We start from the raw sequence: 56,005 nt of genomic DNA on the forward strand, positions 1-56,005 counted from the left end.
CTGATCGAATTCGAGCTCGCACTGATCGCCAAGAAGGGCTACGAGGCCTTCTTCCTGACCGTGGCCGATATCGTCGCGTTCGCCCGCAAGCAGGAGATCCTGTGCCAAGGCCGCGGCTCATCGGCGAACTCAGCGGTGTGTTACGCGCTGGGCATCACTGCGGTGAACCCCGACGAGACCCGCTTGCTGATGGCGCGCTTTCTGTCCGAAGAGCGCAACGAGCCGCCCGACATCGACGTCGACTTCGAGCACCAGCGGCGCGAGGAGGTCATCCAGTACGTCTACGCCAAGTACGGGCGCGAGCGGGCCGCACTCGCCGCGACGGTGATCAGCTACCGCGGCAAGAGCGCGGTGCGCGATGTCGCCAAGGCCTTCGGCCTGCCCGACGATCAGATCGCGCTGCTGGCCACCTGCTATGGCTGGGGCAACGGCGACACGCCGATGGAACAGCGCATCGCCGAGGCGGGCTTCGACCTGCACAACCCGCTGATCCGCAAGATCCTGCTGGTGACCGAGGGCTTGCGCGGCCATCCGCGGCACCTGTCGCAACACGTCGGCGGTTTCGTCATTTCCGATGCCCCGCTCTCGCACCTGGTTCCGGTGGAGAACGCGGCGATGGCCGATCGCACGATCATCCAGTGGGAAAAGGACGACCTGGAGACGATGCAATTGCTCAAGGTCGATTGCCTGGCGCTGGGCATGCTGACCTGCATCCGCAAGACGCTGGACCTGGTGCGCGGCCATCGCGGGCGGGACTTCGCGCTCGCGACCTTGCCCGGCGAGGACGAGGCGACCTACCGGATGATCCAGATCGCCGACACCGTCGGCGTGTTCCAGATCGAATCGCGCGCGCAGATGGCGATGCTGCCCCGGCTCAAGCCCGCGCGCTTCTACGACCTGGTGGTCGAAGTGGCCATCGTGCGCCCCGGCCCGATCCAGGGCGACATGGTGCATCCGTACCTGCGCCGGCGGCAGGGTCGCGAGGCGGTCGACTATCCCAACGACGAGATCCGCAGCATCCTCGCACCCACGCTCGGCGTGCCGCTGTTCCAGGAGCAGGTCATGGAACTGCTGATGAAGGCGGCCGACTACAGCGACAGCGAGGCCGACCACCTGCGGCGCTCGATGGCGGCCTGGCGGCGCGGCGGCGACATGGAGCAGCACCGGGTGCGGGTGCGCGAGCGCATGCTGCGGAAGGACTATTCGCCCGAGTTCATCGACCAGATCTTCGACCAGATCAAGGGCTTCGGCTCCTACGGCTTTCCGCAGAGCCACGCCGCCTCGTTCGCCAAGCTGGTCTATGCCAGTTGCTGGCTCAAGCGCCACGAGCCGGCCGCATTCGCCTGCGGGCTGCTCAACGCCCAGCCGATGGGCTTCTACTCGCCCAGCCAGATCGTGCAGGACGCCCGCCGCGGCAGCGCGCAGCGCGCACGCGTCGAGGTGCTGCCGGTCGACGTGCTGCACAGCGACTACGACAGCACGCTGGTCGGCGGCCGTCCCTGGCGCAGCGAGGCCGATCCGGGCGCCCAGCCGGCAATCCGGCTCGGCCTGCGCCTGGTCGCGGGGCTGCCCGAGGCGGCCGCGCACCGCATCGTCGCCGAACGGGACCGACGCCCGTTCGCCGACATCGCCGACCTGGTCCTGCGCGCCGGCCTCGAGGCCAAGGCGCGCCAGGCGCTGGCCGAGGCCGATGCGCTGCGCGGGCTGGCCGGCCATCGCAATGCCGCGCGCTGGGCGGTCGCCGGCATCGAGCAGCGGCGCCCGCTGCTGCCTGGCAGCCCCGACGAGGCCGAGGTCGCCCTGCCCGCGCCCGCCGCCGGCGAAGAGATCCTGTCCGACTACCGGGCCCTGGGCCTGAGCCTGGGCCCGCATCCGATGGCGCTGCTGCGTCCGCAGATGGCCGCGCGACGGATCATCGGCCTGCGCGAGTTGCAGGCCCGGCGCCACGGCAGCGGCGTGCACGTCGCCGGCCTGGTGACCCAGCGCCAGCGCCCGGCCACGGCCAAGGGCACGATCTTCGTCACGCTCGAGGACGAGACCGGCATGATCAACGTCATCGTCTGGTCGCACCTGGCGATCCGCCGCCGGCGCGCCCTGCTCGAATCCCGGCTGCTCGCCGTGCGCGGCCGCTGGGAACGGGTCGACGGCGTCGCCCACCTCATCGCCGGCGACCTGCACGACCTCAGCGACCTGCTCGGCACGATGCCGCTGCCCTCGCGCGATTTCCATTGAGCCGCGGCGCCTGCGCACCCGGTTCCTGGCCCCCCGCAACCGGCCTTCCCTACTTTTGCGTGCCGGCCCCCCTGCGCCACTGTGTCGTTGCTGGGCGACCGCGCATCACGCCACCCCGTTCTGCGCGCTTGCCCAGGCCGCTCGCCGGCCGGCAGCGCGGTCGTCCGGGGAACGCCCGGACGTTATAATGAAGGGATGGCCCCGTAGCTCAGCTGGATAGAGCATCCCCCTCCTAAGGGGAAGGTCGCACGTTCGAATCGTGCCGGGGTCGCCAGTTCCGCGACCATCCCCCAGCGGCTGTCCCGCCGCGTCGCACCCCCTTCTTCGCCAGCGCCGCCCCGCGGCGCCAGCGCACACCAGGAGTTTTTCGCGATGTCCCATCCCGTCCTCACCGCGCTCGGCCTCGATTCCACCGAATCGGGCACTTATCTCGGCAACAACGAATGGGCCCGCGATACCGGTGCCGGCACGCTGACTCCGGTGAATCCGGCCAGCGGCGAGTCGCTGGCACAGGTGCTGGCAACCTCGCAGGCCGACTACGAGACCATCGTGACCCGTGCCCAGGCCGCGTTCCGCGAGTGGCGCACGACGCCGGCGCCGCGCCGCGGCGAGGCGATCCGGCTGTGCGCCGAAGCGCTGCGCACCCACAAGGACGCGCTCGGCTCGCTGGTCGCACTGGAGATGGGCAAGTCCAAGCCCGAAGGCGACGGCGAAGTGCAGGAGATGATCGACATCGGCGAGTTCGCCGTCGGTCTGTCGCGTCAGCTCTACGGCCTGACCATGCATTCCGAGCGCCCCGGCCACCGCATGTACGAGCAGTGGCATCCGCTGGGCCTGGTCGGCGTGATCAGCGCGTTCAACTTCCCGGTCGCGGTCTGGGCCTGGAACAGCTTCGTCGCCGCGGTCTGCGGCAACGTCACCATCTGGAAGCCGTCGCCGAAGACGCCCTTGTCGGCGATCGCGTCGATGAAGATCTGCAACGAGGCGCTGCGCGCCGGCGGCTTCCCGGACATCTTCTTCCTGTTCAACGATGCCTGCAGCGATCTGGCCCAGGCGTTCGTCGACGACAAGCGCATCGCGCTGGTCAGCTTCACAGGCTCGACCCGGGTCGGCCGCCACGTCGGCGAGCGCGTCGCGCGTCGCATGGGCCGCTCGCTGCTCGAACTGGGCGGCAACAACGCAATCATCGTCGATCCGACTGCCGACCTGAAGCTGGCGATCCCGGCGATCGTGTTCGGTGCGGTCGGCACCGCCGGCCAGCGCTGCACGACCACCCGCCGGCTGTTCGTGCACGCCTCGATCTTCGACGACGTGCTGGCCAAGCTCAAGACCGCCTACGCCCAGGTCGAATCGCGGATCGGCGACCCCACCGATGCGGCCAACCTGATGGGCCCGCTGAACTCGCGCGACGCGGTGGACGCCTACCTGGCCGCGATCGAGAAGGCCAAGGCCGCCGGCGGCACGATCGAGAGCGGCGGCAAGGCGCTCGACGACCGCAAGGGCTTCTTCGTGCTGCCGACCCTCGTCACCGGCCTGTCGAACGATGCCGAGGTGGTGCAGGCCGAGACCTTCGCGCCGATCCTCTACGTCATGAAGTACGACCAGCTCGACGAGGCGATCGACATGCAGAACGACGTGCCGCAGGGCCTGTCGTCGGCGATCTTCACCAACGACCTCAAGGCCTCCGAGCGCTTCCTGTCGGCGCGCGGTTCGGACTGCGGCATCGCCAACGTCAACATCGGCACGTCCGGTGCCGAGATCGGTGGCGCGTTCGGCGGCGAGAAGGAGACCGGCGGCGGCCGCGAGTCGGGCTCCGATGCCTGGCGCGCCTACATGCGCCGGCAGACCAACACCATCAACTACTCCGACGCCCTGCCCCTCGCCCAGGGCATCAAGTTCGACCTGTGAGACGGACCAGCGCCCTGGCGGTCACCAGCCTGGTCTGCGGTCTGTTGGGCTGGAGCCTGCTGCCTTGGCTGGGCAGCCTGGTGGCGGTGATCACCGGCCATCTGGCGCGTGCGGAAATCCGCCGCACGTCCGAGCTCGACGGCGACGGCATGGCCGTGGCCGGGCTGGTGCTGGGCTATGTGCAGTTCGTCGCGACGGTCGTCGGCATCGTGGTGTTGCTGCTGTTCTTCGGCGGCCTGTTCTGGCTCGGGACGGCGACCTGAGGTGTACGCACTCGCCCGACCGCTGCTGTTCCGGCTCGACGCCGAGCGCGCCCACCATCTGACGCTGGCCGCGCTCGATGCCGCGCACCGCGCCGGCCTGTCGTCGATGCTCGGCGGCGCGCCGGCACCGCTGCCGACCGAGGCCTTCGGCCTGCGCTTTCCCAACCCCGTCGGCCTTGCCGCCGGTCTGGACAAGAACGGCGCGCACATCGATGCGCTGTTCGCGCTGGGGTTCGGCTTCGTCGAGATCGGCACCGTGACCCCGCGCCCACAGGACGGCAATCCGAAGCCGCGGATGTTCCGGCTGCCGCAGCATCGCGCGCTGATCAACCGGCTGGGCTTCAACAATGCCGGGGTCGATGCGCTGGTCGCCAATGTCGAACGCGCGCGCCGCAACGGCGTGCTCGGCATCAACATCGGCAAGAACAAGGACACCCCCAACGACGCGGCCGCCAACGACTACCTGGTCTGCCTGGAGCGGGTCTATCCGCTGGCCGACTACGTCACCGTTAACATCTCCTCGCCCAACACCGCGGGCCTGCGCGACCTGCAGGAAGCGCAGGCCCTGCAACGCCTGATCGGGACGCTGCGCGAGGCGCAGGAGCGGCTGGCCGCCCAGCATCGGCGGCGCGTGCCGGTGCTGGTGAAGATCGCCCCCGACCTCGACGACGGCGGCATCGAAGCCGCGGCCCGGGTGTTCGGCGACCTGGCGGTGGATGGCGTCATCGCGACCAACACCACCATCGCGCGCACCGGCGTCGAAGCCGACGCGACCGCCGCGCAGGCCGGCGGCCTGTCCGGCGCGCCGCTGATGGACCGGGCGACCGCGGTGCTGCGCAAGCTGCGCGCGCAGTTGCCCGCGACCCTCCCGCTGATCGGCGTGGGCGGCATCGTCTGCGGCGCCGACGCTGCCACCAAGATCGCCGCTGGCGCGTCGCTGGTCCAGGTCTACTCGGGCCTGGTCTATCGGGGGCCGGCCCTGGTCGGCGAATGCGTGGAGGCGATCCGCGGCCGCCGCGATGCCACCGACCGCAGCCCTGCCCCGGAGCGCTGAGCCGCCGATGCCCGCCCCGTTCGATCTGCGCGAACGCGTCGACCTGCGCACCCGCAACACCTTCGGCGTCCCGGCGCAGGCACGCCGGCTGTTCGAGGTCGGCGACGCCGCGGCGTTGCCGCAGGCGCTGCCCGCGCTCGGCGAGGCGGCGCCGCTGGTGCTGGGCGGCGGCAGCAATCTGCTGTTCGTCGACGATATCGACACGGCGCTGGCGATCGTCGACACCCGCCGGGCCATCGTCGCCGACGACGGCGTCCAGGCGCAGGTCCGCGCCGCTGCGGGCGCGTGCTGGCACGATGTGGTGATGTGGTCGCTGGCCCAAGGCCTGGGCGGCCTGGAAAACCTGGCGCTGATCCCTGGCACCGTGGGCGCGGCGCCGATCCAGAACATCGGCGCCTACGGCGTCGAGGTCGCCGATCGCATCCATGCGGTCGAGGCCTTCGATCGCACACGCGGCGCCCCGGTCGTCCTCGACGCGGCGGCCTGCGGCTTCGGCTACCGCGACAGCGTGTTCAAGCAGATGCCCGACCGTTGGATCGTCACCGCAGTCACCTTTGCGCTCTCGCGCCGTGCCGCGCCGGTGCTCGATTACGCCGGCATCCGCGACGCGCTCGCCGCGCGCGGTGTGGCCGCGCCGACGCCGTCCGATGTCGCCGAGGCCGTGATCGCGATCCGCCGCAGCAAGCTGCCCGACCCGGCCGTGATCGGCAACGCCGGCAGCTTCTTCAAGAACCCGATCGTCGACGCCGCGATCGCCGCAGCGCTGCGTGAGGCGCATCCCGACCTGTCGGTGTTCCCGGTCGATGGCGAGCGCTGCAAGCTTTCGGCTGCGTGGCTGATCGACCGCTGCGGCTGGAAGGGCCACCGCGATGGCGATGCCGGCGTCTCGGCGGGACACGCCCTGGTGCTGGTCAACCACGGCGGCGCGCACGGCCGCGATCTGCTGGCGCTGGCGCGGCGCATCGCCGCGTCGGTGCACGCCCGGTTCGGCGTGGACCTGGCGCCCGAGCCGCGGATCGTGGGAGCGACGTGGTGAGCGGCCTGCCACGACGCTGGCAGCCGACCTCGGCCGCAGGCAAAGCGGCGCTGCTGATGCTGGGCAGTACATCGGCGTTCGCGCTGATGGCGATCACGATCCGCTTCGCGTCGGCGACCGTCCCGACCACCGAGGTCGCGTTCTTCCGCAACTTCTTCGGCCTGCTCGCGCTGTTGCCGATCCTGCTGCATGCCGGCGGCGGCCTCCCGCGCACACGCCATCTCGGCCGCTACCTGGTGCGCACGCTGGTCGGCCTGGGCTCGATGCTGTGCGCGTTCTGGGCGATCGGCCATCTGCCGCTGTCGCAGGCGGTCTCGCTGTCGTATGCCGCGCCGTTGTTTGCGACCATCGCCGCGGTGCTGTGGCTGGGCGAGATCGTGCGCGTGCGGCGCTGGATGGCGGTGTCGGCCGGCTTCATCGGCGTACTGGTGATCCTGCGCCCGGGCGTGGCGTTCTCGGCGCCGATGCTGATCCCGGTACTCGGCGCCCTGCTCGCGGCCCTGGTCGCGATCCAGATGAAGCAGCTGTCGAAGATCGATCCGCCCGACACGATTGTCTTCTACACCTACGTGCTATGGGTGCCGCTGTCGCTGGTGCCGGCGCTGTTCCAGTGGGTATGGCCCGATCCGGTCGCCTGGTTGTGGCTGCTGGCGACGGGCGTGCTCGGCACGCTGGGCCAATGGCTGTGGACACGCGCGCTGCGCCTGGGCGAGGTCTCCGCGCTGCAGCCGATCAGCTTCGTGCAGTTGCCGATCGTGGTCATCTTCGGCTGGTGGCTGTTCGGCGAGACGGTCGACCTGTGGACGATGGCCGGCGCGGCGATCGTGTTCGGCGCCAACGGCTACATCGCCCATCGCGAAGCGGTGCTCGCACGCCGCGCCGCCTCCCAGCGTCCGACCGAGGCGGCCAAGCCCAGCGAGTAGCACGGGCGCCGCGGCAACCGCGCAGCGCCGCGAGGCGCCGCGTCAGACCTCGTCGCGCGCGACCTCACGCAGCTTGCCCTGGTGCAGTTCCATCACCCGGTCGAGCTTGCGCGCCAGTCGGCGGTCGTGGGTCACCAGCACCAGGCTCGTGCGCTGCGCGCGGTTCATCTCCAGCATCAACTCGAACACCGTCGCGGCCGTGCGCTCGTCGAGATTGCCGGTGGGTTCGTCGCCCAGCACGCAGGCCGGCTTGTTGACCAGCGCCCGCGCCACCGCGGCGCGCTGGCGCTCGCCACCCGACAGCTCGCCCGGCTTGTGGCCGAGCCGGTGGCCCAGCCCGACCGTCTCCAGCAGACCGCGCGCACGCGTGGTCGCATCGCTGTCGCTGGCGCCGTTGAGCAGTGCCGGCAGCATCACGTTCTCCAGCGCGGTGAACTCGGGCAGCAGGTGATGGAACTGGTAGACGAAGCCGAGCGCGCGGTTGCGCAGCGTCCCGCGCGCCGCGTTCGACAGCGCGCTCATCTTCTGTCCCGTCACGAACACCTCGCCCGCGCTCGGTACATCCAGCCCGCCGAGCAGGTGCAGCAGCGTGCTCTTGCCGGCGCCCGAAGCACCGAGGATGGCAACGGTCTCGCCGGCGCGGACCGCGAAGTCGAGCCCGTCGAACACCGGCGTATGCAGCTTGCCCTCGGCGTAGGTCTTGCCCAGGCCTTCAGCCGCCAGCACGACGGCATCGGCCGCCGTTTGCGCGTGCTCACTCATAACGCAGCGCCTCCGCCGGGGCGGTGCGCGCCGCGCGCCACGCCGGATACAGGGTGGCCAGGAACGCCATCAACAATGCGATCACGCCGATCATCGTCACGTCGCTGGCCTGCAGGTCGATCGGCAGGCCGGTGACGTAGTAGACGTCTTCGGGCATCAGCACCACGCCGAACAGGCGCTCGAGGGCGCGCAGGATGTGCTCGAGATTGAAGGTCAGCAGCAGGCCGCCGCAGACCCCGAGCACGGTGCCGATCACGCCGATCATCGTGCCCTGCACCATGAACACCTGCATGACCCCGCGCGGGGTCAGGCCGAGCGTGCGCAAGATTGCGATGTCGGCATGTTTGTCGGTGACCAGCATGACCTGCGAGTTCAACAGCGAGAACGCCCCCATCAGGATGATCAGCGACAACAGGATGCCGATCATGGTCTTCTCGAGCTTGAGCGCGCGGAACATGTTCGCGTTCTCCGTGCTCCAGTCGCTGACCCGGTAGACCCCGCCCAGCCTGTGCACCAGGTCGCGGGTGACCTTTTGGGCCAGATCCATGTCGTGCAGTTTCAGGCGCACGCCGGTCACGCCGTCGCCGATGCGCAGCAGCCGCTGCGCGTCCTGCAGGTTGACCACCGCCAGCCGGCGGTCGAAATCCTGGTAGCCGGCCTCGAACAGGCCGCTGACGGTGAAGCGCTTGAGCTGCGGCACCGCGCCCATCGGCGTGACCTGGAAATCGGTGGTCACGATGACACTGTCGCCGACACCGACGCCGAGCCACAGGGCGAGTTCGCGGCCGAGCACGATGTTGAAGCTGCCCGGTTGCAGGTCCGACAGTTGGCCGACGACCATCGAGGTGGACAAGTCGGACACCTGGCCCTCGTCCTCGGGCGAGATCGCACGGACCGCGGCCGGCTCGTTGCGGCGTCCGCGCAGCAGCGCCTGCGTGTCGATGTAGGGCGCCGCGCCGGCCACGCGCGGGTCCTCGCGCGCGACCTCGACCGCACGTGCCCAGTTGTGCAGCGTGTCGCCCTCGGCGCTCACGGTCGCGTGCGCGACCATGCCGAGCATGCGATCGCGGATTTCCTTCTGGAAACCGCTCATCACCGCCAGGGTCGTGATCAGCACGGTGACGCCGATCGCGATCGCGAAGATCGAGGCCAGCGAGATGAAGGAGATGAAGCCGTTGCGCCGTTTCGCCCGGAGATAACGCAGGCCGATGGCGGCAGGGATGGGTCTGAGCATGGGCGTCCGTCGATGGATGCGGGTCGTTGGCGATGGCGCGATCGCCGTGCCCGTCCCGCCGGGCAGCGGCTATGGTGCCACCGATTCCGGTGCGCGTGGCAGTGGACGCATCGCGGCGGCCAGACGCAGTTCACGGCGCTGCGGTGCCGGCAGCGTATCGGGCCACCACAACAGCCTGCGCGTGCGTTGGCCCTCGCGCCAGGTCAGGCGAACGATCGGCCCGCGCCAATGCAGGGAAGGCGCTTCCAGCAGCCGCCCATCGAGCAGCATCCGCCCCGTCGCCTGCACGACGATGCGATGCGGCGGCTGTCGCGCGGTGCGCACGATCGTGCGCAGGCCGCTGGCCAGGACCCAGGCGATACCGAGCCAGGCCATCGGGCCCGGCAGTTCGGACAGCAGCAAGGCGCCACAGGCAGCGAGCGTGAGCAGGCCCAACGCGGCGACCAGCAGGCGCGAGGGCCGCCAGTGCAGCCTGGCCGGCTCAGGGATCGGGTGGCAGCGCCCGGATGGTTTGGACGAGGGCGTCGAGTTGTGCATCGGGCGAACGCTCATGGCCGAGGAACCATTTCCAGAGCCTATCGTCCTCGCATTCGAGCAGCCGTCGGAAAACATCCCGCTCGCTTTCGGAGGATGTCGCCCAACACCGGTCGAGCCAGCGCTCGAACAGCCGGTCGAGCTCGCGCATGCCGCGGCGGCTGCGCCAGCGCAGGCGGCGCAGTTCGGTGGTGTCGTCGTGGTCGGTCACGGGCGTGCGTCCTGTGGACACTCGGCTCGGCGCCCCCATTTCTTTTGAGAGTCCCTATGCCATCCATGGCGTGGCATTGTCGGCGCCGGAAAGGCCGGCCCGCACATCCGTGTGCGGGCGTTCGCGGCTGCGGCCGATGCGGATGCATCGGCTTGGCGCTCATGACGCATCAGGCTTGTGCCATGCCCTCCATGGCGTGACATTGCCGGCTCCGGAGAGACCGGCCCGCACATCCGTGTGCGGGCGTTCGCGGCTGCGGCCGATGCGGATGCATCGGCCAAGCGCAGCCGCTCACCCACGTCGTGCGAGCATGAGTTGCTTGATCTGGCCGATCGCCTTGGCGGGATTCAGCCCCTTGGGGCAGGTCCGCGCGCAGTTCATGATCGTGTGGCAGCGGTAGAGCTTGAACGGGTCTTCCAGATCGTCCAGGCGCGCGCCGGTGTCCTCGTCGCGGCTGTCGATGATCCAGCGATAGGCCTGCAGCAGGATCGCCGGACCCAGGTAGCGTTCGCCGTTCCACCAGTAGCTCGGGCAGCTGGTCGAGCAGCAGGCGCACAGGATGCACTCGTAGAGGCCGTCGAGCTTGTCGCGGTCCTCGGGCGACTGCAGCCGCTCGCGATCCGGCGGCGCTGCGGTCTGGGTGCGGATCCACGGCTGGATCGACGCGTACTGCGCATAGAAGTGCGTGAGGTCGGGCACCAGATCCTTGACCACGCTCATATGCGGCAGCGGGTAGATCGGCACCTCGCTCTTCTTGCAGTCGTCGATCGCGCGCGTGCACGCCAGCGTGTTGGTGCCGTCGATGTTCATCGCGCACGAGCCGCAGATGCCTTCGCGGCACGAGCGACGGAACGTCAGCGTCGGATCGATCTCGTTCTTGATCTTGATCAGCGCGTCCAAGACCATCGGCCCGCACTTGTCGAGGTCGAGCTCGTAGGTGTCGGTGCTGGGGGTCTCGCCGGAATCGGGATTCCAGCGATAGATCTTGAACGTGCGCGTGCGCTTGGCGCCCGGCGCGGCCGGGAAGTGCCGGCCCTTCTTGATCTTGGAGTTCTTCGGGAGCGTGAATTCGGCCATGTGGGGTCTCCCGGCTCAGTAGACGCGTGCTTTGGGGGGCACGACTTCGACTTCGTCGTCGAGCGTGTACATATGCACCGGACGGTAGTCGATCTTGGTGTTGCCGGCCTCGTCCGCCCAGCACAGCGTGTGCTTGTGCCAGTTCTCGTCGTCGCGGTCCGGGTAGTCCTCGTGGGCGTGCGCGCCGCGCGATTCCTTGCGGTTCTCGGCCGAGACGATCGTCACCAGCGCCTGGCCCAGCAGGTTCTCCAGCTCCAACGTCTCGATCAGGTCCGAGTTCCAGACCAGCGAACGGTCGCTGACCTTGACGTCGGCAAACGAGGCGTGGATCTCGCGGATCTTGTCCACGCCCTCTTTGAGCGTCTCGCTGGTACGGAACACCGCCGCGTCGTTCTGCATCGTGCGCTGCATGCGGTCGCGGATCACCGCGGTCGCGGTGTCGCCCTTGGCATTGCGCAGCTTGTCCAGACGCGCCAGCGAATTGTCGCAGGCATCGGCCGGCAGCGGCTTGTGGCGCGCGTCGGGCTTGATCGTCTCCGCGCAGCGGTTGGCCACCGCCCGACCGAACACCACCAGGTCGAGCAGCGAGTTCGAGCCCAGGCGGTTGGCGCCGTGCACCGATACGCAGGCCGCTTCGCCGATCGCGTACAGGCCGGGCACGACCGCATCCGGATTGCCATCCTTCAGCTGCACGACTTCGCCGTGGTAGTTGGTCGGGATGCCGCCCATGTTGTAGTGCACGGTCGGGATGACCGGGATCGGCTGCTTCTCCACGTCGACGCCGGCGAAGATCCGCGCGCTCTCGGCGATGCCGGGCAGCTTCTTGTGGATGTCGGCCGGGTCGAGGTGGGTCAGGTCGAGGTGGATGTGGTCCTTGTGCTCGCCGACGCCGCGACCTTCGCGAATCTCCATCGTCATCGAACGGCTGACCACGTCGCGCGAGGCCAGGTCCTTGGCATTGGGCGCATAGCGCTCCATGAAACGCTCGCCGCTGGCATTGCGCAGGATGCCGCCCTCGCCGCGGACGCCCTCGGTGATCAGGCAGCCCGCGCCGTAGATGCCGGTGGGGTGGAACTGCACAAACTCCATGTCCTGCAGGCCGAGCCCGGCGCGCAGCGCCATGCCGCCGCCGTCGCCGGTGCAGGTGTGCGCGGAGGTTGCCGAGAAGTAGGCGCGGCCGTAGCCGCCGGTCGCCAGCACCACGCCCTGGGCGCGGAACAGGTGCAACGTGCCCTCGGCCATGTCGAGTGCGAGCACGCCGCGGCAGGCGCCCTCCTCGTCCATGATCAGGTCAAGCGCGAAATACTCCACGAAGAAGCGCGCATCGTGCTTGAGCGACTGCTGGTAGAGCGTGTGCAGGATCGCGTGGCCGGTGCGGTCGGCGGCCGCGCAGGTGCGCTGGGCGATGCCCTGGCCGTAATGCGTGGTCATGCCGCCGAACGGCCGCTGGTAGATCTTGCCTTCCTGGGTGCGCGAGAACGGCACGCCCTGGTGCTCGAGCTCGATGATCGCCGGGATCGCCTCACGGCACATGTACTGGATGGCGTCCTGATCGCCCAGCCAGTCCGAGCCCTTGATGGTGTCGTAGAAGTGGAAGCGCCAATCGTCCTCGCCCATGTTGCCGAGCGCGGCCGAGATACCGCCCTGGGCGGCGACGGTGTGCGAGCGGGTCGGGAAGACCTTGGTCAGGCACGCGGTCTGCAGGCCCTTGTGGGCCAGGCCGAAGGTCGCGCGCAGGCCGGCGCCGCCGGCGCCGACGACGATCATGTCGTACTTGTGTTCGGTAATCGGGTAAGCGGTCATCACGGACTCAGGCAGTGAAGGCGATGCGGGCGATCGCGTACAGCGAGGCGATGGCGCCCAGCCCGCAGAGGAAGGTCACGAGCAGCTGGAGGGCCAGCTCGAAGGACCGCTTGTGCACATAGTCCTCGATCACGACCTGCAGGCCGAGCTTGGCGTGCCAGAACAGCGTGACCAGGAAGATCGAGAACAGGATCGCGTTCCACGGCCGGGCGATGATCGCGCGTGCGGTGTCCAACTCCGCGCCGACCAGCGACAGCAGCGTCAGCACGAACCAGACGACCAGCGGCACCAGGATGATCGCGGTGACCCGCTGCTTCCAGAAGTGCGTCGTGCCCGACTTGCCCGAGCCCAGGCCCTGGGCCCGCTTGACCGGCGTGCGCAGCGGCACTGCGCGCGAGGTCTCTCCACCACCACCGCTCATGCCGCACCCCGCAGGCCGAAGAACCAGATGATGCCGGTGATCAGAAAGCCGACCACGAACACCGCGTAGCCCGAGGCATAGGCCTTGGGAATCTCGAAGCCCCAGCCCGCATCCCACAGCAGGTGGCGGATGCCGTTGAGCAGGTGGTAGATCAGCGCCAGCGTGAAGCCGAACAGGAAGATCAGCCCCATCGGCGAGGCCCACTGCCGGGAGGCGAACTCGTAGGCTTCGCCGCCCGCGGCGATGGACATCAGCCACCACACCAGGGAAATGCCACCGACCGCCAGCGAAATGCCGGTGATGCGGTGAAGGATGGACATGGTCGACGTCATCTGCGGTCGATAGACCTGCAGATGCGGCGACAGAGGACGGTTGGAATGTGCCATCGCTGGCTGGTCTCCTCGCTGGCGGCGTCGCACCGCGTGGCTGGTGGTACACAGGGCCGCTATCGCCAACGCGATGCGGCGGCGATCAGAAATCGATGCAGCGGCCGTTCTTTTCCCAGTCGCCGTAACGGGTGGGATCGAGGCCATCACGGCCCCCGATCTCGACCGCTGGCTCCGGCTCGGGTGCCGGAACGGGCGTGACCGCCGGTTCCGACCGCGGCGTTGCCGCGTCGTCGCCTATGATGTCCGGGGTGATCATCCGTTCAATTTTAGTTCCCACACCCATGGTAAACAAGCCACATCCCCTGCCCGACGCGGATTTCGCCCTCTCCGGCCTGCACGTGCTGCGGCTATCGGGCCGCGATGCACTCGCATTCGCCCAGGCCCAATTCATGAACGACGTGTCCGCGCTCGCCGACGGCCAGTGGCAATGGAGCGGCTGGCTGACGCCCAAGGGCCGCCTCGTCGCCCTGTTCGCGCTGCTGCGCCGCGACGCGCAGACGCTCGATGTCGTCCTGCACGACGCCGACCCCGCCACGTTCGCCGATGCGCTGAAACGATTCGTGTTCCGCAGCAAGGTCGCGATCGCGATGGCGGGCACTGCGGCCACAGGCCGGTTCGCCGCCCCGTCGGCCGCACGCGGCGCCCAGGCCGCATTCGATGGCCAGACGGCGGAGTTGGACCTGGGCGTGCCGTCGCAGCCACGCACCTTGCGCCTGCAGCCGATCGAGTCGGACACGGCCACGACACCCGAACCTGATGCCGCGTTCCAGAGCGAAGCCGATGCGCGGTGGCGTGCAATCGACCTGGCACACGGGCTGCCGCGGCTGGCCGCCAGCGAGTTCGATCGCTGGACGCCGCAGCAACTCTCGCTCGACCGCCTGCAGGCCTACAGCGTCAAGAAGGGCTGCTACCCGGGTCAGGAGATCGTGGCGCGGACGCATTTCCTGGGCCAGAGCAAGCGCGGCCTGGTCGCGCTGCAGGGGGCCGATGCCGCACAGACCGGCCAGGACGTCGCCGCCGATGGCGCGCCGGTCGGTCGGCTCGTCGCGGTCTCGACGCAGGTCCAGCTTGCGGTGCTGCCACTGGATCTGGGACCTGCGTCACTGGCCCTCGATACACATCCAGTGACGGCCGTACCACTGTGCGAAGGCTTGGCGCGCTGAGCGTCTGCCTGTCTTTTTAGCGTCTATCAGCTTACAAGTGCGACGCACTGAGACGAAGGGAGCTGTCTTTTCCGTCTGAAGTCAGAGTGAAGCAGCGGACTGGCGGCCGGTGGCCGCGTCAAGCGCGCCATGGATGAGCCAGCTCTGCCTGCGCGGCATGCCGCGCGAGCGAGCGAACGCCCGGCGCGCTGCGCCGGGCCGGACCGATCCGCGAAGCGGAGCGGGCGCGCACCCGAGTCAGGACAGGGTGAGCATGGATGGCTTGCGCGGCATGCCGCGCAGCCATGCGAACGCCGCGCGTGCTTCGCGTGGCCGGACCGCGAGCGGCCCTGACCGAGGGAAGAGCGGCTTCCGGCTGACAGGCCGCTGCCTATCCGAAGTGGGATTCCCGTCTCGCACATTGGAGAAGCCTTCCCCTTTTCATGCCCGACGCGGCTGCTATGCTCGGCCGCTGACAGGGCGCGCAAGCGCTGGGGAATGTCGAGGCAGTCGCCGGACCGGCTGCGGTCCGGTGGCAGGGGAACTGGAAAGCTCAAAGGGAATGTCATGAAGCGCACTCGCTTGTCCGCGGCCTTCGCCGCGTCCGTTGTTTCGCTCGCATTGGCGGCCTGCTCGTCCACACCCGAGACGCAGGCGCCGGCACCGCAGTCGCCCGCGCCGTCGAGCGCCTTCATCGAGAAGCTCGACGCCGATGGCCTGTTCGCGTTCGGCAAGGCCGGCATCGGCGACCTCAGCCCCGACGGGCGCGCCGCACTCGACGCAATCGCCGCCCGGCTCTCGGGCAGCGCGCACCGGCTGGACATCGTCCACGTCATCGGCCACAGCGACCGCATCGGCAACGCCAAGGGCAACCTGCGGCTGTCCAACCAGCGGGCCGAAGCGGTGCGCGCGTATCTGGTCGAGCACGGCGTGCCTGCCGACCGGATCACGGCAGTCGGGCGCGGCGACGTGGAGCCGGTGGTCGAGTGCCGCAGCGAGCGCGGCCAGGCATTGATCGCCTGCCTGGCACCGAACCGCCGCGTCGAGGTCCGGGCCCGCTTCACCGATTGACCGGACCTGCACCGCCACGAAGGGTCGGCGCACCGCGCCGGCCCTTCATCGTTTCAGGCCATGGCCGTCGCGGCGGCGACGATGTCGGCCTCCGACGGGATCACCAGGAACGCGGCGCCGGCCAGCGGCGTGAACGTATCGGCCCCGACCACCCGGCGCAGCGGCCGGTCGCCGAAGCCCGCCTCGGTGATCGCGGTCACGATGCCCTCGCCCACGCCGGCGCTGCGCCGCCCCTCGTCGACCACCAGCACCCGATCGCATTCGGCCACGTGCCGTGCGATCGCGCCTTCGTTGAGCGGCAACAGCCAGCGCAGGTCGACCACGCGCACGCGCCAGCCACGCTCGGCCTCGATCGTGCGCGCCGCGCGCAGGCTCATCGGCACGCCGTTGCCGAACGTCAGCACCAGCAGATCGGTCGCCTCGGGCGCATACACCCGTTCCTCGCCGAAGGCCATCGCCTGGTCCGGCGGCGGATACGCGGTCAGCCAGCCGCCATCACCGGGTTCGTAGAGGTCCTTGGTCATGTACAGCGCGATCGGTTCGAGGAACGCACAGACCCGGCCGTCGACCGTCGCCAGCGCGGCCAGCGTGCGCAGCATGGTCGCCGCGTCGTCGCCGCGCGACGGGCAGCCGACGACGAGGCCCGGGATGTCGCGCAGCGCGGTGATCGAGTTGTCGTTGTGGAAGTGGCCGCCGAAGCCACGCTGGTAGCCCAGCGAGGCGATGCGCATGACCATCGGGTTGCGGTACTGGCCGTTGCTGAAGAACTGCAGGCTCGCCGCCTCGCCGCGGATCTGGTCGCCGGCATTGTGGAAGTACGCCAGATACTGGATCTCGGGCAGCGGCAGCAGCCCCATGTTGGCGTAGCCCTGCGCCAGCCCGAGCACGATTGTCTCGTCGAGCAGCGTGTTGAACACCCGGCGCGGGCCGAAGGCCTTCTGCAGGCCCTTGGTGACGGTGTACACGCCGCCCTTCTGCGCCACGTCCTCGCCGAACAGCAGCGCTTGGGGATACTTGGCGAACAGGTCGTGCAGCGCCTGGTTGATCTGGATCGCCAGGTGCCGCGGCGGCTGCGCTTCGGGCAGCTTGGCCTCGCCGCCGAACACCGCTGCACGCCCGGCGGCGTGCGCGTAGCGCGTGGCCTCGGCCTGGACCTGGGCCGGCGAATACGGCGCCAGCGGCTGCATGACCTCGGCCAGGGTCTCCAGCCGCGGCCGGCTGTCGGCATCGTGCGCAGCGGCGAAGCAGCGCGCGCGCGTGTCCTCGTACAGCGCCAGCAATGCGTCGGCACTCATCAGCCCGGACTCGAGCGCGATCGCCGCCGAACGCAGCAAGGGATCGGTCGCCTCGACCGCGCACAGTTCCTCGAGCGACCGCCACTCGATTTCGAAGTCGGTGCCGGCGTGGCCCATGATCCGGGTCGTGCGCAGGTGCAGGAAGGTGGGCCGGCGCGTGCGCCGGCAATGCGCGACCGCGCGCTCGACCTCGCCGTAGCCCACGGCCAGGTCCAGGCCGTCGGCGGCGAAGTAATCCAGATCGGGGCGCTGGGCGAAATTGCGCGCGATCCAGCCGTCGGGCGTCTTGACCGAGATGCCGATGCCGTTGTCCTCGCAGACGAACAGCACCGGCGCCGGGAGCTTCTGGTAGGCGGTCCAGGCGGCGGCGTTGAAGGCGGTCTGCGCGGTCGCGTGGTTGCTCGAGGCGTCGCCGAACGAGCACACGACGATGCTGTCGTCGGGCACCGGAAGCGCATGGCCGATGCGCCGTGCCTGCTCGATCGCGACCGCGGTACCGAAGGCCTTGGGCAGATGCGAGGCGATGGTCGAGGTCTGCGGCAGCACCCACAGCGGCTTGCTGCCCCAAACCTTGTGGCGGCCGCCGCTGGCCGGATCTTCGCGGCTGGCCGCGAACGACAGCGCCGAATCCATCACCGGGTCCATGCCGGGCAGCTTGCGGAAGCGCTCGGCCATGAAGCCGCCGCTGCGATAGTGCAGGAACGCCGGATCGGTATGCCGAGTCAGGCGCGCGACCATCGCGTTGCCTTCGTGACCGCTGGACCCGATCGTGTAGAAGACCTTGTTCTGCACGCGCAGCACGCGCGCCATCAGGTCCAGATGCCGGCTGATCAACTGTGACTCGAGCAGTTCGACAAACCCGCGCGCATCCAGCGCGCTGCCGGGCAGCACCGCATCGGCATCGGCCGGGCGGGTCCGCACCGGGCCGCGCCAGTCACGGACGAACTGCTGGAAGTTCGCGTCGCAGATCTCGGCGCGGTTGAGGCCCTTCATGCGGGCGGGAATCGGGTTGGGGACGGTGGCGAACATGCAGTCGGGGCCTGCTAATGGGAAGCCGCGATCAGCGCGGCGTGTTCGGGCGCGGGCGCCGGCATCGCAACGAACCGCGGCGTCGCGCGCACGCGATCCAGCCAGTCGCACAGCGCCGGGTACGGCGACAGGTCGAATCCCCCGTCGCCGGCCGCATCGGTGTAGGGGAATAGCGCGATGTCCGCGATGCCATAGCGCGGACCGGTGAACCAGGGACGCGCCGACAGGTGCGTCTCCATGACCGCCAACGCCTGCGCGCCGCGCGCATGCAGGCGCGGCAGTTCGGCACGGCGCGGCGAATCGAGCGGCGTCCAGCCCCGGATGAAACGGGCGACGGCCAGACAGGGCTCGTGGCTGTACTGCTCGAAGAACATCCACGACAGCGCCTGTGCGCGTTGCCACGCATCGTCGGGCAGAAACTCGCTGCCCTCCGCCAGCCAGTGCAGGATCGCGTTCGACTCCACCAGCACGCGGCCGTCGTCGAGCTCGAGCATCGGCACCTTGCCGTTGGGGTTCTTGGCGAGGTAGTCCGGGGTGCGGGTCGCACCGCGACTGCTGTCGATCTCGATCCAGCGATACGGGCGGCCGCGCTGTTCGAGCAACAGCCGCAGCTTGTGGCAATTGCCGGACGGCGAGTAGCCGTGGATCGTGGTCATGCGAAGCGCTGTCGGTGCTCGCGCCATTGCGCGCGTGTCTGGCCCCAGATGTCGATGGGGTGGTCCTCGAATGGTGCCGGCAGCCGACCGGGGCGCAGCCGGGTCGATCCCAGTCGTCGGGCGACCTGCTGGGACGCGATGTTCGCTGGATCGATGCAGTGGATGATCTCGTCCCAGTGCAGCGCCGAGAACGCCCAGTCGATGGCCGCCACGGCCGCTTCCACCGCATAACCCTTGCCCCAGGCATCGGGATGGAACGCGTAGCCGATCTCGTTGCCCGGCCAGCCCTCCGGGCGCCAGGGCCCGAGTTGGCCCAGCCAGCGTCCGTCGGCGCGCTCGACGACCGAAAACATGCCGAAGCCCTGCAGCAGCCAGGCGCCGGGCTGCTGCAGGAACTTGCGCCAGGCCGCCGCGCGCGGCTGGCACCCGCCGATGTAGCGCGCCGCAGTCTCGTCGGCCAACAGTTCGGCGTACCGATCGAAATCCTCGGCCTTGGGCAGACGCAGGATCAGACGTTCGGTTTCGAGGATCGGCGAGGCAGCGGACGACGACATCGTGGGCATCCTTGGAGGGTCAGAGACTGCCGGCCTTCTCGATCACGAGGATGCGCGCCTCGCCGATCGGATGGGCGACATGCGCATCGCCCTGCCCGGCATGGAACAGGTCGCCGGCCTCGAGCACGACTGCGTGTTCGGCCTCGCCCTGGCGATAGCGCATCTCCACGCGGCCGTCGAGCACGGCGAAGACTTCCTCGCCATCATTGACGTGCCACTGGTACGGACGATCGGTCCAGTGCAGACGGACGGTGGCGCCCTCGATGGCGGCGACATCCAGTGCGCCCCACGCCCTGTCGGCGGTGAACTCGCGAGACCGGATCGTGCGCATGGTCAGAACGCGTTGATGCCGGTCAGTTCGCGCCCCACGACCAGTTGATGCACGGTCTCGGTGCCTTCGTAGGTGATGACCGACTCGAGGTTGAGCGCATGGCGGATCGGCGAATGCTCGGTCGTGATGCCGGCGCCGCCCAACAGATCGCGCGCTTCACGCGCGATGTCGATCGCCATGCGGCAGTTGTTCCACTTCGCCAGCGAGACCTGGGTCGGCTGCATCGTGCCGGCATCCTTCAGGCGTCCGAGTTGCAGCGAGAGCAGTTGCGCGCTGGTGATCCGGCGTGCCCAGTCGGCAAGCTTGATCTGCGCGCTCTGCGTCGCGGCCACCGGGCGGTCGAACAGAATGCGTTCCTTGGAGTAGCCCAGTGCCTCGTCCAGGCACGCGATCGCCGCGCCGATCGGGCCCCAGGTAATGCCGTAGCGCGCCTGGGTCAGGCAGCCCAGCGGGCCCTTGAGTCCCTTGACGTTGGGCAGGCGGTTGGCCTCGGGCACGCGCACGTCGTCGAAGTACAGCGCGCTGGTGACCGAGGCGCGCAGGCTCATCTTGTGCTTGATCTCCTGGGCGGAGAAGCCGGCGAAGGCCTTCTCCACGATGAAGCCCTGGATGCCGTCGTCGGTCTTGGCCCAGACGATCGCGATGTCGGCCAGGTTGCCGTTGGTGATCCACATCTTGGCGCCGTTGAGGACCCAGTCGCCGCCGTCGCGGCGCGCATGGGTCTTCATGTTCGCCGGGTCCGAGCCACCGTGGGGCTCGGTCAGGCCGAAGCAGCCGATGACCCGGCCGGCGGCCATGTCGGGCAGCCAACGGCGGCGCTGTTCCTCGCTGCCGTAGGCAAAGATCGGATACATGCACAGCGACGACTGTACGCTGGCGAAGCTGCGCAGGCCGCTGTCGCCGCGCTCGAGTTCCTGGCAGATCAGGCCGTAGCTGACCGCGTTGAGGCCGGCGCAGCCGTACTCGGTCGGCAGCGTGGCGCCCAGCAGGCCGAGCTCGGCCATTTCGGGGATCAGCTCGGTCGGAAACCGCGCCTCGTCGAAGCAACCGCCGATGATCGGCAGCACGCGCTCGTCGGTGAAGCGGGCGACGGCGTCCTGGACCGCGCGCTCGTCTTCATCGAGCAGCGAGCGCACGTCGTACAGATCATAGGGATGCAGGGCCATGGCGGTCCGGTCTGGGCGGGATGCCGGCCATTGTAGCGATCCGCGCGCCCGCGGCGTCGCCCCCCCGGACGCAAAAAGGCCGGCGATGCGCCGGCCTTCCTGCAAGACAGCGAGGTTGCGGTGCTCAGCCGCGCTCGGGCGCGCCGTCGAGCGCTGCGGTCATCACCCGGCCGTTGAGTACCGGCAGGCGCTCGCCTGGAGCTTCGCGCATGCGCAGCGTGTGCTCGGTGCCCTCGTAGCGATAGGTGACGTCGTAGCCGACCGTCTTCTCTTCGTCACCCAGCAGGATCCGGTTGCCCGGCTTGCTGTCGGTGCGCATCGACCCGGTGGTGCCGTCGGGATTGCGGTAGGTCACGTTGTAGGCGACTACGCGCGAGGACTGCGACGAGTCCTGCACGGTGCGGCACTGGCGGTCGACGCGCTCGACGACGCGGCCGCCGACATGGTTGCGGTCGATCCGGTTGCCGATGAAGCCACCGGCGGTCGCGCCGGCCGCGGTCGCGAGCTTGCGGCCGTTGCCGCCGCCCACCTGGTTGCCGACCAGACCGCCGACCAGCGCACCGACCACGGTGCCCCCCACGTTGCCGTCGCGCTCGGGCAGGCGCTCCTGGACCACCACGTCCTCGCACACCTCACGCGGCGAGGTCGACGTCATCGTCTCGCGGATCGGCTCGCTGCCCAGCACAGTGGCGTAGACCTGCTCGGTTTCGGTGACCGGGCGGGTCGCGACGACGTCGGCATAGTCGAGCTTATCCTCCACGCGCGGGACCTCAACGCCCGCAGCGGCATCGCCTGCGACGGAGGTGCCCGCGCCGTCGCGGCTGTTGTGGTACGCGCCGACGGCCACGCCGCCTACCAGCAGAGACGCCAGCGCAATCGCGATCGTGTTGCTTTTCATTGGGATCTCCTTGCGGCCATCGGCCTGTACGTCGTGACCGTGATTGCACCATTGCCAAGCTGAACAGGCACACGAACACCACCCGCTCAGGCTGACCCGGCGCTAAACCGCGACGTGCGCACGCCGTGCTAGCGTGTGTCGCACCCCGCCCTCACGAGGCCCGCGATGCCCAGTCCCTTCACCGTGCCGCTCGTGTCGTGGCTATCCCGGTTGAGCCACCCGCGGCTGTTCGTCGTCGTGGCCGTGCTGTTCGGCATCAATCTGGTCGTGCCCGATCCGATCATCCTGATCGACGAGGTCCTGCTGGGCCTGGCGACAGTCGCGCTGGCCAGACGCAAGCGCATGCCCGACGCGCCCGCACATGCCGATCCGCGCCCGCCGATCGACGGCCAGGCGCGCCGCCCCTGATGCTGGTCGACAGCCACTGCCATCTCGACGCCCCCCAGTTCGACGAGGATCGTGCGGCGGTGCTGGCGCGCGCACGGGCGGCAGGCGTCGTGCAGCAGATGGTGCCGGCCGTCGCCCGTGCCGGATGGCCGGGCTTGCGCGCGATCTGCGCCGCAGATCCAGGCCTGTTCCCCGCCTACGGCCTGCATCCGATGTTTCTGGCCCAGCACCGGCCCGACGACCTGGATGCGTTGGCCGACTGGATCGTGCGCGAGCGGCCGGTGGCGGTGGGCGAATGTGGCCTGGACCATTTCGTCGACGGGCTCGATCCCAATGTCCAGGCGCGTTACTTCGAAGGCCAGTTGCGCCTGGCGCATGCTCACGACCTGCCGGTGATCGTGCACGCTCGGCGCGCCGTCGATCCGGTGATCGCCGCGCTCAAGCGGTTCGACGGCCTGCGCGGCGTCGTGCACAGTTTCGGCGGTAGTGCCGAACAGGCGCGTCAGCTGTGGCAGCGTGGCTTCATGATCGGACTGGGTGGTCCACTGACTTACGACCGCGCTCGCCGCCTGCACCGGCTGGCGGCGACGATGCCGATCGAACACCTGCTGCTCGAGACCGACGCCCCCGACCAGCCCGACAGCGCCCACCGCGGCCAGCGCAACGAGCCGGCGCGCCTGGTCCACGTGCTCGAAGCGGTCGCGCGCCTGCGCGGCGTCCCCCCGGAGATCGTGGCCGCGCAGACGCGCGACAACGCCGCGCGGCTGTTCGGCCTGCCGCCACTCTAGCCGCCGCGCCGATCAGGCCGCGGCGTCGGCCGCCGGCCGCAACAGCACTTCCAGCGCCTTGCCGGCCGCGGCGAACGCGAACGCGCCGGTGATGTGCGTGGCCGCCCCCAGGCCGCTGCCGCAGTCGAGATTGAGCGCAGCGTCGGGGCCCAACTGCGGGCGAAGACCGCAGACACTGCCGTCGGCCTGCGGATAGCGCACGTTCTCCAGCGAATAGATCGCCGGCACCCCGAAGTAACGCTTCGCGCTCTTGGGAAAATTGAACTCGGCGCGCAGCTTCTTGCGGATCAGCGCGAGCATCGCATCGTGCTCGGTGCGCGACAGGTCGCGCACGCGCACCAGCGTCGGGTCGATGCGGCCGCCGGCGGCGCCCACCGTGATCACCGGCAGCTTGCGTCGCCGACACCAGGCGATCAGCTCGACCTTGCTGCGAAAACTGTCGCAAGCATCGATCACCAGATCGTAGCCCCGTCCCAGCATCGCTTCGAGATTGGTCGGGGTGACGAAATCCTCCAACGCATGCACGGTCGCACGCGGGTGGATCGCCAGGCAGCGCTCGGCCATGACGCGGGCCTTGTTGCGTCCGTACTGCCCTTCGAGCGCCGGCAACTGGCGGTTGGTGTTGGAGACGCACAGATCATCGGCATCGATCAGCGTCAGCGTGCCGACGCCGCTGCGTACGAGCGCCTCGGCCACCCACGAGCCGACGCCACCCAGCCCGACCACTGCGACGTGGCGCCGCAACAGGCGCGCAACCGCGCCCTGCCCGTACAGGCGTTCGATTCCGGAAAAGCGGGCGCGTGCGTCTTCATCCATGCGCGCATTCTAGCGGCCCTCCCCGCCCGGCACGCCCCGCGATGCTATGGTCGCGCCGCCCCGCCACCGCCTGGAGTGCGCAATGTCCACGCCCGAGCCACCGCATATCGTCCACACACCGCCGTCGGCGACCGCTCGCTACGCCGTGGTGTTCGGCATCGGCCTGGTGGTCGGGATCTTCGCACTCGTCGTGGTGCTGCGCGCACTCGAGAGCCGACGGGGTTGGCAGGATCACTACCCCACCGCGCTGATGCAGCTCTACCAGGCCCACATGGCGGGCCTGGAGAGCGATGCCAGCGCCGGTCGTTGCGCGGCGGCCGACGCGCGCCCCCATCTGCGCGCGTTGCGGGTCCTGTCCGACGACCTGGCGCCGGCGTTCCCCGACCTGCGCGACCATCGCCGGTTCGCCGAGCATGCCGACACCGCACGGCGCGCGCTCGACGCTGCGCTGGCTGCGCCGCCGGGCGACTGCGCCAGTCTGCGCACGACCATCGCCGTAATCGGCGAGACCTGCAGCGGATGCCATCGCGACCTGCGGTAGTGGGAAGAGGCGGCTGAATCGATACTGGACGTCAGCCTTTGCGCAGGCGACACGCCGGGAGGATTGCTGTCTCGTTCACATTCTCGGCCCTAGCGTGGGCAGTGTCGGGCAGCGGGCCCGCTACACGTTAGGAGTTGTCATGAAATCTCGTCTGATCGGAACGGCGGTGGTCGCGGCCTCGATGGCGTTGGCCGGTTGCGCGTCGTCACCCGGCTACTCGCCGGGCTATGGCGGGTACGGTGGCGGATACGGCAATGGCTATGGCCGCGGCGAGTGCTATGACTGCGGCACCGTGACCCGCATCGAAGTCGTCGGCGGTGATCGCAATCCCAATGTCGCCGGACCGATCATCGGCGGCATCGTCGGCGCGGTCGCGGCCAAGGAGCTTGCGCGTCGCAACACCGACAGCCACGGGCGACGGAACGTGGCGATCGGCGCGGGCGCCGTGGGTGGCGCGGTGGCCGGCAACGCAATCCAGAACCGCGTCGAGGGCGCGCGCCAGTACAACGTGCACGTGCGCATGCAGGACGGCCGCACGACGGTGGTCAGCCAGGGCGATCTGGACGGCATCCGCGAGGGTTCGCCCGTTCGCATCCAGAACGGACGCGCCTACGCCTACTGACCCGGCCCCTGCTTGGCGCGCAAAAAAAAACCCGGCCGATGGCCGGGTTTTTCTTGAAGCGTCGCAGCTGGTCAGAGCGGCGTCACGGCGTCGGCCTGCAGGCCCTTCTGGCCCTGGACGACGGTGAAGCTGACCTTCTGGCCTTCCTGCAGGCTCTTGAAGCCCGTGCCCTGGATGGCGCGGAAATGCACGAAAACGTCTTCGCCGCTTTCACGGCTGATGAATCCGAATCCCTTGGCATCGTTGAACCACTTCACGGTACCGGTTTCGCGCTCTGCCATGTTGCTCTCTCTCCCTGAAACTGTTCGATGAATCGAGCGATTACGCCTGTCGGGCGGCTGGTTGCAAGGAGAACACGGGTGCGACGATGCAGCGGACCGGTGGAACGAGCCAGCGACTTGATGCAGGGTCACGATTCACGGTGACCTTGACAAACACAGCGGCTGCAAAGTAACCCGGCATTTATGAAAATGCAATCGTCCGCAAAAGGCCCGTTCCGGGGGTCTCTTACTCCCGATCCAGGGGGCCCGACATGGATCTGAGCCTGGCCCTGTACCTACTTGCCGGGCTGCTGGTTGCCGTCGGCCTGGCCGGCGTTGTGTTGCCTGCCCTGCCCGGTTTGCCGCTGGTGTTCGCCGGCCTGCTTGCGGCGGCCTGGGCCGACGATTTTCAGCGGGTGGGCGCGCTGCCGCTCGTCCTGCTCGGGCTGTTGACTGCAGTCTCGTTCGCGGTGGACTTCTGGGCCACCGCGGTCGGCGCCAAACGCGTGGGGGCCAGTCCGCTGGCGCTGCTGGGCACCGTGGTCGGCACCTTCGTCGGTCTGTTCTTCGGCCTGCCGGGCCTGTTCGCCGGCCCCTTCGTCGGCGCGGTGGTGGGCGAGCTGATCAGTCGCCGCAATCTCTATCCTGCCGGCCTCGGCCATGCGGCCAAGGTCGGGGTCGGCACGTGGCTGGGCATCGCACTGGGCGTGGCGTTGAAACTCGCATTGGCGGTCTCGATGCTGGCGATTTTCGCACTCGCCTGGTGGTTCTGAGTCCACAATGACACGATGACCGATTCCCTTTACGCCCCCTTCCCGCCGCCCCGCCGTGGGCGATTGCGCAGCCTGTCGGCGGTCGTGTTGCTGGCGCTCGTGGCCGGCCTCCTTGCCGGCCCGAGCCTGGCCGCACCGAGCGCGCCACCCAGTGCAGCCCCGGCCGCTTCGGCAGCACCCGCCCCCGACACGACCGAGGGCGCCCAGGCGCTCGACACCCCGCCGCCGAGCGCGGCGCAAGCGTTCCAAGAGGCCGACGTGCGCGGTCGCTTCGATGCGGTGTACGACGAAACGGTCAGCCGTTTCATGCGCCTGCTCGCCAATCTGCCGCTGCTGCTGGCCGCACTGCTGGTCGTCGCGCTCGCCGCATGGCTGGGCCGGGTGATATCCCAGCGCCTGCACTGGCTGCACCTGCGCACGCGCAACCCCTATCTCGACAGCCTGCTGCGCCGCATGGTGCAGGCCGCGATCCTGCTGATCGGCATCGTGATCGCACTGGACCTGCTCAACGCGACCGCGGTGATCGGCGTGGTGTTCGGCTCGGCGGGTGTGCTGGGCATCGCGATGGGCTTCGCATTCAAGGACATCGCCGAGAACTACATCGCCGGCATCCTGTTGAGCCTGCGCCGGCCGTTCGAACCGGGCGAGACGGTCAAGATCGACAGCTACGAGGGCCGGGTCGCCTCGCTGAGCGCACGCGCGATGGTGCTGGTCACCGCCGAGGGCAACGAGTTGCGCCTACCCAATGCGCTGGTGTTCAAGGCGGTGATCCTCAACTACAGCAGCAATCCGCGCCGGCGCTTCGATTTCACGATGAACATCGACGCCAGCCATTCGATCCGGCAGGCGCAGACGATCGGCCTGACCGAGATCGCTGCGATCGACGACGTCCTGACCGATCCCGGTCCGTCGTGGACACTGGTCGAGTTCGGGGCCTCTGGCAGCGTACTGCGGTTCTTCGGCTGGGTGGACCAGCGCAAGAGCGACCTGGGCAAGACCCGCGGCGAAGCGATCCGCCGCGTCAAGGGCGCCTTCTGGCGCGCGGGCATCCAGGGGCCGCGCACCACCACCCATGTCGTCCTCACGCGCGACGAGGGCGCGGTCGCCGATCATCACGACATTGAGCCGGCGACCAGCGTCGGCGTCGACACCTCGGTCAACCGCGACATCGACGAGCACGTCGCCGAAGTCGTCAATGCCGACCCCCAGAACCTGCTGATCGCAAAGGACGCCCCGCAATGAAACTCCGCATCGCCCTGCTCCCGGCCGCGCTCGCTGGCCTATCCACGCACGCCGTGGCGCAGACCGTTCCGGCCGCACCGTCCGCGCCCGCCAGCCTGGAGGCCTGCCTGGCACTGGAACAGGACGCGCAACGCCTGGCGTGCTACGACGCCTTCGCCGGCCGCCAAGCGCCGCCGACGCCGCAGGCCGACGTCACCGCCGAGCGCGCGCGCGAACTGCGCCGCGATCCCGCCGCGCTCGCCGAGGCGCTGTCCGCCGAACCGGCCAACCGCAACCTCTATGCGCGCGACACCACCCGCGGACTGGACGATGCGATCGCCAACGCCGGGCAGGGCTCGCTGCTCGACAGTCGCTGGGAACTGGCCAAGGATTCCAAGCTCGGCATCTTCAATCTGCGTGCCTACAAGCCGCTGTACCTGCTGCCGGTGTTCTGGACCTCGGATGTCAACCGCACGCCCAGTTCGCCCAATCCGGCCAACACGGTCACCGACCCGCTCTTGCTCGACAGCACCGAGGCCAAGTTCCAGATCAGCTTCAAGACCAAGGCGGTGGAGAACCTGTTCGGCAACAACGGCGACATCTGGATGGGCTACACCCAGAGCTCGCGCTGGCAGGTCTACAACAGCGAGGCCTCGCGCCCGTTCCGCGAGACCAATTACGAGCCCGAGATCCTGCTGGTCTTCCGCAACAACTATGGCCTGCCGGGTGGCTGGCGCGGGCGCATGACCGGGATCGGCATCAACCACCAGTCCAACGGCCGCGGCGACCCGCTGTCGCGCAGCTGGAACCGGGTGATGTTCAACTTCGGCTTCGATCGGCAGAACTGGGCGCTGACCGCGCGGCCGTGGATCGTGCTGGGCGAAGGCAGCGACAGCGACAACCCCGATATCGCCGACTACATGGGGCGTGGCGACCTGACGCTGACCCACGTGCGCGACGGCCACCAGTTCTCGCTGATGGCCCGGCATTCGCTACGCGGCGGCGACCGCTCGCACGGCGCCCTGCAGTTCGACTGGGGCTTTCCGATCCACCGCAATTTCCGCGGCCATCTGCAGGTATTCGACGGCTACGGCGAAAGCCTGATCGACTACAACCACAAGGCCACCTACGTCGGCCTGGGCATCTCGTTGATGGACTGGTTCTGACCGACGGCGCGGGCGGCCGGCCCGCGCCACCAGGCACCGCAGGCGCCGATCCGGGGCTTGCGGCGCCACCGCCGCGAGCGGCTATGATCGGCTCGCCCGCGGCGCTGCCGCATACCAGGACCCGCGCATGGAGGCAGCCGCACCCCCGCCACCGCATGACGCCGCCCCTGTCGCGCGTCCGCGCCGTTCGTTCTTCGCCTACGCCTCGGCGCTGCTGGGGCTGTTGAGCGTCTTTGGCGTCGTCTGCTTCCATTTTCCCGAGTTACTGACCAGCAAGGAGTTCCGCGCGGTCTACGACGAGGGCTTCGCGCGCAACCTGTTGCTGATCGGCCTGGTCGCAGCGTTCGTGCTCGGCACGGTGGCCATCCTGCGCGACCGCAACAAGCGCATCGCCACGATCGGCGTTGCCGGCGCGACGCTGGCGGTGCTGCTGGGCGGCACCAATGTGCAATTCGACGCCATCGGCCACACGCCCTACTCGCTGGGCCTGGACTGGTTCGTGATCTCGCTGTTCTTCTCGGCATTGGTGTTCGTCCCGCTGGAGCACTACCTGGGCAAGCGCCGTGTCTCGCCGCTGCGCCCAGGCTGGCGCACCGACCTGACGTACTTCTTCATGAGCCATGTGCTGGTGCAGTTCATCCTGATCCTGGTCACGGCCTCGACCTCCACGATCGCCAGCTTCGCCGCGTTCCCGGCGCTGGAGCGGGCGATCCAGTCGCTGCCGGTGTGGGCGCAGTTCCTGATCGCGGTGTTCGTGGCCGACATGGCCCAGGCGCTGCTGCACCGCGCCTACCACAACATTCCCTGGCTCTGGCGCTTCCACGCGGTGCATCACTCCAGCCGCCAGATGGACTGGCTGGCCGGTTCGCGGATCCATTTCGTCGAGATCGTGCTCACGCGCAGCGTCGTGCTGCTGCCCTTGCTGGTACTCGGCTTCTCGACGCCGGCGGTCAATGCCTACGTCATCCTGGTCGGCCTGCAGGCGGTCGTCGCCCACGCCAACATCGGCGTGCGCTTCGGCTGGCTGGAATACGTGCTGGTGCTGCCGCGCTATCACCACTGGCACCACGCCCGCCAGCAGGACTACATCGACGTCAACTACGCGATCCATCTGCCGCTGGTCGACATGCTGATGGGCACGTTCAAGCTCCCGCGCGAGCGCGATGCCTGGCCGCAGGAGTACGGCGTGATGAAGCTCGAGACGGTGCCGCGCGGCATCGTCAGCCAGCATCTGATGCCGTTCGGTCGGCGCAAGACCTTCGACGACTACGTCGACTGAGTCCGAAGGCCGCCTGCGCAGACGCGAACGGCGCCCGCAGGCGCCGTCCGATCCCATCTCCAGCGCTCGCCGGTCAGACGACCTCGAGCGGGATGCCGGCGATCTTCGCCTTCCAGGTGCGCGGGCCGGTCTCGTGGACCGATTCGCCGTTCGCATCCACGGCCACCGTCACCGGCATGTCCTTGACCTCGAACTCGTAGATCGCCTCCATGCCCAGGTCCTCGAACGCGACGACGCGGCTGGCCTTGATCGCCTTGGACACCAGATAGGCCGAACCCCCGACCGCCATCAGGTAGACGGCGCGGTTGTCGCGGATCGCCTCGATCGCCGCCGGGCCGCGCTCGGCCTTGCCGACCATGCCCAGCAGGCCGGTCTGCTCGAGCATCTGCCGGGTGAACTTGTCCATGCGCGTGGCGGTGGTCGGTCCGGCCGGGCCGACGACCTCTTCGCGCACCGGGTCGACCGGGCCGACGTAGTAGATGAAGCGGTTGGTGAAGTCCACCGGCAGCGTTTCGCCACGGTTGAGCATGTCGACCATGCGCTTGTGGGCGGCGTCGCGCCCGGTCAGCAGCTTGCCGTTGAGCAGCACCACCTCGCCCGGCCGGAAGCTGGCGACCTCCTCCGGGGTGATCGTATTCAGGTCGACCCGACGCGCATTGCGTGGGTTGTAGGTGAGCTCGGGCCAGTCGGCGAGCGACGGCGGGTCGAGGGTCACAGGCCCGCTGCCGTCGAGGGTGAAGTGCGCGTGCCGGGTCGCCGCGCAGTTGGGGATCATCGCCACCGGCAGGTTCGCCGCATGGGTCGGGTAATCCTTGATCTTGATGTCGAGCACGGTGGTCAGCCCGCCGAGGCCCTGCGCGCCGATGCCCAGCGCGTTGACCTTCTGGTAGAGCTCCACGCGCAGCTCCTCGATCCGGTTCGACGGCCCGCGCGCGATCAGGTCCTGGATGTCGATCGGCTCCATCAACGATTCCTTGGCCAGCAGCATCGCTTTTTCGGCAGTGCCGCCGATGCCGATGCCGAGCATGCCCGGCGGGCACCAGCCCGCGCCCATCGTCGGCACGGTCTTGAGCACCCAGTCGACGATCGAATCGGACGGGTTGAGCATCGCGAACTTCGACTTGGCTTCCGAGCCGCCGCCCTTGGCCGCGACGATCACTTCGACCGTGTTGCCGGGCACGACCTTGACGTTGACCACCGCCGGCGTGTTGTCGCGGGTGTTGCGGCGCGCGCCCGCCGGATCGGCCAGCACGCTGGCGCGCAGCTTGTTGTCGGGATCGTTGTAGGCGCGGCGCACGCCCTCGTTGACCATGTCCTCCACGCCCATCGTGGCGTCGTCCCAGCGCACCTGCATGCCGATCGCAAGGAACACGGTCACGATGCCGGTGTCCTGGCAGATCGGACGGTGGCCCTCGGCGCACATGCGCGAGTTGATCAGGATCTGCGCCATCGCATCCTTCGCCGCGGGCGAGGCCTCGCGTTCGTAGGCATCGGCGAGATTGCGGATGTAATCGACCGGGTGGTAGTAGCTGATGTACTGCAGCGCATCGGCGACCGACTGGATCAGGTCGTCCTGGCGGATCGACACGGGCGCGCCGGAAGGCGCGGCATGCGGGGAGTGGCTTGCGGACACGGCTGGCTCGTAGCTGGCGGAGGGAAACCCGCCCATTCTAGGCCTTCCGCTCCGTCGCGGCAGCCGACCACCCGCGCGCCACGGCGCAGACCCGTGGCGGCGCACGGCGCCGATCCGCGAGGCGTATCCTTGTTCGCTTCCGGCCGCAATTGCAGGCCGGCACCGACCGTCACGATGCAGGACCGATGACCGACGCCCCGAACGATCCCGCCGCCGCGCTGCGCAGCCGCCTCGATGCAGTGCGCGCGCGCATCAAAGATGCCTGCCATGCCGCCGGACGCGATCCGGCGCAGGTGCGCCTGCTGCCGGTCAGCAAGACCGTCGATGAGACGCGGCTGCGCCTGGCGCACGCGATCGGCCTGCGCGAACTGGGCGAGAACAAGGTGCAGGAGGCGCTGGGCAAGGCCGAGGCGATGGCCGATCTCGACGATCTTCGCTGGGTGTTGATCGGCCACCTGCAGACCAACAAGGCCAAGTACGTCGCGCGCTTCGCCAGTGAGTTCCAGGCCCTCGACAGCCTGCGGGTCGCCGAGGCGCTGGACCGCCAGTTGCAGGCGAAGGGGCGCGCGCTCGACGTGCTGGTCCAGGTCAATACCTCGGCCGAGTCGAGCAAGTTCGGCCTGGCGCCCGACGAGGTCGCGGGCTTCGTGCGGCAGTTGGGCGCATTCTCGTCGCTGCGCGTGCGCGGCCTGATGACGCTCGCATTGTTCTCGCCCGATCCGGCGCTGGTGCGTCCCTGTTTCGTGCGCTTGCGCACGTTGCGCGACCGGCTGCGTCAGGAAGCGCCGTCGGGCGTGGCGATGGACGAGCTGTCGATGGGGATGTCCGGCGATTTCGCACTGGCGATCGCCGAGGGCGCGACCACGGTGCGCGTGGGCACGGCGATCTTCGGCGACCGCGGCCTGCCCGACAGCCATTACTGGCCGGGGCTGGCCTCCGCGGCGCAGCCGCGATGAGCGCCCTGCTCCAATCGCCGGCGGTCGGCACCCGCCTCATCGACGTCGTATCGGTGCAGTCGCAGGTCGTCTACGGCAGCGTCGGCAACAGCATCGCAGTGCCGGTGCTGCAGGCACTCGGGCTGCAGGTGGCACCGGTGCCGACGGTGGTATTCGGCAACACGCCGCACTATCCGACGATGCATGGCGCGCCGCTGCCGCTGGACTGGTTCGAAGGTCTGCTCGAGGACCTCGAAGCGCGCGAGGTGATCACCCGCGCGCGGCATCTGCTGGTCGGGTATCTCGGCTCGCCGGCCCAGGGCCTGGCGCTGGCGGCCTGGCTGGACCGCATGCGAGTGCGCAACCCGGGGCTGCGGATGCAGATCGATCCGGTCATCGGCGACCACGACACCGGCATCTACACCGATCCTGCGCTGGTTCCGATCTGGCGCGATCACTTGCTGCCGCGCGCCCATGGCCTGACCCCGAATCACTTCGAACTCGAACAACTCGCCGGTCGCCCGCTGCACACGCTCGACGACTGCGCGCAGGCCGCGGCCGGTCTGCTCGGCCCGGTCACCGAATGGGTCGTGGTCACCAGCGCCGCGCCCCAGACCTGCCCGCCCGGCGTGGTCCAGGTACTCGCGGTTTCGGCGCAGGGCTGGGAGACGTTCGAACATCCCGCCGTCGCGCATGCGGTCAAGGGCACCGGCGACATGTTCGCCGCGCTGGTCGGCGGCCGGATGATGACCGGGGCCGCGCTCGGCGACGCGGTGCGCCGCGCCTGCGACGACGTGGTCGCGGTGCTGCGCCATGTCCAGGCGCAGGGCTGGCAGGAACTGGCGCTGCCGCGCGAGATCGGACGGCGCCTGGGCTGAGCCCAAGGCGTCGCGCCACGGCCCCAGGCCAATGGGTCGCGGGCGTGCACGGCGCACCGTCGTGCACCGTTTCCCCGGCGCAGCCGTCATGCATATTCGCCTCGATCGTCGTGATCTGCTGCCGTCCGAGCCGATGGAACACATCCAGATGCCACGTCCGCAGCCTCGGGCGGCGAGCGAGACGTGCGCGGCCGGCTTATGAGCGCCAGGACGCGGCGAAGCCGGACGTTGATCGAGATCAGGGCGCCCGGGCGCCGGCCGCCCCAGCATGGCCGCACCGCCCGCCCCACTGCCCAGAGGACACCGCGATGCAGTTCAACATCCACCTCGACCGTCCGCAGATCGATATCGACGCCGTCGAGCGCCTGCTGCAGACCCTCGATCCGGCCGGCCTGGCGGACATCGACATCACCGGCGTGCTGCGCGTCTCGACCACCGCGTCCGGCGACGATCTGGTCACGATCCTCGCCCAGGCCGGCCATCCGATCCGCGCGAGCCAGATCGAGCGCGTGGCCTCGGTGTGCTGCGGGGGCTGCGGCGGCGGCTGCAGCGGCTGACGGCGATGCGGCGTCGCCGCTGGCGGCGCCTTCCGTGTCCGGCGTGAGCGGCCGGCATGCGCAGGATGCGCCGGCATGCCGACGCGTCGACGCCGTTGGCGCGACAATGGGCCATGCCCGCCTCCGCCTCCGCCAAACCGCTCCGCACCGATGGCCGCCCCACCTTGCGCGAGCGCTTCGACGCGATGCGCAACCTGCGGCCGTTCCTGCGCATGATCTGGCAGACCAGCCGGCCGCTGACGCTCGCCAGCCTCGGCCTGCGTCTGGTCCGCGCGTTCCTGCCGGTGGCGATGCTCTACGTCGGCAAGCTGATCATCGACGAGGCGATCCGCGTCGTCGGCCTGGACGGCGGCTTCACGACCTTGGCCCAGGCCTGGTCGAGCGGTGCGCTCGACACGCTTGCCGGGCTGCTTGCGTTGGAGTTCGCGCTGGCGATCGGCTCCGACCTGCTCGGGCGATTGGTCAGCTATGCCGACACGTTGTTGTCGGAGCTGTTCACCAACGCCACCAGCATCCGGCTGATGGAACACGCGGCGACCCTGGACCTCGAAGACTTCGAGGACCCCGAACTGCAGGACAAGCTCGACCGCGCGCGCCGCCAGACCATGGGCCGCATGAACCTGATGGGGCAGTTGTTCGGCCAGGTGCAGGATGCGATCACGGTCGCGAGCTTCGCGATCGGCCTGCTGGTCTACGCGCCCTGGCTGATCGTGCTGCTGGCCGTCGCGCTGGTGCCGGCCTTCATCGGCGAATCGCACTTCAACGCGCTGGGCTACTCGCTCAATTTCCAGTGGACGCCCGAACGTCGCCAGCTCGAATACGTGCGCCAGAGTGGCGCCAGCGTCGAGACGGCGAAGGAAGTGAAGATCTTCGGCCTGCACCGGTTCCTGATCGATCGCTACCGCACGCTGGCCGACCGGTTCTTCCTCGCCAACCGCGCGCTCGCCAGGCGCCGGGCGCTGTGGGGCACCCTGCTGGCCGCGCTCGGCTCGCTGGGCTACTACGTCGCCTACGGCTACATCGCCTGGCGCACGGTGCGCGGCGACTTCAGCATTGGCGACCTGACCTTCCTGGCCGGCAGCTTCCTGCGCCTGCGTCAGCTGCTCGAAGGCCTGCTGGTCGGCTTCTCGCAGGTCGCCGGCCAGGCCTTGTATCTGGACGACCTGTTCTCGTTCTTCGCGATCGAACCGGAGATCGCCTCGCCAAGCGATCCTGTGCCATTCCCGCAGCCGATCCGCCAGGGCTTCACCTTCGAGAACGTGGGCTTTCGCTATCCGGGCAGCGAGCGCTGGGCGGTCCGGCACCTCGACTTCACCCTGCACGCTGGCGAGGTGCTGGCGCTGGTGGGCGAGAACGGCGCCGGCAAGACCACGCTGGTCAAGCTGCTGGCGCGGCTCTACGACCCCGACGAGGGGCGGATCCTGCTCGACGGCCGCGACCTGCGCGACTACGACCTCGAGGCGCTGCGCGCCAATACCGGCGTGATCTTCCAGGATTTCGTGCGCTACCACCTGACCGCCGGCGAGAACATCGGCGTGGGGCGCATCGAGGCGATGGACGATCACGCGCGGATCGTCGACGCGGCGCATCGGGCGATGGCCGATGAGATCATCGCCGGCCTGCCCGACGGCTTTGATCAGATCATCGGCCGGCGCTTCCGCAACGGCGTCGATCTGTCGGGCGGCCAGTGGCAGAAGGTCGCAATCGCACGCGCCTACATGCGCGAGGCCCAGGTCATGATCCTCGACGAACCCACCGCCGCGCTCGATGCGCGCAGCGAGTACGAGGTGTTCCGACGCTTCAAGGAGCTGTCGCATCAGCGCACCGCGGTGCTGATCTCGCACCGCTTCTCCAGCGTGCGCATGGCCGACCGCATCCTGGTGCTCGAGCAAGGCCGGATCGAGGCCAGCGGCTCGCACGCCCAGTTGATGGCCGAGGGTGGCCGCTACGCCGAGTTGTTCGAGTTGCAGGCCGCGGGTTACCGCTGACGCGGCGGCAGGTCGGAACGGTGCAGGCTGCGCCCGTCGCGCCGCTGCCGTGAGACGGCGTTGACGCGGCGCTGCGTACGCTGCTCGCATCAACGGAGTTCCGCGATGACCGATATCCGCCAGGCGCTCGCGCGCAACGCGCAGATCCTGCGTTTCCTCATGAAGTACCGCAAGGCCGGCGTGCTGACTGGATTCGACCTGGACGCGGCGACGGTGGAGGTCGACGAGGCCGACACTGCCGGCCGGCCGGAGGCGTTCGTCGATGACCTCGAGGCGCTCGGCCCGACCTTCATCAAGATCGGCCAGGCGCTGTCGACACGTCCGGACATGGTGCCGCCGGCCTATCTCGCCGCGCTGGAACGGATGCAGGACGATGTCGCGCCGGTGCCGTTCCAGGTGATCCACGCCGCGGTCGAGGACGCGCTGGGCGTGCGCATCAACAAGGTCTTCGACAGCTTCGACGAGACGCCACTGGGCAGCGCCTCGCTGGCGCAGGTGCATCGCGCCACGCTGCGCGACGGCCGCGCCGTCGCGGTCAAGGTGCAGCGCCCGGGCATCGTGGAGCAGATCCGCGACGACCTCGACACGCTCGCCCGGCTGGCTGGCGGCATCGACCGGGTCACCGACCTCGGCCGGCGCGTGCGCTTCGCCGACTGGGTGCACGAGTTCCGGCGCACGCTGCTGGCCGAGCTCGACTATCGCGACGAGGCGGAGAACCTCGATCGCTTCGATGCGCATTTCGCCGCCTACCCATCGTTGTTCGTGCCCAAGCCGATCTGGGACCTGACCCGGCCGCGGCTGCTGACGATGGAACTGGTCGAAGGCACCAAGGTCACTGCGATCAGCGGCCTGCAGCGCACCGAGCGCGACATGGCGCCACTGGCGACCGCGCTGCTGCACGGCTATCTCGACCAAGTGTTCGTCCACGGCGAGATCCACGCCGATCCGCACCCGGGCAACCTGCTCTACACCCGCGACGGTCGACTGGCGCTGCTCGACCTGGGCATGGTGGCGCACGTGCCGCCACGCACCCGCGAGCGCCTGCTCAAGCTGCTGTTCGCCGCGGTCGATGGCCGCGGCGAGCAGGTCGCCGCCGAGGGCATCGCCATGGGCACGCGCCTGGAGGACTTCGACGAGGAGCGCTACTACCGCGATGTCGGCCAGTTGGTCGCGCGCTACGCCGCGCAGTCGGGCGCCACCGGCCAGACCGAGGGCCGCCTGGTGCTCGACCTGGTGCGCCTGGCGACCGCCTGCGGCCTGCGCACCGCGCCGGAGATGAGCTTGCTGGGCAAGACGCTGCTGCACCTCGAATCGGTCGTGCGCACGCTGGCGCCCGACATGGACATGAAGCGCGTCGTCGAGGAGCACCTCAACGACATGATGCGCCAGCGCCTGCGCAAGTCGCTCTCGCCGGCCAATCTCGCCAGCGAGATGATGGACCTGCAGGAACTGGTCCGCGAGGCGCCGCGCAAGGTGTCCAATGTGCTGTCGCTGCTGGCCGAGAACCGCCTGCGCGTGCGCCTGACCGGGCTAGAGGAATCGCATCTGCTCGAAAGCCTGCACAAGATCGCCAATCGCATCGCCGCGGGCGTGGTCACCGCGGCGCTGATCCTGGCCTCGGCGCTGATGATGGACAACCCCGGCGGCCCGCGGCTGTTCGGCTATCCGGCGATCGCGCTGCTGCTGTTCCTGACCGGCGCAGGCCTGGGCATCGCGATCGTGCTCAGTGCCCTGCTCGGCGACCGCCGGGCACGGCCGAACGAGGAAAGCGGGCCGCATTAGTCGAGCTCCGCCTCTTCCAGCCGGCGCGCAGGCTGCGACACCAGGTCGCAGATGAGAACCGGTCTCATCGCTCTGTTAAGATGGGCGGCTCCGCGCCTCGCCTTGCCTTCTATGTCCTCCGCCTTTGGTTCCGAAACGGTGCTCGACGTCCGCCACTGGACGGACGCGTACTTCAGCTTCACCACGACCCGCGACGACGGTTTCCGTTTCGACAACGGCCAGTTCGTGATGATCGGCCTGCAGGTCGAGGGCAAGCCGCTGCTGCGCGCCTACTCGATCGCCAGCGCGAACTGGGAGGAGCAGCTCGAGTTCTTCAGCATCAAGGTCGACAACGGCCCGCTGACCTCGCGTCTGCAGCACATCCAGCCGGGCGACCAGATTCTGGTCGGCCGCAAGCCGACCGGCACGCTGCTGATCCACGATCTGCATCCGGGCCGCAATCTGTACCTGCTGGGCACGGGCACCGGCTTTGCGCCGTGGCTGTCGGTGATCAAGGATCCAGAGACCTACGAGCGCTTCGAGAAGGTGATCGTCACCCACGGCGTGCGCTCGGCCCAGGACCTGGCCTATCGCGACTACATCGTCAACGAGCTGCCGCGGCACGAATTCCTCGGCGAGCAGATTTCGCGCCAGTTGCTGTACTACCCGGCCGTCACCCGCGAAGACTTCATGTTCGACGGCCACAGCCACCGCGGCCGGCTGACCGAGCTGCTCGACAGCGGTCGCATGGCCGCCGACCTCGGCCTGGCCCCGCTCGACCCGGCCTTTGATCGCGCGATGATCTGCGGCAGCCCGCAGATGCTGGCCGATTTCCGCGGCCTGCTCGATGCCCGCGGCTTCGAGGCCGCACCGCGCATCGGCACGCCGGGGCAATACGTGTTCGAGCGCGCCTTCGTCGAGAAGTAAGGCCGGGCGACTTTCGTCGCGCGCGCCGGCGTGTCATGTCCGCGCAGCCGGCCGCGCTCAGCGCCGCACAGGGCTCGGGTCTTCGTCGAGGATCGTCTCGATCCGTCCACGCAACGCGGCTGGCGCCGTCGACGGCGCATAGCGCGCACGGACGCAGCCGTCGCGGCCGACCAGGAACTTGGTGAAGTTCCACTTGATCCGTCGGGTGCCCAGCAAGCCGCGTTTCTGCCCGCCCAGCCAGGCCCACAGCGGATGCGCATTCGGCCCATTGACCTCGACCTTGGCGAACATCGGGAAGTCGACCGCATAGTTGAGCGCGCAGAAGCTGCGGATCGCGTTCGCATCGCCGGGCTCCTGGTGGCCGAACTGATCGCACGGAAACCCGAGCACCACCAGCCCCCGGTCGCGATAGTCCTGCCACAGCGCCTGCAGGCCGGCGTACTGCGGCGTGAATCCGCAGCGCGAGGCGACGTTGACGATCAGCAGCACGCGATCGGCGAAATCCGACAGCGGCTGGTCGACGCCGTCCAGCGTACGGGCGGTGAACTCGTGGATCGTGGTCATGGCAGTGACGGGCGGGAACGTGGCTCGCCAGTCTGCCGCAGATCCTGCATCGATGACGTCGCCCGACTGGCGCGCCCGCCGAACCATCATGCATCGCACGAAAAATATCGTCCATCCCGTTGAATGAATTATACAAACACGGCTCGGACTTCCGGCACGGTCATCGCGACGTCCGATAAGCTAGCCTAGGCGGTCACGTCACCCGGAGAGTCACCCTTGCTCAAGCACCCGCTTGCCGCCGCACTGTGTGCGGCCCTCGCCGTGTCCGCCCTGCCCGTCTTCGCCCAGTCCTCGGGCACCACCGCGGTCGCGCCTGCCGCAAGCGCCCAGCGCCCCGCCGACAATCCGCTGTTCGTGGAAAGCACGCTCGATCTGCGCTATCCGCGCTTCGACCTGATCCAGGACGCGCACTTCGGCCCCGCATTCGACGCCGGCATGGCCGAGAACCTGCGCGAGATCGAGGCGATCGCCAACAATCCCGAGCCGCCGACCTTCGACAACACGATCGTCGCGCTTGAGAAGTCCGGCGAACTGCTGTCGCGCGCACGCCGGATCTTCGGCAACCTCAACGGCACCGACACCAACGACACCCGCAAGCAGATCGACGCCGACTACGCGCCCAAGTTCGCCGCGCACCGCGACGCGATCATGCTCAATCCCAAGCTCTTCGCCCGCGTCGACACGCTCTACAAGAACGTCGGCTCGCTCGGCCTGGATGCCGAGGGCCAGCGTCTGGTCGAGCGCTACCACACCATGTTCGTCCGCGCCGGCGCCAATCTGAGCGACGCGCAGAAGGAACAGATGCGGCGCATCAACGCCGAGTCGGCCAAACTCTCGACGACCTTCAGCCAGAACGTGCTCAACGAAGTCAACGACTCGGCTGTCGTGGTCGACACCGTGGCCGAACTCGATGGCATGAGCGAGGCGCAGATCGCTGCCGCGGCCGAAGCCGCCAAGTCGCGCGGACTGGACGGCAAGTACGTCATCACCCTGCTCAACACCACCGGCCAGCCGCCGCTGCCGCAGATCAACAACCGGGCGCTGCGTGAGCGCATCCACAAGGCCTCGGTCGCTCGCGGCAGCCGCGGCAACCAGTACGACAACACCGGCGTGATCGCGCAGATCCTCAAGCTGCGCGCCGAGCGTGCCAACCTGATGGGCTATCCGAACCAGGCCGCCTTCATCCTCGAAGATTCGACCGCCGGTACCGTCGAAGCCGTCAACGGCATGCTCGGCCAGCTGGCGCCGGCCGCCGTCGCCAACGCCAAGCGCGAAGCCGCCGAACTGCAGGCGATGATCGACCGCGAACAGGCCGCCAAGGGCGAGCCCACGTTCCAGCTCGAGCCGTGGGACTGGGCCTACTACTCGGAGAAGGTCCGGCAGGACAAGTACAGCTTCGACGACGCGCAGCTCAAGCCCTACTTGGAGATGAAGAACGTGCTCGAGAACGGCGTGTTCTTCGCCGCGACCAAGCTCTACGGCATCACGTTCAAGGAACGCACCGACCTGCCCAAGTACCATCCCGATACCTGGACCTACGACGTCTTCAATGAGGACGGCAGCCAGCTGGCGATCTTCATCTACGACCCCTACGCACGCCCGTCCAAGCGCGGTGGTGCCTGGATGAACTCGTATGTCTCGCAGTCTGAGCTCGACGGCACACTCACGGTCACCGCCAATCACCAGAACATTCCCAAGCCGCAGGCCGGCCAGCCGACGCTGCTGACCTGGGACGAGGTGACCACGATGTTCCACGAGTTCGGCCATGCGCTGCACGGCATGTTCTCGGACGTGAAGTACCCGTTCTTCAGTGGCACCAGCGTGCCGCGCGACTTCGTCGAGTTCCCCTCGCAGGTCAACGAGATGTGGGCCGACTGGCCGGAGGTGCTGGCCAATTACGCCAAGGACTATCGCACCGGCGCGCCGATGCCGGCCGAGCTGCTCGACAAGGTGCAGGCGGCTGCCAAGTTCAACCAGGGCTTTGCGACCACCGAATACCTGGGCTCGGCGATGCTCGACCAGTATCTGCACCAGCTGCCGGCCGACCAGTTGCCGGAGGCGTCCGAGGTCATGGCGACCGAAGCTGCCGCGCTCAAGGCGGCCGGCCTGGACTACCCGCCGGTGCCGCCGCGCTATCGCACGCCGTACTTCAGCCACATCAACGGCGGCTACGCGGCCGGCTATTACGCCTACATCTGGTCGGAAGTGCTGGACGCCAACACTGTGCAGTGGATCGAGCAGAACGGCGGCCTGACCCGCGCCAACGGCGACCGCTTCCGCAGCACCCTGCTCTCGCGCGGCGGCAGCAAGGACGCCAAGCAGCTGTTCCTGGACTTCACCGGCCACGAGCCGCAGATCGAGCCCCTGCTGATCAAGCGCGGCCTGGCGCCCGATCCGAAGGACGCGACGAACTGATCGCGCACCGTGAAGTTTGACCAGAACGCCCGGCTCTGCGCCGGGCGTTCTTTTTGGTTCTCCACCAAATACCGAAATGGGCGTTCCGCTTCAGATGGGCAGCGGCCTGCCAGCCGGAAGCCGCTCTCCCCTCGGTCAAGGCATCCTGCCTTGACTCGGGCGCGCGCCATCCATGGCGCGCTTGGCGCGGCCACCGGCTGCCAGTCCACTGCGGTGGACGTTGGCAACCCGACTTCGAGGAGACGCAGAGTCACCTCCTACAAGAAGTCGCGCACTTGTCGGCCTCAGGTGCGTCGTGCTGGTCGGGGATTGCGATAGCGGGCCATGGATGGCCCGCGGCGGCGAGTCAGCCAGGGATGGCTGACCGAGCCGGGAGCAGTCCCCGGCCGGCGCGACGCGCGCTCCGGAGCCGATCTCCATGATCGAGTAGCAGAAGCAGGATCTTCATGACTCTGGTGAAGAACCTCGCTTTGGAGGGATGCGCTCGCTCGTGGACCCACGTCACCAGGAAGGCCGCTTCACGGGCGAGCGCGCGTACTACGAAAAGTAGAGGCCCGGAGTAGCATGGCCGCATGTCCGCGATCTGCCTCGATGCCGCCGAAGCCACCGACGCCCCCGAACGCCTGCGCGACTGGCTGGGCGGATTCCGCCGCGTCTTCGTGCTCACCGGCGCCGGCATCAGTACAGGCTCCGGCATTCCCGACTATCGCGATACCGATGGCGCCTGGAAGCGCCCGGCGCCGGTGACCTGGCAAGCGTTCACCGGCGACCCTGCGATCTATCGCCGCTACTGGGCGCGCAGCTTCGTCGGCTGGCCGCGATTCTCCGTCGCACGCCCCAACGTCGCGCATCGCGCGCTGGCGGCACTGGGCGATGCCGGTCCGATCGGAACACTCCTGACCCAGAACGTCGACGGCCTGCACCAGGCTGCAGGCAGCCGCTCGGTGATCGACCTGCACGGCCGGCTCGACCGCGTGGTCTGCCTGAGCTGCGGCAGCGCGATGGCGCGCGATGCACTGCAACCCAGGCTCGTCGCCGACAACCCCCGCTGGCACCCCGGCGCGGCCGCGATGGCGCCCGATGGCGACGCCGACATCGCCGCCGAGTCCGAAGCCGCGTTCGTGCCGCCGCGGTGCCCGCACTGCGGCGGCTTGCTCAAGCCCGATGTGGTGTTCTTCGGTGAGAATGTGCCGAAGGCACGCGTGCAGGCAGCCAGGACCGCACTGGCGCAGAGCGACGCGATGTTCGTCGTCGGCTCCTCACTGATGGTCTATTCGGGCTTCCGTTTCGCCAAGATGGCCCACGAGGCCGGCCTGCCGCTGGCGATCCTCAACCGCGGGGTCACGCGCGCCGACCCCCTGACCACACTGCGGCTCGATGCCGAGATCGGCCACACCTTGGGCACCCTCGCGCAAGACGCCTCAGCCAGCGACGAATAGATCGCGATACGCCGGCGCCAGGTGCGGCAACAGGACCGACGCCGGCACCTCGACGGTCTGCACGCCGTCCGAGTACGGCCCGACCTGGTAGGGCGGAAACACGAAACGCAGCCCGGCCAGCGTGCCGCCCGGACCGGCGATCGGCTCGAACTGCTGGAAGTTGGACACGTCCGGCCGTGCGCCTTCGTCGATCATCCGGCCTGCGGTCTGCATCATCCGGCTGCGCTCGGCCGGTTCGAGTTCGTCGGCATCGATGCGCTGGGACAGCGCCGCATGAAGTTGCTCTCGTACGTAGTCCGAAATCACCTGCCAGTCGGCCGCGCGCGGAACCAATTCTTCGGCGGTGAGCAACCGCTCTTCCCGAACCAGCCAGAAGAAGCGCGCGATGATCGGGCTGTCGTGCGCGCCGCCGGTGTAGCTGCCGCCATCGGCGGCGATGGCCAGCACGCGCGGGGTGTCGAGCAACGTGGTGAAGCTCAGCGACAGATCGTAGGTCACGCCCGGCTGCTGCTCGGTGCCCGGCAACGCCTGCTTGAGTTCGTCGCGGGCCGCCTGCGCGAAGCGATGCAGTTCCGCAGCCAACCCGGGGTATTTGTTGGCTTCGGGCGGGTAGCTGATGCCGACGATGTAGCGCGGGTCCATCTCGACCACATCCTCGAGCTTGACCGGCGCTTCGGCCAACGGCTGCACCGCCTCGGCATCGACGCCCGCGGGGCCGGCCGCAGGTTGCGCGGGCACGGGCGCCTCGCGCTGGCAGGCCAGCAGCAACAGCGGCAAAACGCACAGCACCATCCGTCTCATCATCGATCCTCGAGCCGTCCACGCAGCATGGAACTCACGAAACGCTAACGATATCGACGTGGCCTCGTCGTGAACGACGCCCGCCAGGCCGACGCATACGAAAAAGCCCCGGACGTTACCGTCCGGGGCCGGATCTTGCAGACGCTGCGGACGATTAGATCGCCTGCACCTCGTCAGCTTGCAGGCCCTTCTGGCCCTGCACGACCTTGAAGGAGACCTTCTGGCCTTCCTGCAGCGACTTGAAGCCGGTGCCCTGGATCGAGCGGAAGTGGACGAACAGGTCCTGGCCGCTTTCCGGGGTGATGAAGCCGAAGCCCTTGGCATCGTTGAACCACTTGACGGTTCCGGTCTGGCGCTCTGACATGGTGTTACTCCTTGAAGCAGTGTGGTCATTGGAACACGACGACCGGCGTTGTTTGGATGGCCGGCTGCCGCGACTGTCTAGCAAGGGGTAACGCGAAAGCGATGGAGCGGATCGTCCCGACCGGAAAGCCCGGCCGTCGTGAGATTGGATCTACCGCATCGGAGCCACGATGTACCGTGATCCCGCCTTGAACAGTCCGCGCACGATACCGCAATTATCGACCGAAATGTGAATAGGGGGACGCGAATGTCGCCGGCCCCGTCGGCGCCATGGCTGCGGCCAACGGTTCACTGCGCTACGCAGCCGGCGCTGGTCACGCCGGCTGCGGACGCGGGTTGCGGACACCGCCGACCCGACCGGCCCGGTCGGTCAGTCTGTCGCTGCCCGGCGATCGCGCTTGCCTTGATTCTTGCGGTCGCGCGTACTGCTGCTGCCGTTGATCGAGGCCTGCCGGCTTTCGGCAGCGTGCAGTTCCAGCGCCTTGGCGCGGGCCTGCGGAGACTGGAAGCCCGGCGCCGCCGCCGCCGCGCCGTCGCCACCGATGTCCTCCCAGTGTTTGGGCGCGCGTGCCTGTGCTTCGTGCTGCTCGAGCAACTGCCGCGTGTTGTCGAGCGCACGCTCGGGGGAAATACGCGATCCGCGTCGCGACTTGCGCGCGGGCGCGGGCGGCGCCTTGGCGGAGGCCGGCTTGCGCGCCGTGGACGTGGCTGCCTTGCGCGACCGGGCCGCAGCCGGCTTGGTGGTCGTGCCGGCGTTGGTCGATGTCGCGCCGGACGCCGCGCGCCGGGACGAGCCCGACTTCGCCGCGGCCTTGCTCGCCGTCTTTGCGGTCTTGGCAGGCTTGGACCGCGTGCCTGTCGAGCGCGCAGCAGCGGCCGACTTGGCGGCCGGCTTGCGTGCGCCCGACGCGCTGGTCTTCTTCGCAGACTTGCGCGCGGCCGTCGCCGCCGCCTTGGCGGCCTTCGCAGTGTCCTTCTGGCGTGTCTCGAAGCGGCTCAGGATATCGGCGAGCAGTTCGGCCTTCTCGCCCGTGCGCGCATTCGCCTGACCGGTCCGTCCGGCCTTGCTGCCGGTCGACTTGCGCGAGGCCAGACGCTGGCGCTTTTCCAGATCCCGCGCACGATCACGGGCGGTACGCGCGCGGGTCACCAGCTTGGCGAGTTGGGCCTCGCTCAGACCACGCACTGCATTGGCGCGGCTCGCGTCGTACAGCCCCATCTCGGTCTTGTTGAGCAGGCTGGTGGCTTTCGCTCGTGTCACGGCCATGGACATGCGCTCCGTTTGATGGATGTGGGCGCAGGGATACCACGCCTCGCATGCAAGACCAGTGAGTGCGGACGCCAACCACGTCCGCATTCGCCGCTAGAAGAACGAGGGCGACATCAAGCGATCGACGAAGCTGCCGAGCACGCGCGGTTCCATCATCACGGTGAACAGCACGCCGTAACCCGCGCCCCACAGGTGTGCACTGTGGTTGATGTTGTCGCCGCCTCGGCGGTCCATCCAGATGCTGTAGCCGACGTAGCACACGCCGAACACGATTGCCGGCATCGGGATGAAGAACACCAACAGCTTCGACCACGGGCTGAGCAGGATCGACGCGAACAGCACCGCCGACACCGCGCCCGAGGCGCCCAGGCTGCGGTAGTGCGGGTCGCGCCGGTGACGCAGATAGGTCGGCAGGATCGCGACCAGGATCGCCGACAGATAGAACATCAGAAAGCCGACCGGGCCGATGTACGGCGCGAACGCGCGTTCGATGCCGCCGCCGAAGAAGAACAGCGTGATCATGTTGAAGAGCAGGTGCTGCCAGTCGGCGTGGATGAAACCGTGGGTCAGCAGTCGGTCGTACTGGCGATAACGATCGACCGCCGGCGGCCACAGGATCAGCCGGGCGAGCAACTGCGGCTTCTCGAACGCCTGCCATGACACCACGGCGGTGACGACAATCAGCAGCAAAGTGACGGGGGCGAGGTTCATCGGGCGGGTTTCCGGGTGGACGGATCAGGCGACACGGTAGTGGTCCTGCATGGGATAGCGCCGTGCGTACGCCGCGAACGCCAAGGCGGCCAGGAACGCGAAACCGGCGAAGAAGAACATCAGGAAGGCGTTTTCGCTCAACCCCGACGATGCGATGTACGCGGTCACCGCCTCGTTGCGCACGCCGGCATTGGTCAACAGCACCCACAGGCTTCCGAAAGTGCTGGTCAGGTACCAGAACGCCATGATCACGCCCTTCATCGCCTGCGGAGCCTGGCTGTAGGCGAACTCCAGCGCAGTCGCCGACACCAGCACCTCGCCGAAGGTCAGCAGCAGATACGGCAGCGACTGCCAGGCCAGCGAGACCTGTTCGCCGCCATCGATCCACAACTGGATCGCGCCGGCGGCGATCCACGCCACGCCCGAGAACGCGATGCCCCAGCCCATACGGCGCAGCGGCGTCACCGACAGCCCCATCGCGCGCAGTGCCGGGTACAGCACCAGATTGTTGAACGGGATCAACAGCATCACCAGCAGCGGGTTGAGCGCCTGCATCTGCGCTGCGTCCTGGATCAGCCAGCTCGGCCACCACCAGGCCGCGTGCGGGATCACCATCTCGCGGCCCTGGATGATCCAGGTCGAGGCCTTCTGGTCGAACAGCGACCAGAACGGCGTGACCAGCGCGAATACGATCAGGATCCGCAGCACCGCGCGCACGCCGTCGACCGCGGCATCGGGGTGCGCGCCGCGCGCACGCTCGAGCTGCATCGAGGCACCGACACCACCGGCAGCGATGATCACACCCAGTGCCAGACACGCCGAAATGACGAAGTTAAAGGACTCGGCCCATGCCGACGGCACCACGCCCACCGCCGACAGCGCCCACAGCACGAGCAGCAGCGCGGCGACCGCGAGGCCGAACAGCGCAACCAGCAGGCCAGGACGGCCCGCCCCCGGGCGCTCGGCACGCAGCGCAGTCTTGACCACCTCGAAGAACGCATGCGGATCGCGACCGGCCGGCGGCACGTCGATATAGCGTCGGCGCCCGAGCCAGAACACGAACGTGGCGATGAACATCAGGATGCCGGGGATGCCGAAGGCCACGGCCGGCCCGAAATGGCGCAGGAACAGCGGTGCCAGCAACGACGCGAAGAACGAACCGAAGTTGATGATCCAGTAGAACGCGTCGAAGACCAGCTTGGCCTTGTCCTTGTTGCTCTGGTCGAACTGGTCGCCGCAGAACGAGACCACCAACGGCTTGATGCCGCCCGAGCCGAGCGCGATCAGGAACAGGCCGGTGTAGAAGCCCGCGGCATTGTTCTCAAACAGCGCAAGGCAGGCATGACCGGCGCAGTAGATCAGCGAGAACCACAGGATGGTGTGGTACTTGCCGAAAAACCGGTCGGACAACCACCCGCCCAGCAGCGGGAAGAAGTACACGCCGATCACGAACATGTGGAAGATGTCCTTGGCCGCGCCATCGCGCTCCGGCCCCTCGGGCAGGTAGGCCAGCAGCACCGAACTGATCAGGAACGGCACCAGGATGTTGCGCATGCCGTAGAAACTGAAGCGCTCGCAGGCTTCGTTGCCGATGATGTAGGAGATCTGGCGGGGCATGCGGCCCGCAGTGGTCTGGACGGTCGTCATCGGCACGTCGAAGGCAGTCTGGGAACCCGACAGCCTACCCGATCCTCGCGTCCGGCCCGCGACTGCCATGCCCGCCGGACGGCGGCAAGTGCCGGGCGCTGGGCCATCGATCGCGACACCTGCCCTTGGGCGGGCGCGCCCGGCCGGGCATCATGCGTCGTCGTTCTCCTCCGGACCGCCCCATGTCCTGCCGCCCGTTCCTGCCGCTGTTGCTCGCCGCCGCACTCGTCGCGCCGCTGCCGTCCGCCTCGGCCAGCGACGATCCGCGTATCACCGTGTCCGAGCGCAGTGGCTTCATCGAGACCGGCCGCTTTGATGAGGTCGTGCGCCTGTGCGCCACCTTCGCCCGCCTGCATCCCGATGCGGTGCGCTGCACCCAATTCGGCACCACGCCCGAAGGCCGACCGATGCAGGCGCTGATCGTCAGCCGCAGCGGCACGCTCGACCCTGCCCAGGCGCGTGCGCAGGGCATTCCGGTCGTGCTGATCCAGGGCGGCATCCACGCCGGCGAGATCGACGGCAAGGACGCCGGCTTTCTGGCGCTGCGCCAGGTGCTCGACGGCGACGCCGCGCCCGGCGCGCTCGACGCGCTGGTCTGGGTCTTCGTGCCCGTATTCAGCGCCGATGGCCATGAGCGGTTCGCAGCCTGGAACCGTCCCAACCAGCGCGGTCCGCGCGAGATGGGCTGGCGCACGACCGCGCAGAACTACAATCTCAATCGCGACTACGCCAAGGCCGAGTCGCCGGAGATGCAGGCGATGCTGGCACTGGTCGAGGCCTGGGATCCGATCGCCTATGTGGACCTGCACGCGACCAATGGCGCGCAGTTCGAACACGACATCGCGGTGCAGGTCGAACCGGTGCATTCGGGCGATGCGCAGATGCGCAGCGTCGGGCGCACATTTCGCGATGCGGTCATCGACGACCTCGCGCGCCAGGGCGCGCTGCCGCTGCCCTACTACCCGTCGTTCGTCGAATCCGACGATCCGGCCTCGGGCTTCGAGGACGGCGTGTCGCCGCCGCGCTTTTCGACCGGCTACTTCCCGCTGCGCAACCGGGTGGCGATGCTGATCGAGACTCACTCGTGGAAGCCCTACCCGGTCCGCGTGGCCTTGACCCGCAACACCGTGGTCTCGGTACTCGAGCAGATCGCCCGCCATGGCCGCGATTGGATGCGCGTGGCAGCCGACGCCGACGCCCGCGCCGCCGCGCTCGGTGGCACCTCGCTGCCGCTGGACTGGCAGGCCACGGCGCGCGCGCGGATGGTCGACTTCCGTGGCTACGCCTACACGCGCACGCTGTCGGAGGTGTCGGGCGCACTGATGACGCGCTACGACGAGACCACGCCGCAGATCTGGCACGTGCCGCTGCGCGACGAGATCGTGCCGTCGCTGAGCGTCGTGTTGCCGCGCGCCGGCTACATCGTGCCCGCCGCCCACGCGGCCAGCGTCGCCCAGGCACTCGACCGCCACGGTATCGCCCATTCGACGCTCAAGCGCGCCCATCCCCAGCTCGCCGTCGACACCTTCCGCGCCGAGCGCACCGCGTTCGGCACCGCCCCGGTCGAGGGCCACCAGCGGCTCACGCTCGAAGGCCGCTGGCGCGCCGAGCCGCAGGACATCGGCGCCGGCGCGCTGTACGTACCGATCGCACAGCCGCGCGCGCGGCTGGTCGCCGCGCTGCTCGAGCCGCAGGCGCCCGATTCGATGGCCGCCTGGGGCCGCTTCAACACCCACTTCGAGCGCAAGGAGTACATGGAGGATTACGTCGCCGAAGCGGTGGCGCGCGAGATGCTGGCTGCCGATCCGGCGCTCGCCGAGGACTTCCGGGCCCGGCTGCGCGACGATCCGGCCTTCGCGGCGGATCCGCGCGCACGCCTGGCGTACTTCTATCGTCGGCACAGCGCCTGGGATGCGCGCTACAACCTCTACCCCATCGTCCGCACCGACCTCGCCCCCGAATGACCGGAGCCGCCATGTCCCCGTTGTCCCGCCTGATGCGTCACTGCCTGCCCGCGGCGTTGTCGCTGCTCCTCCTCGCCGCCTGCACCGGCACCGGCGGCGCCAAAGCCGAACCGGCGACGCCGCGCACCCTGGACGTGGTCACGCTCAACATCTACCACGACAAGGCCGACTGGCCGAAGCGGTTGCCGCTGATCGTCGAGCAGCTGCGCGCGCTCGATCCCGATATCGTGGCGCTGCAGGAAGTGCTGCAGACCCAGACCCTGCGCAACCAGGCGCAGACCATCGCCGCCGAGCTCGGCTACGCGGTGCAGTTCGTCTCCACCGACCCGGCCGACCAGGCGCACCGCTACGGCAATGCCTTGCTCACCCGGCTACCGGTGAAGGCGCAGGATTGGCATCGGCTGCAGCCGCATGACGACTCGCGCAGCATCGGCCACGCACGCCTCGACATCGATGGACGCCCGCTCGATGTCTACTTCACCCACCTGCACTGGACGCTGGAGGGCGGCGCGATCCGCGACGTCCAGGTCGCTGACGCACTCGACTTCGTGGCGCGGACGTCCGCGCAAGCGCCGTCGCTGATCCTGGGCGACTTCAACGCGCCAGCCAGCGCACCCGAGTTCGCGGCGCTGCGCGCACGCTACATCGACGCCTATGGCACGCTGCACCCGGAAGCCGACGGCGCCGGCGTGACCACGCTCAATCCGCACTTCTTCGACTACCGGTCACGGATCGATCTGGTGTTCGCGCAGCAGGACCGGTTCGAGATCGAGGACGCCCAGGTGGTGCTCGACACGCCGGACGCCGAGGGCACCTGGCCGTCCGACCATTTCGGGACCTGGGTCCGCCTGCGCCTGCGCCCGTGACCATGGCCGGTCCAGCGTTGCGCCGCCATTGCGCTGGCGACGCGCATGCTGGTCGGCCTCGCCACCGTGGAGCCCATCCGATGTCCCCGACCCGCCCCGTCCTGGTGTTTGCCCGTATCGCCGCCGCAGCGCTTTCCGTGGCGCTCCTCGGCGCCTGTCAGACCCCGGCCCCAACCGTCGCCGCAGGAGCACCATCGATGACCGACACCATGCCGCAGCCGTCGCTCACCCTGCAGGGCGAAGCCGTCTACTTCGAGAAGATCCTGATGCCCGAGGGCTCGCGGCTCGATGTCCGCCTGGTCGACCCTGCCCGCACGGGCGAGGCGCGGGTGCTGGCCGAACGCAGCACGAGCGTCGGCGCCGGGCCCTACGCGTTCGAGCTCGTCGTGCCGCGCGCGCGTCTGCAGGGCGCGGTCGCCCTGGAAATCGCCGTGTCGATGCCCGACGGCACGCCACGCTTCCGCACTGAGGATGCCGTGCCAATCGCGATCGATCCGGCCAACGTCGGGGTGCACGTGGGCCGCGTACGGCTGCATCACGTCCAGCCGTAAAGCGATGCCGGAAACGAGGCTGCGCGCCGCATGACCGGCGGCGGCCTCGACATCGGCGCGCCCCCTGCGTGCGTTCGCCCGTCTCCGGGCGCGACAACACCCCGCCCCCAATGAAGAAGACACGACCGCGTCGTGTTACTCGAAGCTGCCGATCGAGTCGTGCGAGAGGTTGTCGAAGCGCGTGTACTCGCCGAAGAACTTCAGCTTGACCGAGCCCGTCGGGCCGCTTCGCTGCTTGCCGATGATGATCTCGGCCAGCCCCTTGTCCGGCGAGGTTTCCTTGTTGTAGTAGTCGTCGCGGTAGATGAAGATGATGATGTCGGCGTCCTGCTCGATGGCGCCCGACTCGCGCAGGTCGGCCATCACCGGACGTTTGTCGGCGCGGGTTTCCAGCGAACGGTTGAGCTGGGACAGCGCGATCACCGGCACATTGAGCTCCTTGGCCAGGCCCTTGAGCGAGCGCGAGATCTCCGAGATCTCGGTAGCGCGGTTCTCGCTGTTGCCCGGTACAGACATCAGCTGCAGGTAGTCGATCACCACCAGCCCCAGATCGTGTTCGCGCTTGAGGCGGCGACACTTGGCGCGCAGCACGTCCGGCCCCAGACCCGGCGTGTCGTCGATGAAGATCTTGGTCTCCTTGAGCATGCGGATCGCGCTGCTCACCCGGCTCCAGTCCTCGTCCTCGAGCTGACCGGTGCGCAGGCGCGTCGCATTGACGCGGCCATTGGAGGAAATCAGACGCAGCGCGAGCTGACTGGCCGACATTTCCATCGAGAACACGCCGACCGCTTTCTTGGTCTTGATCGCCGCGTACTCGGCGATGTTGAGCGCAAACGTGGTCTTGCCCATCGCCGGGCGCGCGGCCAGGATGATCAGGTCGGTCGGCTGCAGGCCGGCAGTCATCTCGTCGAATTCGGTATAGCCGGTCGGCAAGCCGGTGACCCCGCCGCCGTTGTTGTAGCGCGTCTGCAGCACATCGAAGGCGTCGGCCATCGCCTTGTTGATCGCGGTGAAGTCGCTGCGCCCCTGCGCACCGGCCTCGGCGATCTTGAACACCTGCTGCTCGGCCTTGGCCAGGATCTCGCTGCTGTCGCGGCCCTCGGGCTGGAAGCCGTCGTTGACGATCTCGGTGCCGACATCGATCAGCTGACGCAGGATGGCCTTGTCGCGCACGATCTCGGCATAGGCACGGATGTTGGCCGCCGACGGCGTCGTGCTCGCCAACTCGCCCAGGTACGCGCCGCCGGCGACCAGCTCCGACAGCCCGTTGGACTCGAACCACTCGCCCAGCGTCACCGCATCGAACGGCTTGTTCTTCTCGGCCAGCTCCTGGATCGCGGCGTAGATCTTCTGGTGGTCGCGCCGGTAGAAATCCTCCGACACCAGCAGGTCGGCAATGCGGTCGTACGCATCGGGCACCAGCATGAGGCCGCCAAGCACGGCCTGCTCGGCCTCGACCGACTGCGGCGGAATGCGCAGCTGTTCGACGCGCGCATCGGCACGGTGGTCATTGCGGTACTCGGGACGTGCGGACATGGCGTGGACTTCAGAAAGAACGGATTACGGCAAGTGGCATGCTAGAGCGCGGGCCTGTGGACACGCGACCCCATAACCTGTGGATAAGCCTAACGATGGGCAGCTTCACAACGGGTTATCTCGCGGACTGAGACGACTTCTTCGGCGGCTGCGAGTACCCGGCCGGGATTGCTCCTCGGCTCGGTCAGTCATCCCTGACTGACTCGCCGCCGCGGACCATCCATGGTCCGCTCTCCGCAACGCCCGGCCGAGCCCTCGCCCGCGAGTTGGGACGATGCAGACCTCGAAAGCTCATGCGCGCTGCGGTTGGATGCCTCAGACGGACCAAACGCCTGTGAAAAGCGCTGCTGCGTGAGGCATTTCCGAAGGCACGAAAGCCTAAGGCTTGCTGCAAGCGGCGAACTGGGGGGTCATGGTCGCGCCGAGCGCGCCATGGGTGAGCCCGCTCTGCTTGCGCGGCATGCCGCGCGAGTGGGCGAACGCCCGGCGCGCTGCGCCGGGCCGGACCGATCCGCAAAGCTGAGCGGGCGCGCGCCCGAGTCAGGGCAGGGTGAGTGGGGACGGCTTGCGCGGCATTGCCGCGCGTCCACATGAACGCACGGCGCGCTGCGCCGGGCCGGACCGCGAAGCGGCCCTGACCGAGGGAAGAGCGACCGTGGCCCGGCAGGCCGATGCGTGGTCCCCGAAGCCAAAGCCCGGCACAAGCGACCAAAACAGGACACCCAAACGAAAACGGGCGCCTTGCGGCGCCCGTCTAAGGACCACCCGATCCGATGGATCAGGCGACCTCGCCTTCGATGATCACCTTGACGGTGGTCTCGGCATCGGCGTGCAGGTGCACGACCACCTCGTACTCACCGGTGGTGCGGAACGCGCCCTCACCGAGCACGACCTCCGACTTCTCGACCGGTGCGACCGCCTTGGTCAGGGCGTCGGCGATCTCGCGCGGACCGACCGAACCGTACAGCTTGCCTTCGGTCGACGCATTGGCGTAGACGGTCACGCTGGCACCCTCGAGCTTGGCCAGACGCGACTGCGCCTCGTCGAGCTGCGCCTTGGCCTTGGCCTCGTACTCAGCACGGCGGGTCTCGAACTCGGCCAGATTGGCCTCGGTCGCCGGCACGGCCTTGCCCTGGGGCACCAGGTAGTTGCGGCCATAGCCCGGCTTGACATTGACCTTGTCGCCGAGGTTGCCGAGGTTGGTGACCTTCTGCAGGAGAATCAGTTGCATGGTGTAGCTCCGTATTCGTTAGCGGCGCCCCAGGCGCCGCAACGATTGCTGTCCGAACCGGACGAAATGATCTAAAGATGCGTTCGCTTCACTTGGACAGTCCGCACATGGATGTGCGGGCTTCTAGTGAAGGGACTCACACATTATGGTTGTCGGTGTACGGGATCAGGGCCAGGTAACGGGCGCGCTTGACGGCCGTGGCCAGCTGGCGCTGGTAACGCGACTTGGTGCCCGTGATGCGGCTGGGAACGATCTTGCCGTTCTCGGTCAGGTTCTGGCGCAGGGTGTTGAGATCCTTGTAATCGATCTCCTTGACGCCCTCGGCGGTGAACTTGCAGAACTTGCGGCGGCGGAAGAACTTGGACATGGACGTGCTCCTCAGGCGGCTTCGGCGTTGGTGTCGGGCTTGTCGGACTTGTCGCCGTCGGCGTCGCCGCCGGTGGACTCGCCCTCGTCATCGCGACGACGACGCTCGCCACGCTCGGGCTTGTCGCCCTTGTCGTCCTTGTTCTTCATGATCAGCGACTGCTCGGTGTCGGCCTCTTCGCGGCGGATCACCAGGTGACGCAGCACGGCATCGTTGAAGCGGAACGCCTCGACGAGCTCGTCGAGACCGGCCTGGCCGACCTCGATGTTGAACAGCACGTAGTGGGCCTTGACCAGATTGTTGATCGGGTAGGCCAGCTGACGGCGGCCCCAATCTTCCAGACGGTGGATGGTGCCCTCGGCGCCTTCGATCATCGACTTGTAACGCTCGATCATCGCGGGCACCTGCTCGCTCTGGTCCGGGTGGACCAAGAACACGACTTCGTAATGACGCATAGTGGTTTCCTTTCGGATATCAACCGCGCCGGTCGGCGGCGGTCCGGATAGCCCCCCGCGTGCGCAGTGGGGCAAGGGCCTCCCGGCGCCTGGGCGCAGGGAGCCGGCAATTCTCACAGATTCCCCGCCTCCGGGCAAGCGCGGGGCATGCGCAGGTGGTCCAGCGCGCAGGTGCGACACTCGGTCGCAGCCCTGTCGCAGGCGGGCATGGTGAAATGGACACCCGGCCACCGCGACATCGGAGCGCACCCCAAGCGGACGCGCCCGAGTCGAGCCGCAGGCCCCTCCCCGCCTCTCATGCCCGGATGTTTCGGGCCCGGACGAACGCATCGTGCAGACCGCCGCCCTTGACCGAATCGACCGTGCGCCCGACTGGGCGCACGGTGCGTGGGGGTCAGCGCACGGTTTCCAGCGTTCGGCTGAAGCCCAGCGCAGCCAACGTCACGACCGCGCCCGACAGCAGGTAATAGCCCACGTACTCCAGCCCGAATCGGCTGCACACGCCCAGCGCGACCAGCGGCGCGAAGCCCGCGCCGAGCAGCCAGGCGATGTCGGATGTGACCGCCGCGCCGGTGTAGCGGTAGATGCTCTCAAAGCGCGAGGCGATCGCATTGCTCGCCTGGCCGAGCGACAGCCCCAGCAGCGCGAAGCCCACGACGACGTAGGTCGTGCGGCCAGCGGTCGTGTCGTCGCCCAGCAGGCGGGAGGCGAAGAAGCTGAAGATCGCGATCAGGACCGCCGCGATCGCCAGCTGCCCGCGGCGGCCGACCCGGTCGGCCAGCAGGCCCGACAGCACGATGCCCACCCCGCCGACCACCGCGCCCATCAGCAGGCTGACCAGGAAGTCGCCCGGGTCATGGTCGGTGTAAAGCGTGGCCCAGCTCAGCGGGAAGATCGTCACCAGGTGGAACATCGCGTAGCTGGCCAGCGGAATCAGCGCACCGAGCAGGACCTGACGCGGATGCGTGCGGATGGTCTCGCCGATCCGGCGGGGCTGCAGCTCCTGCTGTCGGAACAACTGCACGAACTCCGGCGTGACCACCAGACGCAGCCGCGCGAACAGCGCGACGACGTTCAGCGCCAGCGCCACGAAGAACGGGAAGCGCCAGCCCCAGGCCATGAAGTCCTCATGGCCGAGGAAGCGGGTGAACACCAGGAACATGCCAGCCGCGAGCATGAAGCCGAACGTCGCCCCCAGCTGCGGCACCATGGCGTACCAGCCGCGGCGTTCTCTGGGCGCGCTGAGCGACAGCAGCGACGGCAGCCCGTCCCAGGCGCCGCCCCAGCCCAGCCCCTGGCCGAAG

At 68.6% G+C, this 56,005-nt stretch carries 56 protein-coding genes and 1 tRNA gene (2 of these 57 cut by a window edge); 28 read left to right on the forward strand and 29 right to left on the reverse strand.

Annotation, left to right across the window (positions count from 1 at the left end; translation table 11 throughout):
- From ABE505_RS08660 to ABE505_RS08690, 7 genes are all read left to right on the forward strand, one after another.
- Positions 1-2,232, forward strand: the 3' portion of a protein-coding gene (locus ABE505_RS08660; RefSeq protein ID WP_346444110.1) for an error-prone DNA polymerase. The gene continues 1,014 nt to the left of window position 1, outside the view; the window shows 2,232 of its 3,246 coding nt (coding positions 1,015-3,246); its start codon lies off the left edge, out of view; its stop codon occupies positions 2,230-2,232.
- A 197-nt stretch (positions 2,233-2,429) separates the two neighbouring features.
- Positions 2,430-2,506, forward strand: a tRNA-Arg gene (locus ABE505_RS08665).
- Between the two features lie 98 nt (positions 2,507-2,604).
- Positions 2,605-4,140 (forward strand): aldehyde dehydrogenase family protein, encoded by a 1,536-nt coding sequence (locus ABE505_RS08670; protein ID WP_346444108.1) that lies wholly within the window; start codon positions 2,605-2,607, stop codon positions 4,138-4,140.
- Complete coding sequence (locus ABE505_RS08675; RefSeq protein WP_346444106.1) at positions 4,137-4,403, forward strand: DUF4190 domain-containing protein; 267 nt, start codon at positions 4,137-4,139, stop codon at positions 4,401-4,403. The genes ABE505_RS08670 and ABE505_RS08675 overlap by 4 nt, the downstream gene beginning before the upstream one ends.
- A gap of 1 nt (position 4,404) precedes the next feature.
- Positions 4,405-5,457, forward strand: a complete 1,053-nt coding sequence (locus ABE505_RS08680; RefSeq protein WP_346444104.1) for a quinone-dependent dihydroorotate dehydrogenase — start codon at positions 4,405-4,407, stop codon at positions 5,455-5,457.
- 7 nt (positions 5,458-5,464) lie between these two features.
- Complete coding sequence (gene murB, locus ABE505_RS08685) at positions 5,465-6,493, forward strand: UDP-N-acetylmuramate dehydrogenase (protein ID WP_346444102.1); 1,029 nt, start codon at positions 5,465-5,467, stop codon at positions 6,491-6,493.
- Between the two features lie 5 nt (positions 6,494-6,498).
- A complete protein-coding gene (locus tag ABE505_RS08690; RefSeq protein WP_346444182.1) occupies positions 6,499-7,416 on the forward strand; it encodes a DMT family transporter in 918 nt (305 codons plus the stop codon).
- 42 nt (positions 7,417-7,458) lie between these two features.
- Here ABE505_RS08690 and lolD read toward each other — a convergent pair whose 3' ends face one another.
- The 9 genes from lolD to ABE505_RS08735 all read right to left on the reverse strand — a co-directional run bounded on the left by lolD (position 7,459) and on the right by ABE505_RS08735 (position 14,103).
- Positions 7,459-8,178 carry a lipoprotein-releasing ABC transporter ATP-binding protein LolD gene (gene lolD / locus ABE505_RS08695; RefSeq protein WP_346444100.1) on the reverse strand — a complete coding sequence of 240 codons (720 nt, stop codon included), beginning with the start codon at positions 8,176-8,178 and terminating at the stop codon, positions 7,459-7,461.
- Positions 8,171-9,412 (reverse strand): lipoprotein-releasing ABC transporter permease subunit, encoded by a 1,242-nt coding sequence (locus tag ABE505_RS08700; RefSeq protein WP_346444099.1) that lies wholly within the window; start codon positions 9,410-9,412, stop codon positions 8,171-8,173. The genes lolD and ABE505_RS08700 overlap by 8 nt, the downstream gene beginning before the upstream one ends.
- 69 nt (positions 9,413-9,481) lie before the next feature.
- On the reverse strand, positions 9,482-9,964 hold the full coding sequence (locus tag ABE505_RS08705) for a hypothetical protein (RefSeq protein WP_346444098.1): 483 nt from the start codon (positions 9,962-9,964) through the stop codon (positions 9,482-9,484).
- Positions 9,894-10,097: a succinate dehydrogenase assembly factor 2 gene (locus tag ABE505_RS08710; protein ID WP_346444181.1), complete on the reverse strand. Its 204-nt coding sequence runs from the start codon at positions 10,095-10,097 to the stop codon at positions 9,894-9,896. Before ABE505_RS08710 ends, ABE505_RS08705 begins: the two co-directional genes overlap by 71 nt.
- A 351-nt stretch (positions 10,098-10,448) precedes the next feature.
- Positions 10,449-11,234, reverse strand: a complete 786-nt coding sequence (locus ABE505_RS08715) for a succinate dehydrogenase iron-sulfur subunit (protein ID WP_346444096.1) — start codon at positions 11,232-11,234, stop codon at positions 10,449-10,451.
- A gap of 15 nt (positions 11,235-11,249) precedes the next feature.
- The gene (gene sdhA / locus ABE505_RS08720; RefSeq protein ID WP_346444094.1) at positions 11,250-13,037 is read right to left on the reverse strand and encodes a succinate dehydrogenase flavoprotein subunit; all 1,788 of its coding nucleotides are present in this window, start codon (positions 13,035-13,037) and stop codon (positions 11,250-11,252) included.
- Positions 13,038-13,044: 7 nt separating this feature from the next.
- Positions 13,045-13,458, reverse strand: a complete 414-nt coding sequence (gene sdhD, locus ABE505_RS08725) for a succinate dehydrogenase, hydrophobic membrane anchor protein (RefSeq protein WP_183425399.1) — start codon at positions 13,456-13,458, stop codon at positions 13,045-13,047.
- Positions 13,455-13,844, reverse strand: a complete 390-nt coding sequence (sdhC, locus tag ABE505_RS08730) for a succinate dehydrogenase, cytochrome b556 subunit (RefSeq protein WP_346444092.1) — start codon at positions 13,842-13,844, stop codon at positions 13,455-13,457. Before sdhC ends, sdhD begins: the two co-directional genes overlap by 4 nt.
- 85 nt (positions 13,845-13,929) lie before the next feature.
- Positions 13,930-14,103 (reverse strand): DUF1674 domain-containing protein, encoded by a 174-nt coding sequence (locus ABE505_RS08735; RefSeq protein WP_346444091.1) that lies wholly within the window; start codon positions 14,101-14,103, stop codon positions 13,930-13,932.
- 25 nt (positions 14,104-14,128) lie between these two features.
- Between ABE505_RS08735 and ABE505_RS08740 the strand changes: the two genes are divergently transcribed.
- Positions 14,129-15,010, forward strand: a complete 882-nt coding sequence (locus ABE505_RS08740; protein ID WP_346444089.1) for a folate-binding protein — start codon at positions 14,129-14,131, stop codon at positions 15,008-15,010.
- A 546-nt stretch (positions 15,011-15,556) separates the two neighbouring features.
- Positions 15,557-16,060: an OmpA family protein gene (locus ABE505_RS08745; protein WP_346444087.1), complete on the forward strand. Its 504-nt coding sequence runs from the start codon at positions 15,557-15,559 to the stop codon at positions 16,058-16,060.
- A gap of 53 nt (positions 16,061-16,113) precedes the next feature.
- On the opposite strand, the gene ABE505_RS08750 is transcribed toward ABE505_RS08745, so the two are convergent.
- The 6 genes from ABE505_RS08750 to ABE505_RS08775 form a co-directional block, all read right to left on the reverse strand.
- Positions 16,114-18,384, reverse strand: a complete 2,271-nt coding sequence (locus tag ABE505_RS08750) for a thiamine pyrophosphate-dependent enzyme (RefSeq protein WP_346444086.1) — start codon at positions 18,382-18,384, stop codon at positions 16,114-16,116.
- Between the two features lie 14 nt (positions 18,385-18,398).
- The gene (locus ABE505_RS08755) at positions 18,399-19,040 is read right to left on the reverse strand and encodes a glutathione S-transferase family protein (protein ID WP_346444084.1); all 642 of its coding nucleotides are present in this window, start codon (positions 19,038-19,040) and stop codon (positions 18,399-18,401) included.
- Entirely contained in the window at positions 19,037-19,594 is a 558-nt protein-coding gene (locus ABE505_RS08760; RefSeq protein ID WP_346444082.1) for a GNAT family N-acetyltransferase, read from the reverse strand. Before ABE505_RS08760 ends, ABE505_RS08755 begins: the two co-directional genes overlap by 4 nt.
- Before the next feature lie 19 nt (positions 19,595-19,613).
- Positions 19,614-19,925, reverse strand: coding sequence for a cupin domain-containing protein (locus ABE505_RS08765; protein ID WP_346444081.1), 312 nt, complete (start codon positions 19,923-19,925; stop codon positions 19,614-19,616).
- A 2-nt stretch (positions 19,926-19,927) separates the two neighbouring features.
- Positions 19,928-21,091 (reverse strand): acyl-CoA dehydrogenase family protein, encoded by a 1,164-nt coding sequence (locus tag ABE505_RS08770; RefSeq protein WP_346444079.1) that lies wholly within the window; start codon positions 21,089-21,091, stop codon positions 19,928-19,930.
- A gap of 124 nt (positions 21,092-21,215) precedes the next feature.
- Positions 21,216-21,989, reverse strand: coding sequence for a glycine zipper 2TM domain-containing protein (locus ABE505_RS08775; RefSeq protein WP_346444077.1), 774 nt, complete (start codon positions 21,987-21,989; stop codon positions 21,216-21,218).
- 165 nt (positions 21,990-22,154) lie between these two features.
- Between ABE505_RS08775 and ABE505_RS08780 the strand changes: the two genes are divergently transcribed.
- Together ABE505_RS08780 and ABE505_RS08785 are read left to right on the forward strand one after the other, a co-directional pair.
- Complete coding sequence (locus ABE505_RS08780; protein WP_346444076.1) at positions 22,155-22,397, forward strand: DUF6116 family protein; 243 nt, start codon at positions 22,155-22,157, stop codon at positions 22,395-22,397.
- Positions 22,394-23,164 carry a TatD family hydrolase gene (locus ABE505_RS08785; protein ID WP_346444179.1) on the forward strand — a complete coding sequence of 257 codons (771 nt, stop codon included), beginning with the start codon at positions 22,394-22,396 and terminating at the stop codon, positions 23,162-23,164. The genes ABE505_RS08780 and ABE505_RS08785 overlap by 4 nt, the downstream gene beginning before the upstream one ends.
- Before the next feature lie 12 nt (positions 23,165-23,176).
- Here the strand turns inward: ABE505_RS08785 and ABE505_RS08790 are convergent, their stop codons facing one another.
- On the reverse strand, positions 23,177-23,980 hold the full coding sequence (locus tag ABE505_RS08790; RefSeq protein ID WP_346444074.1) for a tRNA threonylcarbamoyladenosine dehydratase: 804 nt from the start codon (positions 23,978-23,980) through the stop codon (positions 23,177-23,179).
- An 82-nt stretch (positions 23,981-24,062) separates the two neighbouring features.
- On the opposite strand from ABE505_RS08790, the gene ABE505_RS08795 reads away from it, so the two are divergent.
- Together ABE505_RS08795 and ABE505_RS08800 are read left to right on the forward strand one after the other, a co-directional pair.
- Complete coding sequence (locus tag ABE505_RS08795; protein WP_346444073.1) at positions 24,063-24,521, forward strand: hypothetical protein; 459 nt, start codon at positions 24,063-24,065, stop codon at positions 24,519-24,521.
- Between the two features lie 139 nt (positions 24,522-24,660).
- On the forward strand, positions 24,661-25,143 hold the full coding sequence (locus ABE505_RS08800) for a peptidoglycan-associated outer membrane lipoprotein precursor (RefSeq protein WP_346444071.1): 483 nt from the start codon (positions 24,661-24,663) through the stop codon (positions 25,141-25,143).
- A gap of 71 nt (positions 25,144-25,214) precedes the next feature.
- On the opposite strand, the gene ABE505_RS08805 is transcribed toward ABE505_RS08800, so the two are convergent.
- Positions 25,215-25,424 carry a cold-shock protein gene (locus ABE505_RS08805; protein ID WP_047135804.1) on the reverse strand — a complete coding sequence of 70 codons (210 nt, stop codon included), beginning with the start codon at positions 25,422-25,424 and terminating at the stop codon, positions 25,215-25,217.
- Positions 25,425-25,675: 251 nt separating this feature from the next.
- On the opposite strand from ABE505_RS08805, the gene ABE505_RS08810 reads away from it, so the two are divergent.
- From ABE505_RS08810 to ABE505_RS08825, 4 genes are all read left to right on the forward strand, one after another.
- The gene (locus ABE505_RS08810; protein WP_346444069.1) at positions 25,676-26,176 is read left to right on the forward strand and encodes a DUF456 domain-containing protein; all 501 of its coding nucleotides are present in this window, start codon (positions 25,676-25,678) and stop codon (positions 26,174-26,176) included.
- A 15-nt stretch (positions 26,177-26,191) separates the two neighbouring features.
- Entirely contained in the window at positions 26,192-27,418 is a 1,227-nt protein-coding gene (locus ABE505_RS08815) for a mechanosensitive ion channel domain-containing protein (protein WP_346444068.1), read from the forward strand.
- Positions 27,415-28,563 carry a phospholipase A gene (locus tag ABE505_RS08820; RefSeq protein WP_346444066.1) on the forward strand — a complete coding sequence of 383 codons (1,149 nt, stop codon included), beginning with the start codon at positions 27,415-27,417 and terminating at the stop codon, positions 28,561-28,563. The genes ABE505_RS08815 and ABE505_RS08820 overlap by 4 nt, the downstream gene beginning before the upstream one ends.
- A 127-nt stretch (positions 28,564-28,690) precedes the next feature.
- Positions 28,691-29,842, forward strand: coding sequence for a sterol desaturase family protein (locus tag ABE505_RS08825; RefSeq protein ID WP_346444064.1), 1,152 nt, complete (start codon positions 28,691-28,693; stop codon positions 29,840-29,842).
- Between the two features lie 73 nt (positions 29,843-29,915).
- Here the strand turns inward: ABE505_RS08825 and ABE505_RS08830 are convergent, their stop codons facing one another.
- Positions 29,916-31,430, reverse strand: coding sequence for a fumarate hydratase (locus ABE505_RS08830; protein ID WP_346444177.1), 1,515 nt, complete (start codon positions 31,428-31,430; stop codon positions 29,916-29,918).
- Between the two features lie 230 nt (positions 31,431-31,660).
- Between ABE505_RS08830 and ABE505_RS08835 the strand changes: the two genes are divergently transcribed.
- The 6 genes from ABE505_RS08835 to ABE505_RS08860 all read left to right on the forward strand — a co-directional run bounded on the left by ABE505_RS08835 (position 31,661) and on the right by ABE505_RS08860 (position 38,521).
- Entirely contained in the window at positions 31,661-32,431 is a 771-nt protein-coding gene (locus ABE505_RS08835) for a YggS family pyridoxal phosphate-dependent enzyme (protein ID WP_346444063.1), read from the forward strand.
- Positions 32,428-33,288, forward strand: coding sequence for a pyridoxine/pyridoxal/pyridoxamine kinase (gene pdxK, locus ABE505_RS08840; protein WP_346444061.1), 861 nt, complete (start codon positions 32,428-32,430; stop codon positions 33,286-33,288). Before ABE505_RS08835 ends, pdxK begins: the two co-directional genes overlap by 4 nt.
- Positions 33,289-33,596: 308 nt before the next feature.
- Entirely contained in the window at positions 33,597-33,845 is a 249-nt protein-coding gene (locus tag ABE505_RS08845; RefSeq protein WP_346444060.1) for a hypothetical protein, read from the forward strand.
- A 113-nt stretch (positions 33,846-33,958) separates the two neighbouring features.
- On the forward strand, positions 33,959-35,833 hold the full coding sequence (locus tag ABE505_RS08850; RefSeq protein WP_346444058.1) for an ABC transporter ATP-binding protein: 1,875 nt from the start codon (positions 33,959-33,961) through the stop codon (positions 35,831-35,833).
- A 105-nt stretch (positions 35,834-35,938) separates the two neighbouring features.
- Entirely contained in the window at positions 35,939-37,615 is a 1,677-nt protein-coding gene (locus tag ABE505_RS08855; protein WP_346444056.1) for an AarF/UbiB family protein, read from the forward strand.
- A gap of 111 nt (positions 37,616-37,726) precedes the next feature.
- The gene (locus tag ABE505_RS08860; protein WP_346444055.1) at positions 37,727-38,521 is read left to right on the forward strand and encodes a ferredoxin--NADP reductase; all 795 of its coding nucleotides are present in this window, start codon (positions 37,727-37,729) and stop codon (positions 38,519-38,521) included.
- Positions 38,522-38,578: 57 nt separating this feature from the next.
- On the opposite strand, the gene ABE505_RS08865 is transcribed toward ABE505_RS08860, so the two are convergent.
- Positions 38,579-39,085, reverse strand: coding sequence for a glutathione peroxidase (locus tag ABE505_RS08865; protein ID WP_346444053.1), 507 nt, complete (start codon positions 39,083-39,085; stop codon positions 38,579-38,581).
- 261 nt (positions 39,086-39,346) lie between these two features.
- On the opposite strand from ABE505_RS08865, the gene ABE505_RS08870 reads away from it, so the two are divergent.
- Entirely contained in the window at positions 39,347-41,500 is a 2,154-nt protein-coding gene (locus ABE505_RS08870; RefSeq protein WP_346446189.1) for a M3 family metallopeptidase, read from the forward strand.
- Between the two features lie 572 nt (positions 41,501-42,072).
- Complete coding sequence (locus ABE505_RS08875) at positions 42,073-42,939, forward strand: NAD-dependent protein deacetylase (RefSeq protein WP_346444050.1); 867 nt, start codon at positions 42,073-42,075, stop codon at positions 42,937-42,939.
- Here the strand turns inward: ABE505_RS08875 and ABE505_RS08880 are convergent.
- From ABE505_RS08880 to ABE505_RS08900, 5 genes are all read right to left on the reverse strand, one after another.
- Entirely contained in the window at positions 42,922-43,740 is an 819-nt protein-coding gene (locus ABE505_RS08880; protein WP_346444048.1) for a DUF3298 domain-containing protein, read from the reverse strand. The two genes, ABE505_RS08875 and ABE505_RS08880, sit on opposite strands and share 18 nt — an antisense overlap.
- Before the next feature lie 154 nt (positions 43,741-43,894).
- Entirely contained in the window at positions 43,895-44,104 is a 210-nt protein-coding gene (locus tag ABE505_RS08885; protein WP_047135789.1) for a cold-shock protein, read from the reverse strand.
- Between the two features lie 369 nt (positions 44,105-44,473).
- The gene (locus ABE505_RS08890) at positions 44,474-45,448 is read right to left on the reverse strand and encodes a hypothetical protein (RefSeq protein ID WP_346444047.1); all 975 of its coding nucleotides are present in this window, start codon (positions 45,446-45,448) and stop codon (positions 44,474-44,476) included.
- Positions 45,449-45,466: 18 nt separating this feature from the next.
- Positions 45,467-46,084, reverse strand: coding sequence for a rhomboid family intramembrane serine protease (locus tag ABE505_RS08895; protein WP_346444046.1), 618 nt, complete (start codon positions 46,082-46,084; stop codon positions 45,467-45,469).
- Positions 46,085-46,108: 24 nt separating this feature from the next.
- A complete protein-coding gene (locus tag ABE505_RS08900) occupies positions 46,109-47,731 on the reverse strand; it encodes an oligopeptide:H+ symporter (RefSeq protein ID WP_346444045.1) in 1,623 nt (540 codons plus the stop codon).
- A gap of 182 nt (positions 47,732-47,913) precedes the next feature.
- Between ABE505_RS08900 and ABE505_RS08905 the strand changes: the two genes are divergently transcribed.
- The 3 genes from ABE505_RS08905 to ABE505_RS08915 all read left to right on the forward strand — a co-directional run bounded on the left by ABE505_RS08905 (position 47,914) and on the right by ABE505_RS08915 (position 51,112).
- Positions 47,914-49,695: a M14 family metallopeptidase gene (locus ABE505_RS08905; RefSeq protein ID WP_346444044.1), complete on the forward strand. Its 1,782-nt coding sequence runs from the start codon at positions 47,914-47,916 to the stop codon at positions 49,693-49,695.
- 11 nt (positions 49,696-49,706) lie between these two features.
- A complete protein-coding gene (locus tag ABE505_RS08910; RefSeq protein WP_346444042.1) occupies positions 49,707-50,561 on the forward strand; it encodes an endonuclease/exonuclease/phosphatase family protein in 855 nt (284 codons plus the stop codon).
- Between the two features lie 80 nt (positions 50,562-50,641).
- Positions 50,642-51,112, forward strand: a complete 471-nt coding sequence (locus tag ABE505_RS08915) for a YbaY family lipoprotein (RefSeq protein WP_346444040.1) — start codon at positions 50,642-50,644, stop codon at positions 51,110-51,112.
- A gap of 135 nt (positions 51,113-51,247) precedes the next feature.
- Here the strand turns inward: ABE505_RS08915 and ABE505_RS08920 are convergent, their stop codons facing one another.
- The 5 genes from ABE505_RS08920 to ABE505_RS08940 all read right to left on the reverse strand — a co-directional run.
- Positions 51,248-52,648, reverse strand: a complete 1,401-nt coding sequence (locus ABE505_RS08920) for a replicative DNA helicase (RefSeq protein WP_047135784.1) — start codon at positions 52,646-52,648, stop codon at positions 51,248-51,250.
- A 778-nt stretch (positions 52,649-53,426) separates the two neighbouring features.
- A complete protein-coding gene (gene rplI / locus ABE505_RS08925) occupies positions 53,427-53,879 on the reverse strand; it encodes a 50S ribosomal protein L9 (RefSeq protein WP_346444038.1) in 453 nt (150 codons plus the stop codon).
- A gap of 136 nt (positions 53,880-54,015) precedes the next feature.
- Complete coding sequence (gene rpsR, locus ABE505_RS08930) at positions 54,016-54,246, reverse strand: 30S ribosomal protein S18 (protein ID WP_047135782.1); 231 nt, start codon at positions 54,244-54,246, stop codon at positions 54,016-54,018.
- An 11-nt stretch (positions 54,247-54,257) separates the two neighbouring features.
- Positions 54,258-54,701, reverse strand: coding sequence for a 30S ribosomal protein S6 (gene rpsF, locus ABE505_RS08935; RefSeq protein WP_183425435.1), 444 nt, complete (start codon positions 54,699-54,701; stop codon positions 54,258-54,260).
- Between the two features lie 394 nt (positions 54,702-55,095).
- On the reverse strand, positions 55,096-56,005 hold the 3' portion of the coding sequence (locus tag ABE505_RS08940) for an MFS transporter (RefSeq protein WP_346444036.1). Its footprint extends 410 nt past the window's final position; only the last 910 of its 1,320 coding nucleotides appear in the window; its start codon lies off the right edge, out of view — the gene reads right to left on this strand; its stop codon occupies positions 55,096-55,098.

This window comes from Luteimonas sp. TWI382 (assembly GCF_039674545.1).
Taxonomy (GTDB): domain Bacteria; phylum Pseudomonadota; class Gammaproteobacteria; order Xanthomonadales; family Xanthomonadaceae; genus Luteimonas.

Coding starts and splice junctions, on each gene's coding strand:
- ABE505_RS08670 (WP_346444108.1), top strand. CDS start 2,605: ATGTCCCATCCCGTCCTCACCGCGCTCGGCCTCGATTCCACCGAATCG.
- murB (WP_346444102.1), top strand. CDS start 5,465: ATGCCCGCCCCGTTCGATCTGCGCGAACGCGTCGACCTGCGCACCCGC.
- lolD (WP_346444100.1), bottom strand. CDS start 8,178: ATGAGTGAGCACGCGCAAACGGCGGCCGATGCCGTCGTGCTGGCGGCT.
- ABE505_RS08700 (WP_346444099.1), bottom strand. CDS start 9,412: ATGCTCAGACCCATCCCTGCCGCCATCGGCCTGCGTTATCTCCGGGCG.
- ABE505_RS08705 (WP_346444098.1), bottom strand. CDS start 9,964: ATGAGCGTTCGCCCGATGCACAACTCGACGCCCTCGTCCAAACCATCC.
- ABE505_RS08710 (WP_346444181.1), bottom strand. CDS start 10,097: ATGCGCGAGCTCGACCGGCTGTTCGAGCGCTGGCTCGACCGGTGTTGG.
- ABE505_RS08715 (WP_346444096.1), bottom strand. CDS start 11,234: ATGGCCGAATTCACGCTCCCGAAGAACTCCAAGATCAAGAAGGGCCGG.
- sdhA (WP_346444094.1), bottom strand. CDS start 13,037: ATGACCGCTTACCCGATTACCGAACACAAGTACGACATGATCGTCGTC.
- sdhD (WP_183425399.1), bottom strand. CDS start 13,458: ATGAGCGGTGGTGGTGGAGAGACCTCGCGCGCAGTGCCGCTGCGCACG.
- sdhC (WP_346444092.1), bottom strand. CDS start 13,844: ATGGCACATTCCAACCGTCCTCTGTCGCCGCATCTGCAGGTCTATCGA.
- ABE505_RS08735 (WP_346444091.1), bottom strand. CDS start 14,103: ATGATCACCCCGGACATCATAGGCGACGACGCGGCAACGCCGCGGTCG.
- ABE505_RS08740 (WP_346444089.1), top strand. CDS start 14,129: ATGGTAAACAAGCCACATCCCCTGCCCGACGCGGATTTCGCCCTCTCC.
- ABE505_RS08745 (WP_346444087.1), top strand. CDS start 15,557: ATGAAGCGCACTCGCTTGTCCGCGGCCTTCGCCGCGTCCGTTGTTTCG.
- ABE505_RS08750 (WP_346444086.1), bottom strand. CDS start 18,384: ATGTTCGCCACCGTCCCCAACCCGATTCCCGCCCGCATGAAGGGCCTC.
- ABE505_RS08755 (WP_346444084.1), bottom strand. CDS start 19,040: ATGACCACGATCCACGGCTACTCGCCGTCCGGCAATTGCCACAAGCTG.
- ABE505_RS08760 (WP_346444082.1), bottom strand. CDS start 19,594: ATGTCGTCGTCCGCTGCCTCGCCGATCCTCGAAACCGAACGTCTGATC.
- ABE505_RS08765 (WP_346444081.1), bottom strand. CDS start 19,925: ATGCGCACGATCCGGTCTCGCGAGTTCACCGCCGACAGGGCGTGGGGC.
- ABE505_RS08770 (WP_346444079.1), bottom strand. CDS start 21,091: ATGGCCCTGCATCCCTATGATCTGTACGACGTGCGCTCGCTGCTCGAT.
- ABE505_RS08775 (WP_346444077.1), bottom strand. CDS start 21,989: ATGAAAAGCAACACGATCGCGATTGCGCTGGCGTCTCTGCTGGTAGGC.
- ABE505_RS08780 (WP_346444076.1), top strand. CDS start 22,155: ATGCCCAGTCCCTTCACCGTGCCGCTCGTGTCGTGGCTATCCCGGTTG.
- ABE505_RS08790 (WP_346444074.1), bottom strand. CDS start 23,980: ATGGATGAAGACGCACGCGCCCGCTTTTCCGGAATCGAACGCCTGTAC.
- ABE505_RS08795 (WP_346444073.1), top strand. CDS start 24,063: ATGTCCACGCCCGAGCCACCGCATATCGTCCACACACCGCCGTCGGCG.
- ABE505_RS08800 (WP_346444071.1), top strand. CDS start 24,661: ATGAAATCTCGTCTGATCGGAACGGCGGTGGTCGCGGCCTCGATGGCG.
- ABE505_RS08805 (WP_047135804.1), bottom strand. CDS start 25,424: ATGGCAGAGCGCGAAACCGGTACCGTGAAGTGGTTCAACGATGCCAAG.
- ABE505_RS08810 (WP_346444069.1), top strand. CDS start 25,676: ATGGATCTGAGCCTGGCCCTGTACCTACTTGCCGGGCTGCTGGTTGCC.
- ABE505_RS08815 (WP_346444068.1), top strand. CDS start 26,192: ATGACCGATTCCCTTTACGCCCCCTTCCCGCCGCCCCGCCGTGGGCGA.
- ABE505_RS08820 (WP_346444066.1), top strand. CDS start 27,415: ATGAAACTCCGCATCGCCCTGCTCCCGGCCGCGCTCGCTGGCCTATCC.
- ABE505_RS08825 (WP_346444064.1), top strand. CDS start 28,691: ATGGAGGCAGCCGCACCCCCGCCACCGCATGACGCCGCCCCTGTCGCG.
- ABE505_RS08835 (WP_346444063.1), top strand. CDS start 31,661: ATGACCGACGCCCCGAACGATCCCGCCGCCGCGCTGCGCAGCCGCCTC.
- pdxK (WP_346444061.1), top strand. CDS start 32,428: ATGAGCGCCCTGCTCCAATCGCCGGCGGTCGGCACCCGCCTCATCGAC.
- ABE505_RS08845 (WP_346444060.1), top strand. CDS start 33,597: ATGCAGTTCAACATCCACCTCGACCGTCCGCAGATCGATATCGACGCC.
- ABE505_RS08850 (WP_346444058.1), top strand. CDS start 33,959: ATGCCCGCCTCCGCCTCCGCCAAACCGCTCCGCACCGATGGCCGCCCC.
- ABE505_RS08855 (WP_346444056.1), top strand. CDS start 35,939: ATGACCGATATCCGCCAGGCGCTCGCGCGCAACGCGCAGATCCTGCGT.
- ABE505_RS08860 (WP_346444055.1), top strand. CDS start 37,727: ATGTCCTCCGCCTTTGGTTCCGAAACGGTGCTCGACGTCCGCCACTGG.
- ABE505_RS08865 (WP_346444053.1), bottom strand. CDS start 39,085: ATGACCACGATCCACGAGTTCACCGCCCGTACGCTGGACGGCGTCGAC.
- ABE505_RS08875 (WP_346444050.1), top strand. CDS start 42,073: ATGTCCGCGATCTGCCTCGATGCCGCCGAAGCCACCGACGCCCCCGAA.
- ABE505_RS08880 (WP_346444048.1), bottom strand. CDS start 43,740: ATGAGACGGATGGTGCTGTGCGTTTTGCCGCTGTTGCTGCTGGCCTGC.
- ABE505_RS08885 (WP_047135789.1), bottom strand. CDS start 44,104: ATGTCAGAGCGCCAGACCGGAACCGTCAAGTGGTTCAACGATGCCAAG.
- ABE505_RS08895 (WP_346444046.1), bottom strand. CDS start 46,084: ATGAACCTCGCCCCCGTCACTTTGCTGCTGATTGTCGTCACCGCCGTG.
- ABE505_RS08900 (WP_346444045.1), bottom strand. CDS start 47,731: ATGACGACCGTCCAGACCACTGCGGGCCGCATGCCCCGCCAGATCTCC.
- ABE505_RS08905 (WP_346444044.1), top strand. CDS start 47,914: ATGTCCTGCCGCCCGTTCCTGCCGCTGTTGCTCGCCGCCGCACTCGTC.
- ABE505_RS08910 (WP_346444042.1), top strand. CDS start 49,707: ATGTCCCCGTTGTCCCGCCTGATGCGTCACTGCCTGCCCGCGGCGTTG.
- ABE505_RS08915 (WP_346444040.1), top strand. CDS start 50,642: ATGTCCCCGACCCGCCCCGTCCTGGTGTTTGCCCGTATCGCCGCCGCA.
- ABE505_RS08920 (WP_047135784.1), bottom strand. CDS start 52,648: ATGTCCGCACGTCCCGAGTACCGCAATGACCACCGTGCCGATGCGCGC.
- rplI (WP_346444038.1), bottom strand. CDS start 53,879: ATGCAACTGATTCTCCTGCAGAAGGTCACCAACCTCGGCAACCTCGGC.
- rpsR (WP_047135782.1), bottom strand. CDS start 54,246: ATGTCCAAGTTCTTCCGCCGCCGCAAGTTCTGCAAGTTCACCGCCGAG.
- rpsF (WP_183425435.1), bottom strand. CDS start 54,701: ATGCGTCATTACGAAGTCGTGTTCTTGGTCCACCCGGACCAGAGCGAG.